Source organism: Saccharicrinis sp. GN24d3 (genome assembly GCF_052400645.1).
Taxonomy (GTDB): Bacteria; Bacteroidota; Bacteroidia; order Bacteroidales; family Marinilabiliaceae; genus Saccharicrinis.
Window position 1 is genome coordinate 204,627 of record NZ_JBQTGI010000008.1, and the last position, 57,671, is coordinate 262,297.

Consider the following 57,671-nt stretch of genomic DNA (forward strand, 5'->3'; position numbering starts at 1 on the left):
GCTTGTCACAGCCTTCGCTTAACGCAATAATTATTTTATGATTATTGCTCCGCTCAGCATTGCCAAGCAAGCTTGTCACAGCCTTCGCTTAACGCAATAATTATTTTATGATTATTGCTCCGCTCAGCATTGCCAAGCAAGCTTGTCACTGCCTTCGCTTAACGCAATAATTATTTTATGATCATTGCTCCGCTCAGCATTGCCAAGCAAGCTTGTCACTGCCTTCGCTTAACGCAATAATTATTTTATGATTATTGCTCCGCTCAGCATTGCCAAGCAAGCTTGTCACTGCCTTCGCTTAACGCAATAATTTACCGGACATGGGTGGTTTGGTAAAGGATTTATGGTTTTTGCCATGACAAAAACTAATCACAGTATAACTGAGTATATTAACGCAGATGTTAAGATTTTTGTGGGATGGAAAATACTTGTTGTTGAAAAAATCTATTTTTCTGCCTTTGGAGTGTAACAAAAATCTATAGTTACGTACAAATGAGTGTTGGGGTATTTAAAAACATCTTAAACAAAAAAAATATAGCTTCTAACAGAGGTTGTTTTTTGTATGGATGTTCTTGTAGAATCTGGCTTGTATCGTATGTAATTTATTGATTTATGAAAAAGATTTTTGTATTAGTTCTGTTAATATTATTCGCAGGGATAAGTGGCGTTAAGGCGGGTGATGAGATTACCGGCAGTTTAGCAGATCCGACCACACTTAAAAAGGATTGGGAAATAAAATCAGGAAAAACCGTAGATGCTGCGGGTGATTTGACTTCTAATAAGGAGGGAACCGTGGAAGGGAAATTAACTGTAGCCAAAGATTTTGAAGCTACAAAGTTGTTGGCAATAAAATCAGGAGCTTATGTTGAAGTGTTTGGGAGCATGATAGCGAAATATGTAAAATTAGAGGAGGGTGGAACTCTTATTGTACATGGCGATTTGGATTTGAATAACTCTGGTTTTGGGGTACATGAAATTAAAGGAACCGTGGTTGTAGCGGGCCATGTGAATATTACTGATTTTAAGATTTTAAAAGAATCCACAATGGTGGTTGGCGGGGATTTAGTAATTGAAAATAAGGGTGAAACAACTTATGAAGGTGGCGCGGAAATTTATGTGATTGGCAGCACAAGTGATGCCTCAGGTAATAATATTGATAATGACGTTCGCGGACAGGAACAACTGGAACAAATTGCAGAAGGCAATACAATTCTTAATAATATTATTGAAGATATAGGGATAGTGAAAAAAACCTATTATTCATGTGCAACGGGTAATCACTCTAACGTCTTAAATTGGCGTTCAGAAACGGATGGCTCAGGAAGTGAACCTTTAGATTTCGCAACTGACAATCAAAATTATGTGATCCAGCATGGTCATACAATCACATGCAGCGGAGCTTGGGCCCTAGGTGGGGTTAATGATATTACAGTTAAAGCAGGAGGCAAGCTTATTTTTGAAGCAGGAAGCCAGTTAACCCTTAATGGGGATTTGGTGATTGAATCAGGTGCTAAATTTATAATTGAAAATACCACAAATAAACCATCGTCTATTCTGGTAAAAGGGGATGTGCCGGGAGCCGGAGAAGCAACCGTTAAATGGAACGGCATAAGTGATTCTAAATGGTGGTATATCGGTCTTTCGGCAATGCCTTCATCCGGATTGAAACTGTGCAATGATGATGATGATGATGATGATGATGATGATGATGACTTACAGGATGGATATTTCCTTTATAATTATGTTGGGGCCAGTTTTGCAAAATTAAACGGTGCTAGCCATAATTTTACGGAGCCATTGGATGGTTATGCCTTTGGTGTCAGGAATGGTTATCCGGGCAATTTATCTTATTCGGGAACGTTAAACAATGAGGCGGAATATACAATTTCCAATTTGGACGAAGGATGGTACCTGGTGGCAAATCCTTACCCTGCATTTATTGATATTTTAAGTGCCGATAACACTTTTACAAACCTGGACCCATCTTATTATTCCACCTATATTTGGGCGGGAACGGATTATGCAACCTGTAACCTGGCAGACGGAGGTGTTTCCGGTGGAGGTTCAAGATTTATTCCTCCCGGACAATCTTTTTGGGTCAAGATCGGTGCTGGTGGCAATGGAAGCATTACCTTAAGCAAATCGGCGCTGGAGCATCAGCCTTCTGTTACGCTTAAAAGCGCTGGTTCGGTTGAAACAGATGTGATTCGACTCCGTTTGTTAAATAATAACACGGACAATGAAGCAGTTATTGCATTTAAAGCGTATGGGGCTTATGATTTTACAGTTTATGACTCCCAAAAAAGGATGGTTGGCGGTGCTGCCGGAAACCTATATACGGTTAAAGACGACAGGTATGCGGTCATTAACTCTATGCCGCTTAATTTTGATAGCGAGATTATTCCTCTTGGTTATAAGGTGGCAGAGTCAGGTATGGCCGAATTTACCATTCAGGTAGGCGATTTGGCAGGCTTTAATTCAAATGTTGATATTTATTTAGAGGACAAAGAGGAAGATATTACGATTAACTTAAGAGAGCAAGGTAGTTACATCTTTACACCAACTGTTGCCCATTCTGACGACCGTTTTGTTATTCGTACCGAGTTATCAGGTGTAACAACGGATGTAATAAAAGAAGATGCATCATCGGATATTACTGTTTTTTCTATTGCGCAAGAGCTGATCGTATTGGTAACAGAGGATTTATTAAGAGAAAACCACCGAAGCATACAGGTGTTTAATGTGTCCGGGCAGTTAGTCAATCAAGTTGAGCCAAATAAACTACGTACGACCATTGAATTGCCCGATGCAAATGGCATTTATATGGTCAGAGTAAAGAGTGGAAATAAGTTAAGTAAACATAAAGTAGGGATGTTCAAATAATGATCCTGACCAATAGCGATACATAAAACACTGAACAGGAAATTCAAAATAAAATTTGACTTGCACTAGCATGATATAATACAACACTAGTTATGTTTATGGATGGACAGTGCGTGTTGATGACTGGATAATATCAGAGGTATGAAGTCAAATACGATAAAAAATGAGCTGTTTATGTAGTAATAACATACATTCGTCAATGCGACTTTAAAATTCGAAACCTTTAAAGCTATGCTTTCGTTTAAGAGCACAATAGGAAATTAGACTTGAGTTTTATAATTAAGCATATGAAAAAAATAAATACTTTACTGTTGTTGTGCACTTTGAGCGTCAGCATATTTGCAGGATCAATAACTGTTAATGATGGAGACGATATAGTAAAGGCACCTTCTCAGGTTCAAGGGGATAACGTTACCGTTAAAAATGGAGGTAGATTAACGGTTACCGGGGATGTATACTTTCAGAAGAAACTGGTAGTTGAGGCTGGAGGAACATTAGTCATTCAAGGGAGCTTGCGGGAAATTGCATCTGGTAATGAGTCATATTTATCGGGAAATGTAATTGTTTTGGGTGATCTTACACTAGCTAATGTAGATATGTTGTCTGATGCTAATATTATAATAACAGGAGAGGTAGCAGTGTATGGGAATAAAACGGATGTGTCGGCAAATGCTGATATATATGCTATTAACGACGAAAATCCTTTGATTATAGGGGTTGATAGTAACGATCTATCATTAGATGATATTAAAACAGGGGATGATTTGATTAGTGATCTCGGTGGAGATGATTCAGGTCTTCTGTTTTTAGTAGATGATTTGATGGAGGAGATAATATCAGTAGCAAAAACTAATACCTGGAATGGTGATACTTCTGAGGCATGGACCACAGGTGCGAATTGGTCATTATCAGATGAACCCAAAGCATTCGATATTGTGGTTGTTGCTAATGCCGGGTCATCGCCGGTTATTAACGGTGGGTCAATTATGGTAGGTAATTTAACCATTAATGAAAATGCAACATTAACTATTGGAGGTGGTTGCCAGTTAACGATTAACGGTAACCTTACCATTAATGGAGATTTGGTTATTAATAATACAGCAGATAATCCCACACCAATCATTGTAAAAGGGGAAGTGCTGGGAGCCGGAGAAGCAACCGTTAAATGGAACGGCATAAGTGATTCTAAATGGTGGTATATCGGTCTTTCGGCAATGCCATCATCCGGATTGAAACTAAGTGATGATGATGGGAACGAAGTACAAAACGGATATTTCCTCTATAATTATGTTGGGGCCAGTTTTGCAAAATTAAACGGTACTACCTATAATTTTACGGAGCCATTGGATGGTTATGCCTTTGGTGTCAGGGATGGTTATCCGGGCAATTTATCTTATTCGGGAACCTTAAACAATGAGGCGGAATATACAATTTCCAATTTGGACGAAGGATGGTACCTGGTGGCAAATCCTTACCCTGCATTTATTGATATTTTAAGTATCGACCACGCCTTTACAAACCTGGACCCATCTTATTATTCCACCTATATTTGGGCGGGAACGGATTATGCAACCTGTAACCTGGCAGACGGAACTGTTTCGGGTGGAGGTTTAAGGCATATTGCTCCCGGACAATCTTTTTGGATCAAGATCGGTGCTGGTGGCAATGGAAGTATTACTTTAAAAAAATCCGCTCTCCAGCATCAGCCTTCTGTTACGCTTAAAAGTGCTGGTTCGGTTGAAACAGATGTGATTCGACTCCGTTTGTTAAATAATAACACGGACAATGAAGCAGTCATTTCATTTAAAGCGTATGGGGCTTATGATTTTACAGTTTATGACTCCCAAAAAAGGATGGTTGGCGGTTCTGCCGGAAACCTATATACGGTTAAAGACGACAGGTATGCGGTCATTAACTCTATGCCGCTTAATTTTGATAGCGAGATTATTCCTCTTGGTTACAAGGTGGCAGAGTCAGGTATGTCCGAATTTACCATTCAGGTAGGCGATTTGTCAGGCTTTAATTCAAATGTTGATATTTATTTAGAGGACCTGGACGCAGGAGTAACCATTAACTTAAGAGAGCAAGGTAGTTACACCTTTGCACCAACTGCAGCCCATTCTGACGACCGTTTTGTTATCCGTACTGAGTTATCAGGTGTGACAACAGATGTAGCGGAAAATGAACCTGAAGTTTCTAAGAGCAATGTAATAATTTATGCGGTCAACCAAAAGGCATTTGTAAAGGTAACCGAAGAGGTTTTAAGGGGTAAAGACCGGTTAATTCAGGTCTATAACCTCGCTGGTCAGTTGATGGCGCAACACGAGTTGCATTCAACCGAAACTGAATTTGATATGCCTGCCGTTCAGGGGATGTATATTATCAGGGTAAGTGTTGATAAATCCTCTTATCAGGAAAAGGTGGTGGTCTATTAACAGGAATACAATGCTATCTGCCTTATGGCAGCAGTTGATACAAACGGGGGCTTTACTGAGGTAAGGTCCTTTTTGTTTTTATCACCCGGACCCCATGCTCTGCCAAAAGATGGAAGAGTATCGGGGTTAAATTCGGTAAGTGAAATTTATAAGGCATTGTAATTTTACTATTAAAGATGCGAGTCTTAATATTTTACATGTAACATGTACAGTCATTCTTTTACCGAAAATCCTCGGAACAAACTATCGCCATTATACCAAAACAAATAAGTCCACCTAAAGGCTATAAATGCTATGTTATCCCCAGGCATAGATCGATGCTGACTCCTCGGAATTGGTTGCGGAAAGATATTTGGTATTTGTTGGCTTTTCGCTGTGAGGATTCAGGTGCCAGTCTCATTAAACCCGGATTATGCATTAGAACTTCGTCGTGAACATTGAAAGTGCAATAAAACAAGGATTTACTGAAACGAGGCATAACTTGTCCCGATTACTTTCGGGAGCACCGTTCTGGTGAGTTGAAGCAATTCATTGAAACGCCTTGCTTTGAAGCAGTTTAATTGCGTAACAGGATTTCTAATGCATATGGCGGGTTCAAATAAAGGTATGGGGATGAACCTAGCGATATGATATTGTGAAGATAGCATGCTTAATAAGAATCGAGAGGTGGTGAAGGCACCAAATGAATTGTTAGAAAGTGTAGCTTACACCAGTATAAACCCCAATCGAGTATGGTTTGTAACTACCTCCTTGTTCCGTAACGGAGTTCATGAAATACCTTATTCTGGGTTCAAAGTTAAAGTCTAAAGATTTTAATATGGGTGTTCGCAGTCCGAGACCAAAGATGGCGGTATAGTTAATCTCACTTATATGCTCCATTTCACCGATTTTGTCTTTGGAATTGTTTTCTATTTTGTACGCTCCGTTTCCTATCAAAAAGTTGGTGCTCATACCGCCCGATATTGAAATGCCAACAGACTTATTAAGTAAGTCGTATCGTAAAAGGAAAGGGATTTCTATGTAATCCAACTCCTGTTGTATTTTTATTATTTCCAGTTCGTTAGCCGTAAAGGTGGCATCGCTTCGGGTATTGAGTTGTATATTGGCGCTGGATGTGGCTACTTCCTGAATTAAATCCTGTTGGGCGGAGCTTTGAAGTTTAATATTACCCATGGAATTCTTCAAATTGGCTTCCCTGCTTCTAATCCCTGCGGCTGGGGAGGCGCTGTACAGCATTTTATCAGATCGCCCAATAAGCGGATTGCTAAATTTTTGCCCTACCTGTGCATAAAAAATACCGGTTTCTATTCCCCATCTTTTTCTGGTTTTAATGTTTAGGTTTATGCCGCCTGTATACGACATTATCCCGTCCTCGTTCGCTGCTGTTGAGTTAGCATTTCCGGATGACCCGGTTTCCCGGTATGAATAGCTTGGCGAAAATTGACCCCCTATGGCAAACTGCAAAGTTCTTTTTTTATTTTCTTCCGGGTTGTCCAATGGATTGTTAATCGCTATAAGCAGATTGTTGGCGGCTTGCGTTTCCAGATCAATAATCGTATTTTGGTTTTGGGTATTAAAAAGTTGAGTCGCATCAACAGGTAATGCGTTGGCTAATTGTATATTAGCGCCGGGTTCTATTTTAGAAATAGGCACGGCATGCGGGCTTGTTGCCATCCCATCGGTTACACCGGTAGATGAGTTAATTTGTTCATTATTTACCATCCTTTCCGAAAAGCCTGTCGAAACATTTTCGGTACCGGTTTTTCCTTCGGGGTGTACAGCTTGCTTGTTGTTTTTAAAAGCCACTATTGGTGGATTCGGAGAATAGTTTGACTCCGTATCCATGTATTTCTCCTCATGGGATTCTTCGTCGGAAGAATCCTTTAAAATCATATTGTCAGTATCTTCGTTGGCTTTTTTAGTGTCTGTTCCTTTTGCAGGAATGGCGTTATCGGTAACCATTGCTTTGTTATCGATTCGGTTATTCCAGAACAAGCCGCCTAAAAACAGTAGGCCTATGATTACGGCAGCAGCTACACTCCTCCAGAAAATGATGGCTTTTTTATTTTGTCCGACGCCTTGAGCACCTCCCTGAACAGCATTCCACACATGAGCAGGCGGAACTTCCGAGAAGTGGGCAAGTCCATCTTTGAATATATGATCGATATTTTTATTCTTATTCATCTTTTGTTTCAAGCTGTTTGCGATTTTTTATTCGTTTTTTCAGCCAGTTTTTGCTTTAGTATTTTTCTGGCCCTGGATAAATTCGACTTGGAGGTGCCCACCGATATTCCCAGTGCATCTGAAATTTCCTGGTGTGATAGTCCCTCGAGAGCGTACAGGTTAAAAACAAGTTTGTATTTAGGCGGTAAAGATTCTATTAACTCAAGCAGTTCTTTTGTCGAATGTTTTGGGATTTCAGCGGTTACTTCTTCATCTTCTATCTGGAACTCCTCTATGGAATCTACCAGATAAACGAGATTTTTCTTTCGAAACGATTCAATGATCGTGTTTACCATTATTCTCCGCATCCACCCTTCAAATGATCCCTCAAATCTGAACTTATGTATGTTATTAAATATTTTTATAAAACCTTCCTGCAAATTATCCTCTGCCTCTGTTCTGTCTTTACAATATTGTATACAGACACCAAACAGCCAAGGCGAAAAGTTCTCGTATAGATTTTTCTGCGCTTGAGCACTGTTTTTCTGGCATTGTTTTATAATTTCAATTAGGTTCTCCACGCTTGTTTAATTATCCTCATTGATACTAAGTTAAAGCTTTGCGGCATTCGCTCAAAACATATATGAAGATAAAGTTTTTAGGGAAGATGGATGAAGTATGTAAAGGTTGCGTGTGGTGTAAAAGAATTAGTGACTTTTTTTAATGCGATCCATTTCCCGCTTGGCATCTTTGGTCTTGAGTGTTTCTCTTTTGTCGTGACTTTTCTTTCCCTTGGCAAGCCCAATTTCTAATTTGGCCCATCCTTTTTCAGTAATAAACACTTGAAGTGGGATGATGGTAAGTCCGGATTCTTTTGTTTTTCTGTCCAGTTTACGGAGTTCTTTTTTGTGCAATAAAAGCTTTCTTTCGCGCAACGGCATGTGGTTGTTATAGGTGCCAAAAAAATACTCGGCAATATTAAAGCCTTTTACCCAAAGTTCGTTTTTTATAAAGTAACAGTATGCCTCAACCAGGCTGGCTTTTCCCAACCGTAAGGATTTAATTTCGGTGCCCGATAATTGAACACCGGCCACGTATTTTTCCAAAATATCGTAGTCGAAATAGGCTTTTTTGTTACGTATGTTAATTTTATTTTGTTTTGACATGATGGTTGAAATAGATATGTGGTAAAATGATGGAAATGTTACCGGATGTCCTTAATATAAAGCAACAGTTTCTATAAAAATTACCGAAATAAAGTATGGTACAAACATAAGAAGCAGGCTTACTATAACCGTAAAAACGACGCGTAAGTCATGCGATTCAAATTTACCTATGCCATGGGTGGCTATCCAAACCAAATACGCGGTATAAATTCCGATGATTTGCAAAAAGTATATCTGGGGGATTAAGGCAGTTGCTATTACAATCAGGTATAAAATAATGGAATTGTAAGCTGCAATTTTAAAGGCAAGCAGTTTCAGGTTTTTGTGATAAGTTCTTACGGTGAATTTGGGGATAATCTTAAGTACAATAAAATACGAGATGTATAGCCCAAAAAAGAAAGAGGCAAACTGCGACAATGCTCTTTTTAGGGCCGTTTCAAAAGGGTATCCTTGATGCGATCCAATGTAACTCACAAAAGTAATTAACGATAGTACAGCCATATAAGGCAATACATAATTGCTTAAAATTATATTTACGTCAGACGTCTCATTGTGGATTGCTTTCCATTCTTGCTTAGGGGAAACAATCAGATTTTTAGTCCTTACAAATAAACTTTTATATTTTTCAGTTAGGCTTTCCTGCTTTTTTGTTGCCTCCATGATTTCCCTGTTTTAAACCTAAGTGCATTAAAATAATACGCACTAAATTAATTAGCTTTGCAGGGTAAAAGTAAAAAAATCGAGTCAATTAGTTTATGATTAATTCCAATAAATATAATTTAATAGTGGTATTGGGGCCAACAGCCAGTGGAAAGACCGCTTTGGCAGTGCCGTTGGCGCATCAATTAAAGGGGGAAATTATTAGTGCCGATTCACGACAAGTTTATCGAAAAATGGATTTGGGTACGGGAAAAGATCTGGAAGATTACGTGGTAGAGGGACATCAAGTACCCTATCATTTGATAGATATTGCCGATGCCGGTCATAAGTACAATGTTTACGAGTATCAAAGAGACTTTTTTAAAGCATTTGAAGATATTCGAAATAGAGGCAGGTTTCCGATAATGTGCGGTGGAACGGGCATGTACATCGAAGCCGTATTAAGTGGTTTTAAAATGATACAAGTACCTTCAAATCCAAATTTGCGCAAGGGATTGGAAGATAAATCCTTGGCGGAACTGACCAGTATATTGTCGTCTATGAAGCGCCTGCATAACAAAACAGAAGTAGACACAAAGAAAAGAGCCGTCAGGGCCATCGAAATAGAAACCTACTATCAAAACCATCCCGAAATAGAAGTGGAGTTACCAGAACTGCGCCCATTGATAATTGGGGTTAATATTGACCGGGAATTGAGACGGGAAAAGATTACCGAACGGTTGAGGTCAAGGTTGGACGAAGGTATGGTAGATGAGGTAAAAAAACTATTGGATTCTGGTGTAAATGCCGAAGATTTATTATATTATGGCTTGGAATACAAATATTTGACGCAATATGTTATTGGTGAAATATCCTTTGAGCACATGTTTGAGCGGCTGAACATTGCCATACACCAATTTGCTAAGCGCCAAATGACATGGTTTAGGAAAATGGAACGGAGCGGATTTGAAATACATTGGGTGGATGCCAGTGAATCAATCGAAAGTAGACTTGTGAAAATTAAAGATTTATTAAACGGATGAATCTTGATGTTTTTAAAATTAACACTGCTTTAAAAAATTGAAATAGCTCGATCTTAGTTTGGTCAACAAAATTAAGGTGTTCAAATATTAAAACAGTTATTTAACACAAAAATAGTATACTGGTGTAAACTATTTTTATTCAAGTCCGTAAACTATGTTACGCTGCATATAAAAGTAGACAGAACTAAGTGTATATGGACAATATAGAGTTATACATAAGCAGGATATCTAAACTTGCCAACAGAAACAAAGAGCTTAACCGCGAAATGAACGAAATTGTTGGCAGATACAATTTTATTCAAAAACAAAACGATAAGTATCTTAGCTTACTTTCCAATTTCTCGTTTGAGGATGAAGAGAAAAAAACACCCCGTAAAAAAATACATCGCTTTAAAAGGGCCTCCTTGCTTTATGCTTCCATCGAAGGATTTGATAAGTTAAGCGGTCACCCAAATGCAGAGCATCTAATGGATAAGTTGGATGAACTTCAATTAACGATGGATACGATTGCCAAAAGATACAACATATTAAAAATAAAGACCGTTGGTGATATTTTCATCTATGGAGGGGGTATGTTGGAAGAAAACAGAACCAACCCCATAGATGTTATTCTAGCTGCGTTTGAAATGCGACAGGCTGCCGTTGAAATTAACGGTGGAGAAAATAACACGGCTTTTTGGGGGTTAAACATTGGTATACATACAGGGCCTGTTTTGGCGGAACCCACCGGACGGAAATCGACACCTTACAGATTGGCGGGCGACGCAGTTAATTTTACAAGCCGGCTGGGTAAGGCAAGCTCGCCCAACATGGTTAATATTTCCGCCATGACGTATGAATTGGTAAAGGAATTTTTCACTTGCGAATTGTCAGGCGATATGCCGGTCAAATATAAAGGACTGATGGACTTGTACCATGTTGCAGGTTTATTGCCCCAGCTGGAAGATCCGGAACACAAAGGCCGGAAAAACAATGATTTCGATGTCAAGTATTCGTTGATCCAGTTCCTGGATATCCAGGAAGAAGTGCTGGATATGATGGAGCAAAACTTGCCGGAAAAACTTTATTATCATAACATCAAACATACCATCGACGTTGTTACGGAGGTAGAACTGATTGGATGGGCCGAAGGACTTAACGAAGAAGAAATTTTAATCGTAAAGCTGGCTGCCTTGTTTCACGATTCAGGTCATGTGATCAGTTACGATGACCATGAGTTTCACAGTACGGTGATTGCCAAAAAAATGCTGAGCAAATACAACTTCCCCGACGATATGATGGATACTGTTTGCGGCTTGATAATGGCCACTAAATTTCCTCCCGAACCTCAAAATATTTTACAGAAGGTGATTTGCGATTCTGATCTGGATTATCTTGGACGAACGGACTTTATCCCGGTATCCAATATGTTGTACGAAGAGCTGAAAGTGCGCAATATGATTGGCTCTTTTAACGAGTGGAATCAAAAACAGCTCACCTTTATTCGCAAGCATCAATATTATACCGATACTGCCCAAAACCTACGCGAAGTAAATAAAAACAAGCAAATAGAACGACTGGAGCGCATGTTGTCCATAGAATCAAATGCCGGATAGGCAGCTTTTTACGAATCGTTCATGATTCTTTCAGAAACGGACGTAGCGAAATCTTGGTATTTTCTTGCAAAGACTACCTAAACACCATCTTTCATTCATTTGATAAGATGGTGTTTTGTTTTGCAGGTTTCTTTCTTTATTAAAATTATCCTTACATTTAAACTGCCTTATTCACCATATTTCGACCCGGTGAAGTCGAGGGCTGGATACTCCAATAGATTTGAACGCATGAAATTTTCGCTGCTAAAACCGTTGATTTGGGTGTTGTTGTTAATCGTGATGCCATCGCTTTTGATCACGTTTTTTCAATTGAACTCTATTAGCCAGCAAGAGGAAGCTTTTGAAGAAATCTATCAAAGACAGCTTACCTCTGTTATTTTCTCCATTAATATGTATGCCGATGATGTGGTGAATCGCTGGGTGGCAGATGTAGCCGATCAAGCTAAGGTGCCGGGACGAATTAAAGAATCGGATTTCAAGGTATTATCAAACCAACAGCAATTGATAAGGGGGCTTATCTTTCAAAAATATGACAAAGATAGTTTAAAAGGAATCCATACGGTTGTAGGAGATATCTCCGACGAGTTGACGCAAGAAGTGGTTGACTCATGTAAAAATAAGATGGGAGAAATCAAGAGGCTTTTTGTATACCTGGAGAGCAATTACCATAAAGTTTTGGTTTTTGAATCAAAGCAAAAGGTGTCAACCCATTTGATGTTGTTTGTGTTGACCAATGCGAATGGAGAAAAGCTTGTAGGCGTCATTGCGGTCGATTCCGAGCGTTTTATATTGGATGTGCTGGCTCCCAGAATTCAGTCTGTTGCACTGCAAGATGTTGCCATTGGCTTGTTGCACTCACAAACACAAAAGTTGCTATATGCCAACGAAAAAGAGGTGGATTTTAAGGAAGAAGATATAAGCCAAACTTTCTGGCAGCTGCCAAGTTATTCCTTGTATCTAAAACCATTGGGAGATTCTCCTCAGGCTATCATCGAAAAAAGAAGCAGGAACAATTTAATGATTTTGGTCATTGTGGATATCGTTTTATTGCTCGGGGGGGTATTAACTTATAGAAACGTGCAGAAACAACTTCAGTTGGCCAAAATAAAATCCGATTTTGTATCCAATGTATCCCACGAAATTCGCACACCACTTGCACTCATCAGTATGTATGCCGAGAGTTTACAGTTGAACCGTGTAAAGGGAGCGGAAAAACTTCAAAAAAGTTACCATGTTATTTTCAGAGAGGCGCAACGCCTTTCCGGAATTGTGAATAATATTCTTAACTTTTCGAAAATGGAGAGTGGCAAAAGAAAGTATGTTTTTAATTTTTTTGATTTAAACGAAAATGTAAGTGCTGTAATTGAAAGATATAAATATAGCATCCGGCAAAACAATGTGGAATTCGTATTAATTAAGGAAGGGAAGCTCAAAAATGTGTGGGGAGATAAGGAAGCCATAGACGAAGCTTTGGTGAACCTGATAGACAATGCTATAAAATATAGCATGGAGCAAAAGCGGGTAGAGATAACAACCGGAACTTCTGATGATATGGCATGGGTAGAGGTAAAGGATTCCGGAATAGGGATACCGCGAAAAGAGCAGAAGCTTATTTTTAAACAATTTTATCGGGTAACCATTGGTAATTTAGCATTCCGTGCCAAAGGATCCGGGTTGGGCCTGAATATTGTCAAACAGATTGTAGATGCGCACCATGGCAAGATAAACGTAGAAAGTGAAGTGGGAAAAGGAAGCAGCTTTAGGATTTATCTGCCAATCGCAAAGGAATAATCAATTCAACGAACGCGGACATGTCAGCCTTGTTTGCTTCTGGCTCGTCCAAGTGATTAACGGACAGTTAAATATGGAAAAAATTCTTGTAGTTGAAGACGAACCGGATATGGTTATGGGATTAAAAGACAATCTTGAGTTCGAAGGATACGAAGTTGATGTTGCCCTGGACGGTGAGGATGGGCTAAGTAAAATATTGTCCTCAAAGTATAATTTGGTATTGCTGGATGTAATGCTTCCGAAATTATCGGGCTTTGATGTATGTAAAAAGGCACGTAAAAGTAACGTGCAAACACCTATTATATTTTTATCTGCCAAAGGAGAGGAGCTGGACAAGGTAATTGGCCTAGAGTCTGGGGCGGATGATTATATCACCAAACCCTTCTCGTTGAGGGAATTGTCGGCAAGGATTAAAGCCGTCATCCGACGTTCCTCAACACCAGTGGACAAAGGTAATATCGCTCAGGTTGAAATAGGGAATTTAAAAGTAGACTTTTCCAATTACATGGCTTATGCAGGAACCGATCAGGTGAAAATGAGCATGAAAGAATATGAGGTGTTGAACCATTTGTGGCAAAATAAAAACAGAACCGTCACTCGCGATAACCTGTTGGATGCAATTTGGGGCTACGACTTTCAGCCAACAACCCGTACAATTGATAACTTTATATTAAAATTGCGGAACAAAATAGAAGATAACCCCAATCGTCCCCATATTATTCTAACAGTTCACGGAATTGGTTATAAGTTAGTAAGTAATACGAAGGGAAATTGAATATATATCTTTGTAATATATAAAAATTCAGACGATTAGCTTCTTGATGACAAATTGATGACATCTTTTTACAAAGTATGACATGGCAGTGACACAGTAGTGTTATTGCCAGCATACATTTACAGTGTAAATAATAACAGTCATTAATCATCATAAACTAATCATCATGAAAACGATTAAATTTTTAACACTGGCGGTATTGATTTTTTGCACAGGATTTGGAAATGTTCGGGCTGAAAAAGTTGATAAAGAAGGAACGATCAAAAAAATGGTTAAACATGTTCAGAAAGATATTAGTCGCTCTTTTCTGGATGAAGATATCAGTTTGTTTGTCGAAAATGGAAACAGAACCAAGGTATATGTGACGCTAAGAGTTTGTAACGATTGTTGTATTGTGGTTTTGGATGTTGAAGGAGCTACTGAAGAAATACGAAAATTGATAAAAGATACAATTAACAATAACAAGGTGAAGACAGATGAAATTTGTAAGTACCGAAGTTTCCGGGTTCCGTTAACTTTTGTGTACAGGGAATAGATAGGATGACCAAAAACAAATACCAAATATATGGAAGTAAGCAATTGATATAATTAACCTCACACACTTTTATTGGATAACCGAATGAGAATATTTTTAATCGTACTATTATTTTTGGGTTCACAGGTGAGCATATTGGCTCAGCAACTGCAGCAGATAGAATCGTTGCAGGGGTCATGGAATTTTAGTGTTGGGGATGATATGAGTTGGCGTTTGCCCTCGCACGATTTTTCAGGCTGGGACAAGATATATATCCAAAACAGTTGGGAGAGCCAGGGCTACGAAGGCTATAATGGCTATGCCTGGTATAAAAGAAAGGTGGAAATCCCCGATGTTTCCCCAAAGGACAAAATTATATTAAAATTAAATCGTATCGACGATGCCGATGAGGTTTATTTTAATGGTACACTAATCGGGAAAACCGGAAATTTTCTTCCCAATCCCGTTTCTGCCTATTCCGAAGAAAGACACTATGAAATTCCGGTAAGTTTGATAAATCAGACAGGTGCCAATTTAATTGCGGTTCGTGTCTATGATTTGTATTACGAAGGAGGTATTCTGGGAAGCGTAGGATTGTATAAGGATGCAACGGCCCGTTACTTTTTAAAAGATCTTTCGGGTAACTGGAAATTCAAAGCAGGAAATAACGATAGTTACAAGGGTTTCGCATACGACGATAGAAATTGGGAAGTCTTGAGGGTACCCGGAAAATGGGAATCTCAAGGTTATCGCTTTTTAAATGGATATGCCTGGTACCGGAAAACATTTAATTGGGATAGATCGACTTCGGGAGGTGATGTTGTGGTGGTATTAGGGCGAATAGACGACAAGGACATAAGCTATTTAAATGGCCAAAGAATTGGTTCCGTGGACGAAATGAGACGAGGCTCCTATTTTGCAGATAAGGAGGACTATCAGACCCTAAGAGCTTATCGTATTCCAAGCAGTAAACTTAACAGTGGTAAAAATGTACTGGCCATAAGAGTGTGGGACGATAGGTATGATGGGGGAATTTACGAGGGGCCGGTGGGAATAATGTCGGTTGAGGCGTTCGATAACTATTTTTCGGAGTACGAGAAGAGTAAGAATATATTTGAACATTTTTTAGATAATATTTTTGATTGATATGTTTAAAAAACAACTGGTTATATCGCTTTTGAGTCTATGTACGTTAGGTCTGTATTCACAAGGCCAGGATTACAAAACCTTAGATCATCTGTCGGGAAAGTGGAAGTTTTCTTTGGGAAACAAACCGGATTGGAAGGATAGGGCGTTTGACGATTCGGAATGGGACGACATACGTGTCCCATCGTCCTGGGAGATGCAAGGCTTTAATGGCTACGATGGTTATGCCTGGTATCGCAAGGATATTAATATTCCCGAAGAATATCGGAAAGAATCGCTGGTATTGGAGCTAGGGTATATTGATGATGTGGATGAAGTTTTTTTTAACGGACAAAGGATAGGCGGTTCAGGAAAGTTCCCACCATATTATACCACAGCATATAACGCGCATAGGTTATATGCCATACCCGAACAATTGATTTATTTTAGCGGGCATAATGTAATTGCGGTTAAAGTGTACGACGACCAGATGGAGGGCGGGATAAACAGGGGCAATGTTAGGTTGTTGGCCGAAAAAAGACCTTTAAAACCATTTTTGAACTTACAGGGAGAATGGAATTTCAGAACCGGAGATAATCTGGAGTGGCGATATGACAATGGTGATGGCAAAGAGTGGGGTAAGATCTACGTTCCGGGTACCTGGGAAAACCAAGGTTATAAACGCCTGGATGGATATGCCTGGTATCAAAAAACATTTGTTGCAAACGATAATTTCGAAAACGACAGGGTGGTATTGCTGCTGGGAAAGATTGACGATTTGGACGAAGTTTTTATCAATGGAATTAAAATAGGCCAAACCGGTTTCCTTGAACCCGGAAACAGACAGGGCGAATATACAAAAGCCTACACACAATTAAGAGGCTATTTGGTGCCTGAAGGCGTTATTGAAATGGGCAAAAAAAATTCCATTCAAGTGCGCGTATCCGACTTTTATCTGGAAGGTGGCATAACCGAGGGCCCAATAGGGTTTATTACACAAACCGATTATATCAGCTATTGGAGAAAAAAGAAGGAAAATCGATAGAATAGACAACCTGTAATGCATCGATTGCAAGGGAAATTAAACATCCAGTTTCTAATCTGTAAAACTGGATGTTTAAAACAAGGAACAATGATATGTTCTTATTCCTCAAATGACCTATAATTACTGACAAATGGTTTCGGTTTCACTTTGTTCCAATGTGTAAAACTTTGCAATTTTTCTAAGCAGACATAATCGTTAATCGTATTGAAAATAGCTTCTAAAAATAGATACTCGCTGCCATTAAGAATTTTACCGGCAAATGACATCAATTCCCTGTTATCCCAACAAACATGATCAATATTGTAAATGAACAAATACTTCATGTTTCCTAAAAAGTCATCATAATTTTCATGGTTGAACATGCTTATCAATATGGACAAGAATAAGGGGCGGGCAGTATGTCGGTTGGGAGAAGGTATGCCTATCATAAGCGATTTTGATATCAATGTTTTTGCTTGCGAAAAATGGCCTTGTATTAGCTTGAGTGAGGCATAGTTGGCCAAGTTGGCCGCGTCCAAGGGCGCCATAGATTGTGCAATCTGGTAATATTCCTCCGCTATCTGAAATTTTTTTCTCACATTTTGAAGAAAGAAGGCATAGTTCCCATAAAGAACACTATTGGTTTGATCTAATTTTAAGGCTTTCAGATATAGTTCTTCCGCTAAGTCGTCCTGCTTTTTAATACTGGTAAGTAATAGGGCATAGTTGCTTAAATATGTTGAACAGGTAGGGTACAGCTCCATTACTTTTTTATAACAGTCCTCAGAGCGCCTAAAGTCATTCAGCTTATTTTTAAATAACATGGCATAATCATTATATTTCCCTGCTTTGATATTTTTTGATTTAACCGATTCCTGTATTTCGTGGTTGAAATAATTGGATAGTTCTTTGTTCGCCCAAAGGTATCCATCGCATTTTTGTTGCGATTTAAGCAGGAAAACATAACTCAGCAGCATAATCCTGTATTTATAGTCGTACTTGGTCTTTCTATTTTGCAATAGTTTAATGTACACCTTAATAAACTTCATCTCTTTCATTCTGTTACGGGAGGTGTGATAATAGAGGATGAGTTTTTCTATGGCAGATTCGTACATATTAAAGGAGTTGCGGGGATATGCGCTCACCTTGTCCAATTCTTTCAGAACAATGTATTCCGCTTGGTCGATATTGTTTAAAGAAAGATTGCAAATCGCATTGGCTCCAACGGTTATAACATAATTTTGGTGTTCGGGAGAATATACCTTCTTAAAGCCCGCATATGTTTTGTTGAAGTAGTGAATGGCTTCGCCAGGCTTATTGGCATAATACAATAATTGTCCCATGTTATGCAAACTCTCAAGCATTAAGGTGTGGTTCTCTTTTAAGATTTGTTTTCGTATCAACAATCCCTTCTCGCAATACTCAATCGCTTTAGGAATGTCTTTGGTGTAAAAGGTGGCGAGTCCTAATATATCATAGGTATTAGCCACATAGTACTGGTTGTTATATGGTTCGAGATAGGGGAGGGTAGCTTTTGTGCATTCAATGGCTTTGGCACCCATACCCATCTGAACGTGGTAATTGGCAATATTTAAATGGGCCGCTATGGTTAAAATGTGTTCTTCTCCTAAAAGTATTTGCCGAATATATAATGCGCGCTGCAAGTAATTTTCGGCTCTGGAAAATTCATTGTTGTCATTATAAAGTAATGTTAATCCAAGTTCGGTATATAGTTGCGCAAGTTCCAGCTGGAATTGGGTAGCGTTTTTTTCCATTTCGCGGATGATAGGATCCAATAGTCTTATGGCTGCCTGGTTCTCGCCTTTTTTCCGGAGAATCTCAGCTTTGCGTGCAGTTAAGTTAGCCGTAAAAAGAAGGTTGTCGGGAATAGCTTTGGCCATTTTTTCTGCTTGCCTTACAAGCTCCATTCCTTTCGAAAAATTTCCTGAATAAATCAGATAGGTAATAACACGTTCACAAACAGTTGTAAAAGAGGTCTTGGTGGAATCAGTATAAATATAGTTCTTAATGTAAGATCTTGTTAGTCTTGTTAGTTTTTTATAATGATACCATGAGATATTGTTTTCTGGGTTTATGGGTAATACAGACTCAAGAAAACGGCCTAAAAACATGGATTTCCTGTCGTCCATTACCCAGTTGTCGTTTGCTGCTATTTTCCATGATGTTCCAACCTCAATGATCTTACCTTCCTTTTTTAAATATTCAAGAGCAGCTAAGATCTCCTTTTTTTGTATTTGGACATTAGAATCGTGTTTTTTTTCAACCAGGGCCCATTTAATGATGTTCAGCGATTTATCACTTAATACTATTTCACATGGAAGTGCAATGGTCTTTTCAAATGAGAAGAAGTGAAATACTGATGCTGCGTTTTGTTTAATTTTGGTTCCCATTTTAGTGTGTTTGAAGGTTTGTAAATCCTCTACAGCCTGGAGGTACATAATGTATTTGTCGGAGTGGGTCAATTATACCGTTTGTATAATGATAAGAACTTTATTTATTTTGAACGGGGATGGTCAAAATAAAATGCCAGATCGCAAGTGTTATCGAGACTCAAGAGAATATCGTTGCAGATATTATAGAATTAATTTATTCTATAGATTAAAGAATTTCTCGCCTTCTGTCTACCAGATCTCGTAGTTCGATCAGCATATACTTATTGGTCTTAATAGCCATTTTAAATACATACTGTTCGGTCTCGTCAAGATATCTCGATATTTTTTGTTTGGAGTGCGTATCGCGATGCAAATCAGTTAGGTTACTGATCCTGTCGGCACATTTTAGTATTAAGGCATTTTTTGAACCGTGATCTAGAACCCGCTGAAGATATTGCGGTTTCGATTCGTGCTTTAATCGCGTTACTTCAAGAATAAGTTGTGCAACTTGCTGGCTTTCTGAATCTATTTGTTGAATCTCCTCAACCTTAGTGTCCGGACGCTCTTCAAGTATATCATGTAATAGCGCCGCTTTAAGTAATACACTATCATTATAATATTTATAGTCCAATAAAATTCCCAGCGTGGCAAAGCTATGCCTGAATTGGTTTCCGCCCACCTTTCGTTCCACACCTATCAGGGTGGTAGCTTTCAGTATATAAGGTGCAAGTTCTAAATTTCTTAATGTCTCCAGATCGCTCATTTTTTTGTCTCCTCAACCTAAAATATCACCTTACCTATATCAGGTAACTTTCCGTAAATAAAAAAATAAGTCCCTATCCTGAAATAATCAATGATTATTCAGGATGATGTTCCATTCTTCAGAAAATTTGTGCGAAACCATAAAAATACAAAATTCGTGCGAGAATAACTGGATTTTTTTATTGTTTTTGAGGGCTTTTAAATTTGTCAAATGGAAAATATATAATCCACACGGGATGGGTTTAAGCCTGCTTGGCAGTCGATCTTCATGACAATATTTTTAAATTTTCAGGATTAAGAATCGGAAAATATGAAATAGATTACAGTCGTAAAGTTGGGGTTCAATTTCAGCCATATCACATTTTATATAGCCAACTTGGCCTATAAATCAGTGTGCAAGTTTAAATATTATTAACACATGATATCTTTTATGATTATCCATCTCCGAATTTATTTCAGATAGGGATCCTCCTTCCACCCCACCTGCCCTGCAACATTATGGGAGTTTGTGCTACCTAACTATTTGCTCCCTGCCAGCGGCTGGGAGGCGGATTTGTCGGTTTCGCTTTGTGACATTATTTACAGATCAAACTTATAATTGGTTTCCGTTATCGTTAAAACATACTCGGAACTACAAAATTAAATCATGGTGGATAGTTTGGTTACTAACTTTAAAAGGTGGGTAAAAATAATAAACGGGAGGGTGAATATCATTTAATAGTAGAAAATAGCCAATAAAATCGTATAATATTACATGTAAGAAAGTCCCGTATTATAATTTATTGCAACATTAATAAGTGTTGGGATACAACAAAATTCAAACCCCACCAAAAATATTCAAGTATCTGTATGAGAGTAGAATATGCGTATTGTGCAATATTCCAGATTAAGTTTATGTTAGTGAATGTCTAGTTGTGTTTTACATTCATCTTGTTATTGTTTTTTGTTCTGTTTTTCTGGTTTTACGACTAAAATTCTACCACCGACTTTATAAAAAAAATTCCCCTGTATTACACTTGTTTTAGTATACTTTTGAATTGTTAAAAAGTGTCTATGAATCAAAACGAAGTAAAATGATATTTAAGAGTGGTTAATAAAGGATTTGGTGATCAGTAAAAATTTAGAAAGCAACAAGAGAACCTTAATAGTAATTTATGTAATATGAAAAGCAATTTAAACTTAGCACAAATACTAAAGCGGATGCACATTTTGTTAATAATGTTGGCATTTGCTACGATTAGTGTTTTTGCGCAAAAAACTTCTGTGAAGGGTATGGTTGTCGATGGTGATGGACTGGGAATACCCGGAGTTAATGTATTTGTTAAGGGTACAACCATTGGTACCATTACCGATTTTGACGGAAACTACACGCTGTCTATCGATAAGACAGAGGGTACTACCTTGGTTTATAGCTTTATTGGCTATAAGACGCAGGAAATTGTTGTGGGGCAACAATTAATAATCAACGTAAAAATGGTTAGCGACACCGAAATCCTGGAGGATGTTGTGGTAGTAGGTTATGGTACCCAAAAGAAAAAGACCGTTGTAGGTTCGGTTGTACAAACAACAGGTGAGGAACTATTAAAAGTAGGTAACGTAGCCTCGGTTAGTGAAGCCTTGGCAGGTATGTTACCTGGTGTTTCTACCATGCAGGCTTCTGGTCAGCCGGGAGCAACCGAATCTACCATTCTTATTCGTGGTCAATCGTCTTGGGTAAACAATAGCCCGTTATTTATGGTGGATGGTATTGAACGTGAATTTAACGACCTCGACCCTAACGAAATCGAGTCGGTTTCGGTATTAAAAGATGCCTCAGCAACAGCTGTTTATGGGGTAAAAGGTGCCAACGGAGTAATCCTTATTACTACTAAAAGAGGACAAAAAGGTAAACCCAAAATTACCTTTACTGCCAACGAAGGTAGAAAAGTACCGGTTGTAAATACCGACTATATGGCTCCTTTTGCTGATGCACTGGAGTATTATAATATGGCGGCCATGTCGGAAGGAAGTTATAACAAGTTGCAGCCACAGAGTGACATTGATGCTTGGAGAGATCCAAACAGGGATATGGACTTTTACTCTTACACCAACTGGATTAACGAATTGATAGGAACAGGTGTTGCACGTTCTTATAACTTAAATGTATCGGGAGGTAACGATTTTGTAAAGTATTTTACCTCGTTAGGGTATAACTACGATGGTGATATGTTTGATCTTGAAGAACAACCATATATCGATCCCCGAACTTACCAAAAGAGATACAACTGGCGTAGTAACCTCGACTTTCAGTTTACTAAAACAACTAAGTTAAGTGTAAATGTATCAGGAGACTTCAAAGACTGGCACGGTAACAGGATTTCTGCAGATACGCCATTAGGATTTGACCAAAATGGTAATTGGATGTCGTCACTGTATAGCCAGGTGCAGGTAGGTACTCCCCCGGTTTTAAGTACCGGAGAACTGGGCGTTGGTAACAAAGCACAGGACTGGCGTAGCCATAACTATTTAGGTATGATGGAAAGAGAGAGTGAAAACACATTACGCTCAACCCGTTCTAACGTGGATGTTCAGTTTACGCAGGAGTTTCTTCAAAACTTTACTTTTAAAGCAAAAGTAGCTTACGATTACAGGGAATCGTATAGTGGTTCCATCACATTAGATCCTTTGTATTATAGGACAGATTACCGCTCTGGTGAAATATGGCAATTTAGTGACGATGTGGATGAAGTAGAAGGTTTACCTAATGTAAATAATGAATCACTAAGTTCTTATGGTAACTCTGTTTATTATGAGGCATCTTTAAATTATGTAAAAAATCTTGGAAGCCACGATGTAAGTGCATTGGCATTATTTAACAGGCGTAAAGCGCAAAACGGAATCAATTTCCCAAGATATGAAGAAAGCTGGGTAGGTAGATTAACCTATGGGTTTAAGGATAAATATTTATTAGAATTTAACGGAGCTTACAATGGTAGTGAGCAGTTTGATTCAGGTTACAAATTCGGTTTCTTCCCATCGCTTTCTACAGGTTGGGTAGTTTCTGAGGAAGCTTTCTTTAAAGATAATGTACCTTTTATCAATTTCTTAAAAGTAAGATATTCCTATGGTATTGTGGGTAACGATCAGTTAGGGGATGCTAACCGTTACCTTTACTTTTCGGCGTATGATTCTCACTCTGCAAATAATCCGGCTCAACACTGGAGTTATCAAGGCCACCCTGGTGGTTATGGTGGAACGGACAGTGAACAGTACCTGGGTACTTTATATTATGAAGATACTCCAGCCAACCTGGATGCTAAATGGGAAACAGCTACCAAGCAAAACCTAGGTATTGATATAACTGTATTAAATAACAAATTGAAAGCAAATCTTGATTTGTTCGATGAAAAAAGGGTTGACATTTTGATGCAACGTACATCCCTTCCAACGTGGTATGGTGGTAAAACACCATGGGCAAACATTGGAGAAACCAAAAACCACGGTTTTGATTTGGAATTAACATGGAATGACAGAATTGGAGATAACATGCGTTACCGTTTATCTGCAAACATTTCAATGAGCGAAAACCGTATAATTGAAAGAGATGATGCGGCGTTTGAACCTGAATACCAAAAGCAGGCCGGAAAACCAATTGGTTGGCAATCGGGCTTACTAACAGATGGTACGTACAATAGTTGGGATGATGTATATATTGGAGCGCCTTCTGACTACACAAGCGGCTTGCGTCCAGGGGATTTCCAGTTTGTGGACTACAATGGCGATGGAACCGTATCTAACTTAGACAGGGTTCCTATCGGAGAACCTTCGTATGCTTCCAACTCATTTGCTTTTAATGCAGGGTTTACATATAAGCAATGGAGTATATCTGCAGTGTTTAATGGTGTGTTTAGTATATCTAAAAATTTAATAGATAATTATCTGTGGGAATACGAAACATCAGGTGGTGATTTAGCTTTCAGAATACTAAACACTGAGATGTTGGATTATTGGTCTTACGATAATTTAGATGCTTCCCGTCCTGCATTACGAACTACGGACAATAATCACAATTCGCAAGCGAGCACTTATTCTCGAAGAAGTAGTGATTTTATTCGTCTTAAAAACTTAGAGTTGAAATATACTTTCAACAAGAATACCTTGGCTAATGTAGGGTTAATAAAAAGTCTGGAGATATTTGCTAATGGAAACAATTTGATTACATGGCAAAAATTACCTGATGAGTTTGATCCTGAAGCAAGAAGTTTGGCGGTATATCCTATTGCAAAACGATATAATGTTGGTTTAAGGGCGTCATTTTAATAATCAAAAAAAGAGATAAAATGAAGATAAAATATTTTAAATATTATACAATCATCTGTCTTTCAATGTTGTTTTTTGCTTCGTGTGAGGATTACCTTGAAAAAAGTCCTGATATGGGACTGACGGCAGAAGAGGTATACTCAGACTATGTTACCTTTGAAGGCACGGTAGATAGAGCTGTTGGTTTATTACATAACTATGTATACGATCCTTATGATTATGGTAGTGAGGTGGGCGTTTTTTCTGATGAGTGTCAGATAGTGAAATCAAATAGTATTGAAACAACTGTAAATGCTGGTAACTGGACTGATTTTAGTGGTTCAGGTATGAAATGGGACATGGGAATTGGTGAATATTCCAGTACATCATCTTCTGATGAGTGGGCTTATCGTTGGCATTGGCGTGAGGTTCAGGCCGAAGCGGTTGTTGGTATTAGATCGGTAAACTTAGCTCTTGAGAATATGCATTTATTGCAGAGCTTCCCCGAAGGATCGAAATACACACCCGAGGAGTTAAGAGCGCAATTAAAAGGACAATGCTTTTTATTGAGAGGGTGGTTCTATTTTATGATTATCCGCGACTATGGAGGAATGCCTGATATGAGAGCGTCATATTCAACAGATGAAGATTTTGATGTTATACGTCCAGAGTATCTAGAGTCTCACGAGTGGTTGATTCAGGATTTAGATAGTGCTATCCATTATTTACCGGAAGATTGGTTGGATTCTCCAAGTGAGGTAGGTAGAGCCACAAAAACAACAGCCCGTGCTATCAAGTCAATGGCGTTGATGTATGCTGCCAGTCCTAACTACAATATTACCAGGGCCGAAAGTTTAGGTTTCTCTGGCGATCCAATGTCAAAATACAACAGTGATATAGCTACTCAAGGTTTGGCTGCTTGTGTTGATGCTATTACAAGCGCCGAAAGTCATCCTCGTTATAGAATGTATTCACAGTCGGAATACACTTTAAATTTCCGTCAGCAAAATGCGGATGGTAAAGGTTTAAGTGATGAGGCAATATTCCAGCCCGCTATCAGACGTGTTACTGGAGGTAATATAAATGGAGCCGGAATGTACTTGCCAAGCTGGGATGCTTCGCAGGACTGGGCCAACTTTAGTGTACCTACGCAGAATGCTGTAGATTGGTACGAAACTGCTGACGGTTGGGAATTGGGTGATAACTGGCATCTGGGTTCTGGTGATGCGGAAGATAATTCTACTGTTTGGTCTAAAGATGATCCTTATGCAAATAGAGACCCAAGGTTAAAAACCTTTGTATTTACCCATGGCGACAATATGTATATTGGAGATAAGGCCATTGATAATACGGCAAACAATAATCAACGCAAAGGTTTACCTCCAGTTTGTTTGGTAGACAACCCTAATGGAGCACACTATGTTTACGAAACCCAAAAAGGTTGGAATCATACCGGATTTTACCATGCAGGAAAATACCGTCACCCAGGAGCTAACAGAGCTAATAACACAAGTGGTTATGTGCGTATATTCCCATTTATCAGGATGGCTCAGTTATATCTTGATTTCGCAGAAATGGCAAATGAGTTATATGGTCCAACAGGTGCGGTTCCAGGTATAAGTGTAGCTTCAGGTGTAACCAGTGCACAGAGTGCTATTAACTACGTACGAGCAAGAGTTGGTATGCCTTCAGTACAAGGCAAGTACTTAGCCAGTACCGAGGTTTTTAGAGAGTATATTAGAAAAGAACGCGCCAGAGAGTTATTCTACGAACAACACCGTTGGTGGGATTTAAAACGTTGGAGAACTGCTCATACTGAATTATCTAAAGGTATTTGGGTAGCAGATATTGCTGAAACAGGTGGTAGCTATTCTTATAGTAAAAAGCTATCTGGATATGAAAGAGTATTTGAAAACAGAAATTATTGGTATCCATTTCATTCTAATGACATGAACCTTTTCAAAAACTTTGAACAAAATCCGGGATGGTAATGGTTTACGGATGTAATATCATAGAAACTAAGAGAGTAAACGCAAAAATCATTATTGATGAGGGTTTATTTACAGTTTAATTAATTACCCCTGAAAATAATTAAAACATATGAAAAAGTATTTATTAATAATATCAGTTTTATTGCTCTCCAATTTGTTGGCAGATGCACAAAACGACTCCACAACGGTTAAACCTAAGGAAACGGTGCAACTGCCGTATGCCGAAATCGAAAAGGAGAGAGTAGTTGGAGCAGTTGATGTAATACAAGGCGACGATATTAGACGTTCGGGCGAGTACCGTGCGAACAATGCCTTAGCCGGACTTGCTTCGGGAATGTACGTATTAAAAGGTGCCGGGCAACCTGGTGCCAATTGGGCTACATTGAGTATCCGTGGTCGCTCCAGAGGGGGAAGAAGTGATTCCCCAATGGTTGTTGTAGATGGTATCCCTAACAGGGATTTGGATAATATTCCAATGGAATCTATAGAAACAATTCAGATTTTAAAAGACATCACAGCTAAAATGTTATATGGTAGCAATGCTGCAAATGGTGTTATTTTGGTAACCACAAAAAGAGGTTATGTATCAGAGCGTAAATTATCTTTCTCGGCAGAAGGTGGTATTAAGTCACCAACGGCTCTTCCCGAATATTTGGATGCAGCTACTTATGCCGAAGTATTTGATAATGCCTTGGTAAACGACGGCGAAACACCATTACATACACCTGACGAGTATGACAATTATAGAAGTGGTGAATATCCTAGAACTTATCCGGATATAGACCATTACGATATGTTCCTGAAAGATTTTACCGATTACCAACGTGTAAACTCTGTATTAGAAGGAGGGGATGAAAAAACCAAGTACTTCCTGAACATGGAGTATGTGAGAGAATCGGGTTTGGAAAAAGTAGGTGAAAACAATACGTATAATATTATAAACCTAATGACCAAACTAGATTATGAAGTAAACGATGTTATCAGTGTTAGTTTGGATGTGGCAAGCCGCATTGGAATTAGAAACTATGCCCGATTAGGTGCAAATGATATGTTTACAGATTTATCTTCTCAACGACCTAATGATTACCCAATGTTTGTTACTGCAGATGGTTCCGAACATCCTGATTCTTTAGGATATCACTCAAGTTATAATAACATCTATGGAGATTTAACCAGATGGGGATATAGAGACAATCGCGAATTTCAGGGTCAAACTACCTTTGGTTTACAATTTGACCTTGATAAATATGTAGACGGTCTGTCTGGAGGTGTTTCTGTTGGTTTTGATGCTTATCGTTCTATTACAAAAGGTAAAAACCTACAATATTCAAGATATAACGTGGTAGATGAAAACACGCTTGAAGAAATTGGTGATAATGTACCTAGTGGTAACGAAGGAAGATATAGTGACGACTTCAATAGAAATATTGTAGGAACAGCTTATTTAAACTTCGACAAGGTTTCAGGTAAACATGCCATTACTTCAAACCTGGTTTATTCGGTGCGCACCTTGGCACAAAAGGTAACATCTTCGTATCAGGGGGGAGTTCGTCAGGATGACAAGAATATTAACCTGGGTTTAAGAGCTAACTACGCATTTGATAATAAATATGTTGTTGAAGCTACCTCTTCGTTAATGGGCTCAGATAAGTTTGCTCCAGGAGAAAGATATGGTTTGTTTGGTAGTGCAGGGGCAGGATGGATTGTTTCAAACGAGGATTTTGCGGCTAACCTTTCTTTTATCAACTATTTAAAAGTAAAAGGTAGTTACGGTGTTATGGGCTATGACCGATATCAGTGGGACAGCGATAATAACAGCAGTAACAGTTTTGAATATTACCGATATATTGACGAGTACCAAACAGCTGGTAGTGTGAGATATGGAGAAAACTTCTCGGCATCAGCTACCAAATATGGTGTAAGGTTAACATCGGTAGGAAACCCTGATTATACCTTTGAAAAAGCCAGGGAATTAAACATTGGTGTTGAAGCTACTCTTTTTGATCATGTTTCATTGGAGTTCAATTATTTTGATGAATTCCGTTATGATATGCCAACTTACCTGAGCAGCGTGGTTCCGGGTTATTATGTAAGCATATCCCCTAAAGGTAACTATGAAGAACTGTCCAACAAAGGAGTTGACTTTCAACTTGAGTACAAAAATACCATTGGAGATTTACATTACAGCATTGGCGGTAACTTCATGTACTCAGAATCTAAATGGGAACAATTGGATGAAATTAGCCAATACGACCATTTGTTAAGTACAGGTACCGAAACAGATGCTATCTGGGGATGGGTATACGAAGGTGCTTATACGGCCGATAATCTTGTTGGCAATACCGTTACTTCAACCTATACCGGAGACCGTGGACTTATTGAAGGCGATCTTATTTATAAAGATGTCGTGGCTGATGGTTCTATCGACGGAAACGATAAAGATATTATTGGCAACAGTTTCCCTCGTATTAATTATGCACTTAACCTGGATTTAGAGTATAAAGGTTTTGAATTATATGCTTTAGGACAAGGTGTTGCAGGCTTGGATAAAATGTTAACCAATTCTTATTATATGCCTTATGGTAGCCGTAAGTATTCTGACAGGGTACTTCAAGAAGGTTATCCAACACTTACTTCAAAAAACAGTGGTCATAGTTTTATGAACTCAGCCTACTGGATGGAAGATGGTTCTTACTTTAAATTAAGAGTGTTAGAATTAAGTTATATGTTACCAGAAGGTTTGGCAAATAAAATATCAGCCGATAAGGTTCGCTTTTATGTGAAAGGAACAGACTTGTTCGCCCTTTCAAATATTGAGGATCTTGATCCTGAAGATACAAATGCCGGTGTAACCAGATACCCAATGTTTACAACATACTCATTAGGGTTAAAAGTGACATTTTAATTAAAAATTTATTCTTATGAAATATTATTCATTATTAATAATTGTAACATTGTTGCTGTCATCTTGTAGCGAAGAGTTTTTAGATCCAAAGCTTTCTACAAAAATGACCTACGAGCAGATGTTAACACAACCCGATAGGATTGAAGGACTGGTAACTTATGCATATACCAGTAGTTTTCCGCAAACACTCGATAATATGGGTGGAGGTTTTTTAGACTGTGGAACTGACAATGCCGTGATCAACCAGGAAACTTCGAGTATTTATAAAATCTCGGCAACACCTGGATATCTTACACCTAATACTACCTTTTTAGGTACCTGGAATAGTTATTTCGAAAACTTAAGGACTATTGATGAGTTCTTTGAGATTGTTACCGAAAACGATATTGTATTTAAAAAGTCGAATGAAAACGACAATACAGTATTTACCAATAACCTGTATGGTGAAGCCTATTTTGTAAAAGCATGGAATATGGCTGAATTGTTACGTAGGTTTGGTGGTGTAGATGTAAATGGCGAGTTAAAAGGAGTGCCAATTCCCGAAGGGGAAGTTAATGTTGATAATGTTGAGGAACTTCCAAGAGAGTCATACGACAAGTGTTTGGAGTATACATTAGAAGCAATAGATAATGCGCTACAATATTTACCTGAAAGGTGGATTGCAGGTGGTGAATATAAATATACCAACACTTCTGAAAATTTTGGTAGACCAACACAAGCAGCAGCTTTGGCTTTAAAATCGAGAGTGTTGTTATATGCAGCAAGTCCTGCTTTTACAGTAGGTTTGTCCGACGATGTAAAAAGACAACGCTGGTTAGATGCAGCTAAAGCTGCCAAAGATGCCATTGATTTTGTAGGCGAACTAGATGATATTTACAACAGTGACCTGGGAGAGTATTATAACAATGCGTTAAATCCTGAGTTAATTCTTACACGCATGGAGGGAACCGCAACCAATAGAACAAGGGAGCAAACCCACTTTATCCCTTCTTTGTTTGGAAATGGAAGATGCAACCCTACCCAAAATTTGGTTGATGCTTTCCCAATGAGCGATGGATATCCGGCTGGCATGTCGCCAACCTATGCATACGATGATAACTTTTCCATGTATCAAAACAGAGACCCACGTTTTTATGCTACGGTATTGTACAACGGAGCAACGGTTACTTATGGAACTTCAAAAAACAGTACTGTAGAAACTGCTGTTGGAGGGAAAGATACCCCTGATGGCCCATTAGGTCTTGTGACAAACACTACCAGAACGGGGTATTACTTACGTAAGTGGATGAGTACTCAGGTGGATTTAACAAGCGGTCAGCAAGAGAACGATTACCACTATGCTGTATATTTCCGTAAAGCTGAAATGTACCTGAACTTTGCAGAAGCCATGAACGAAGTGGTCGCTTTGGGTGGACAAACTGATGTAGAAGGTGCTACTGCTGTAAGCGAAATCGCAAAGGTAAGGGACAGAGCACTTAATTTAACTGATGATTCTTATTTAAATAGCATTGCCGGAGACCCTGCAGCTTTAAGAACGTTAATAAGAAACGAACGTAGGATTGAACTTTGTTTTGAGGGACACCGTTTTTATGATGTACGTAGATGGAAAGAAACATTGAACCCAACCATTTATAAGATAGAAATTAACGGAAGTGTTTATTCCAGAAATGCAATGTATAATTTGGCGTATGACCCAAATAAGTTCTACTTACCGATCCATCAAAATGAGATGAATAGAACAACATTGATTACTCAAAATGAAGGGTGGGAATAATCTTAAATTTTTAAAGATGAACAAAATGAAAAAATTATTTATAGCAGTAGTTGGTCTTATGTTCATGTTAACATCTTGTTACGATGATTACAAGTTTGACTATGAATATACTTCAACATATTTTTCATACCAGTATCCTTTGCGTACCCTTGTTGTTGAGGATGAAGAGGATTTAACCTTTGATATTGGCGTAGTGCTGGGTGGAAAACGGAGTAATGGTACAGAAGAAGAGGTTACTTATTCGATAGATGCTTCCCTTTTGGATGAATACCCTGATTTAAAGTTATTGCCTGCCGACCGTTATAGTATATCTGGGGTAGAAGGCAAAATTTCAATCCATTCAGGAGAGCAAGTTGGTAGAGAAACCGTGACCCTTGATAAAGAATGGTTTTTAAGCCAGGAGGATGCAGTTAACAAGGTATATGCTCTACCATTAAGGATAGTTGATCAATCTACAGATTCGGTAACTTATGACAAAGATTACTCTATTATTGTAGTGCGTTACTATAACGAGTTTCATGGTTTGTATTGGTTAAATGGTGCTGACGAAACTTACGACTTTTTAGGTGAAAATGTAGAGAGTCAGTTTGTTTATACCAATGACGATGCAGTAATCCAAGGGTATAAGCAGCTAATGCTAACTACCAATGGTGAAAATACCATTAAAGCAGAGTATACAGGTATGAACCAGATAGCTCCATATGCTATGAACTTAACCATTCGTAAGGATGATGGTTTAGTAACTATTACACCTGATGAAGAATCTCCGATTACCGAATTAATTGGTAGTGGTTACTACGATGTACTCGACAGAAAGATGTATTTAGACTATGATTATTATGATTTGGATGAAAATGATAATGTAATCAAACATAGCGTAAAAGATACATTGATATACATTGATACTCCGTTGGATCTTGAAATGTGGCAGTAATTGCATTTTACTTAAAAAATAGAAAAATGAAAAAGTTAAATTATATACTTTATATGTTCTTCGCCATGTCGCTGTTATGGGTTTCTTGCGATGACGATGATCCCGTAAAGGAAGAAGAAGAGGAAAAAGTAGTAGACTATGGTGACGTAGATGCTCTATTTGAAGCCAGGCTAATAACCGGAGAATTGATTACTGAAGTTGATATGGGTGAAACATTGAACCTGTCAGATATCAGTGCCGGTCGCCCGGATAAAAGGGTTTGGACGGTTACCAGTGCCGATGGTAGCGTAAACCTAACCATGGATGATGCCAAAGTGCAGACTTTTTATTTCCCTGTGGGAAATATGACTTATGATGTTAAGTTAGCTGTCGAAAGAACTTCCGATGGCCAAACGGATGAGTTGATTGTTGAAGATTATATCCTGGTTAACCACGTTGATGTTACGGCTGATTTTACAGCAAGTGCTGGAAATGATGATGAAGGAGCTGGCGATTTTGCGGTTGGTAGAGGAATTTCCGTAATATTCCTAAACAAATCTAAAGGAGTTGCTGATCAGTACGCCTGGGAGTTTGAAAATGGAACTCCTATAACATCTGATGAAAATCATCAAGAAGTAATGTTTAATAAAGACGGTTTGTTTGAAGTTAAACTGACTGCTACCAGATCATCAGATGGAAGTACAAGTGAGGTTATTAAGATGGTTAGGGTTATTCAGAAATACATGGAGGTTGAAGAAGCTTGGGTAGATAACAGAACCGTTACGGTTACTTACGACCAACCTGTTATGGAAGATCCTTCGGTAGCTAAAGACGATATTTCGGTTGAAATTCTTACAGCAGCTGGAACTTCTATAAATGCAGGAATTGAATCTATTGCTTCTGACGGAAATGTTTTAACAATCACTTTAGATAAGGATACCTATCATGATGATGCGGTTAGACTACATTACAATTACGAAACAGGTCATTTAGTTTCAACTGACCCCGCTTATATTGCTCGTAGTTTAAATGGTTATGGTATGCTAGTTAAAGGTAATGTATTGAATTCGGGTACATATGATTCAAGCTTCGAAACACTTACTGATTCTAATTTAAAAAATACCGGATGGGTAGCTGCTCATGGTGGTTTCAATCGTACAATTAACGATGAGGTTGCATTGGCAGGTTCTAAATCAATGTATGTTGAAATTGGTGTTAATGCAGGAAATACAGGAATGGATTTCTACCAAAACAAAGTATTCACAGGTATTGACGAAACTCAAAACTATTACTTTGGTTACTGGGCTTATGTAACTGAAATAGAAAACACAATGACTAGTACACTATGGTGGTTGAACAATAACGATTGGAGCGGCAGCAGAAAAATTGGTTCTATTACAGACGATATTGCTGTAGGAGAGTGGAGATTTATTATTGGCGATGCACCAATTTCTGCCAGACCAGCTAATGCGTCCGGAGAACAAAGGCTTCTTGTGCGTTTACAAGGACCAGGAGGAGTTTGTAAGTTTTATATGGATAATATGGTTTTATTCCCAGAATCTTCATTTAGAAAACGTCCATAATTATTATTTCAAATACTTACTGAGTAAATAAATTAGAGGGAATCTTTTTAAGATTCCCTCTTTTTTAAAAAATACAACATTTTCCCTACTCAACTCGTAAAAATACCCCCTCTTATTTATCTGCGATTTTGTGTTTCTTGCAAACATCTTAAAGATAAATCTACAAAATAATGAAAGGATTAGGAATATTAGCATGCCTGCTTTGCGGGTTTGTTTTACAGCGCGTGCATAGTCAGGTTAAAGTAGAAGTAAACCTGGATGTAAAGCACAAATTAGGTGATGTCGAGACTTTTGAACGCCGGAAGTTTGTGAACTTCCATGGTACCATAGAGCAGAACAACTGGAATACCGACAATAAGATTGATGACTTAATTGGCGATTTGCTAGGTGATAGGGATGTATATGTTGGACGAAATACCGGAACCATAAAATGGGCGCTCAATAATAATGTAACGGAAGACCCAGCACGCCCCGGTTTTGCCGATCCGGCCAGTATTGCCACCCATGGTCTTAATAACCGCAATAGTTATGCTGCCAAAACCTGGGCACATACCTACGAGTACCTGGATTATCAGATTCTCTGTAATCAGATATTTCCTTTTTATCCGGACGGCAAAACAACAAACAAAGGCTGGGCTTTTTCGCAAACAGATACAGAGGCAGAACCTTTTGGAACAGCTTCGGGAGAGTTTCTGGGCCGTTATATCCAGGAGTATTACGGTACAGGAGGAACAACAGGACAAAAAAAACCTTCTTTTGTGGAAATAACCAACGAACCACTTTGGGATTTGGTAACGGTGGCCGATGAACCCCATGACTTAACCAAAATTTTTAATTTTCACTCCACCGTAGCTAAAGAGGTACACAAATATAATCCTGATATGCAGGTAGGAGGTTATTGTGCAGCCTTCCCCGATTTTGATATGGATAATTTTCAGCGTTGGCGCGATCGTGATCAGCATTTTATAGATGTTGCCGGAGCTGATATGGATTTTTATACTATACACCTTTACGATTTTCCTTGTATTGGAGGTAAAGCCAAGTACCGAAAAGGTAGCAACATAGAAGCTACCATGGATATGATGGAGCAATATAGTTATATGGCTCTAGGGCATGTGAAACCATTGATGATATCGGAATATAATGCACAAACGCATGATTACAATAAACAAGCCTGGTCGGCATATCGCGATTGGTTAAAAATGAAATCAACCATTTCAATGATGATGCAGTTTATGGAACGCGCCAATAACATCAACTATGCCATGCCTTTCTTTATGCTAAAATCGGAGTGGCAATACAATGAGAGTGTGGGGCCAACTTCGGTGCATGGTGCACGTATGTTGCGTAGAGAAAATGAGCCAACAAGTTATACAGGCGATTTTGTGTATACCGAAGCCATTAAAATTTTCGACTTGTTGAAAGATGTAAATGGTACGCGCGTTGATTCCAAATCGAACAATATGGATGTTCTTTGCGATGCATACGTAGAAGGAAACAAGGCTTATGTTCTTGTGAATAACTTAGATTTTATAGGGCATACATTAAACTTGGAGATTAGTGGTATTGATGCCACTCCAACCAACATAGAAACAAGACATTTACATTTACAAGGTGGTGTTGGAGGTATTCCAAAACTGGATATTGAACAAGTAAATGATTTATCAAATGGTGTAACCTTAACCGCTGAAGGAACATACCTTTTTATATATACCTATGATGAGGATATTACCATTGACAAACTATCGGAAGAAAAGAAATATTACGCAGACACCTACCTCCAGGAGATTTATTCCAATAATCCTATCACCTTTAATATTAATGGGGTTGATAAAGGAACCTATGGTGAAGCCATGTTAAGGGTTGGTGTGGGTAGAGATCATGGGAAAACATTAAAACCTACCATTACTATCAATGGTAAAACAATTTCGGTACCCACCAATTTTAGAGGAGGACCGCAAACCGACAGAGATAACTTTTTTGGCGTATTGGAAATACCCGTTGCTCTTGCCGATTTAGATACCGATAATGAGGTTGTAGTTACTTTCCCCGATTATGGAGGTTATATAAGCACGGTAACTATGCAGGTGTATAATTTTAGTCACGATTTCAGACCGGAAGATGTTTCAATCGGAAAAAGAAATGAATACAAGAGCTTAAGTATTTTTCCCAACCCGGTTAAAGATGAATTTACAGTATCAGTAGAAAATAGTGCCAATAAGTACGATTTGAGGATGTATAATATGGCAGGTAATAGAGTTTTTGAATTCATAGATTTAAGGGGGGAACAGACTTTTAATGTAGGAGGACTACAAAAAGGAGTTTACATGGTAACATTAACAGGAAATGAAATAAAAAGAGTTGGAAGGTTAGTGGTCATTTAGTAATCTCAATTAAGTAATTGATTTCTTTCTATACCCAGAATCATTAACTAAAAAGGTACCTGATTTTCAGGTACCTTTTTAGTTAATGATTCGAATTAGTCCTGATAACATTTCAATTCAATTCACAAAAAGACCCATATTACAATGATTTTACCCCCTATGCATCGTTTATATACAACTTCACCGCTTCATATATCATAAATACTCCCTTATCTGATTTTTTAATTGTTTGGATATTTGTTTGTAGGTATTGAAAATAAAATCAAGCAGGTTATGAATCGATCTAAAAAATTAAAAGCTCCGCTTTTTTTGATATTGTTATTATGGATGTCAGGGACGGTATATGCGCAAACTACCCATCATGTTTATTCAACAGAAATTCCATGGTTGAATGAGGAAGTAGAAAAAGAAAATGACAAAGTGTACAGTATAAGTGAAGCAATCGACAATGCTTCGGAAGGAGATGAGATTGTTGTTCACGAAGGTATTTATCGCGAGAAAATCAGCGTAAATAAAAATAATTTGATCATCAAGAATTTTGAAGATGATTACGTGCTGGTTACGGGAACTGAAATTGTAACCGGATGGGCAGAAGCAACTGGTATGGCAAGTGGCATTATGGAAGCTGATATATCTGGCTTTGATATGGAAACGGATTACACTCAACTATTTGCCAACGGTAACTCACAAATGATGGCACGCCACCCCAACAACAGAATCGGTAAAATGATGGAGGTAATGGATGACAACGGTGGTTATGCTCCTTTAACCAATGTATATAAAAATGAAGGAGCCAATGCAAGCGGTTCTGCGACGCTGGAAGGGACGCCGTTGCCTAATGTGAGTTTAACAGGAGGTGTTTTTAGGGGAATGACCGGTAAAATGAGGAATTACGTATATGGAACAATTACAGGTTCATATGGCAACACGGTTACCTTCAATGCCATCAATAATGGAGTATGGAAAAACGAAGCTGCCATAGCAAGTACCTACCATAAATATAGTTGGGGTTATGTATTGCATAAAAATCTGATTGATACCTATGGCGAATGGTATGCCGAAGGAGATAAACTCTATTATAAGCCGTGGCCCAATGAGCCCATAGAAGATACCCGCATAGAAATCCAGGTGAGAGAAAGGGTGTTGGTGTTGAACAATACTTCAGGCGTAACCATACAAGGCATTCAGTTTATGGCCGGTAATGCGGATATGCAAAGTACAACAGGTGCTACAATGGAACGATGTAGCATGCGCTATTTATACCCATTTTGGACTCCCAAAGGGTATGGACAGGGTGATTCTGACCCCAAAGGCGTTTATCTGAATAATAGTTCCAGCAATACTTTTAGAGATATGTATGTAGGACAATCGTGGGGTAATATGTTTGCCTTAAGAGACGGACAAGACAATAGCTTTGAAAATTGCATGATCGAAGATTTCGGTTGGGTAGGTATTTTTACCTCGGGTATACACATTAACAAAAGCGATAATACCAATATTAACAACTGCACGTTTGGTGATGCCGGTAGGTTTCAGATACGTATTGATGGAGGAGATGCCAAAGTTAACATCATGGATTGCGATTTTTATGGTTCCATGAAAATGGGTGAAGATGCAGGGCCTATTGAGGCCACCAGTACAGGAAAAATTGGTGCCATTGATTTGAGAGGGAGTGTGATAGCCTACAACAAAGTACATGATGTGGTAGGTGTGCCTGTTTCCGACGGAGGTTATAGCAGGGTGAAGGCAACTGCTTTTTACATGGAAGATGTTCAGAATTATACAGCACACCATAACCTGGTTTATAACATTAAACACGATGTGTACGATGGCCCTCACGAGGTTGAGCGTGTGGGTGAGTTTCTTTATTTAGGACCGCGCTACAATGCCATGCACCTACCTGTAAATTATTATAACAATACCATTTGGAATGTAGATGAGAACATAGGAATCTGGAATATCCGTATCGATAACTGGGAGGAATTGGGAATAACGCCGCCCGATACTACCGGATTGATTGAAGATGGTCATTTTGCCAACAATATTTTTATGAATGGCCCTGGATTTGGATTGAATTATAGCAGTCAGGTGTTAACTAGCACAGGAGGAAAAGTGTCTTGGGCAGAAAGTCCGGCGGGATCTAGTATTTCCACAGATGATTTTAACGCATATGTTGCACATTGCGCCAATTGGGGATATCATTTTAACCCGGAAAACAACCAGTTCTACGATTTTGGCACAGCCAATGCAAACTTTGTAGATGCCCCTAATGGAGATTTTTCTTTAAAAGCGGGGTCCTCCGCCATTGGAGCGGGAACATCCCTTGAAGGAATAACCAGTTCCGAGACGCCCGATTGTGGAGCATTGGAAGGTAGTGACAGGGTTTTAAACGCGGGAGCCACTTTAGCCATGAGTGAGTTTAAAGAAGTAAAAGCTTTGGATACCGCAATAGGTGATAAACCAAGCTATGATAATGTATCGTTATTCCCTAATCCGGTTATGGATATCTTAACCCTAAGAACAGAGAAATTGGTTTCAGGCGATGTACAGGTTTCTGTGTACGCAATATCCGGTAAAAAGGTCATGGTAAAGAATGAATATGAAAACGGAAATGAAATAAAGTTGGATGTGAGTACATTGCCCAAAGGCATGTATTTTATATCTACGGATAAATTCTATCATAAAAGGTTGGTCTTTACTAAGCAGTAAATTAAGAATTTTAAAATATTATAGTCTAAATTTCCTAAAAGGGCTGTGCTTAATTATATCGTAAGTGCAGCCCTTTCTAATTTTTATCCAACAGTATAAACTCCATTTCATACGATTTGCGCTGCCACCCGGTAACTTTAAACAAAGCAATAAAATCTTCATCTTTTTCAATATTATGGCGTTTGTAGAAAGCTGTCACCGAATCGTTATTTGTAAAATACTGCAATGCGCTAATAGCCCCACAATCCTGATCCGATAGGAAAAAGCGCATCTCGTTGCCTGCAGGCATTCCAATTTTTGCAACTATTGTATAATCTATATTTTTACCATTCTTTCTTATCACATCCCAATATTTCACTTTCTTGTATGTTTCAGGATCTGTACGTATAATCTGTTGGCTGCCATACGAATAATTTGGAAACTTCTCCTCTAAAATGTTTTTTAAAGTTCCCATAGCTTTCGATTGACCAAAATAAACCAGGTTATCATTCTCCAATTGAGAAACGCTCCATTCAGATATCTGGACAATATCATATGGGTAATCATATTCTAACCAGAATTCTGCCATATTCCTACTGCAATGCGGTGCCATCCAATTAAAATAATGATGATGACTGGCAATCATATCCTCCTTGTGCTCGGGATTTTCTTTTAAATATTCTTCTAACTCTTTTTTCGAGTTTATTTCATAATCACGTAAAATCCCTTTCCTACCGGTTTTTATTTGGGTTTCTATGGTAAAGTAATCACCAAAAATAACCGTCGTAGGAAAATCGTTCTTCATCAATGTCTTCCAAAAATTATTTACTGGCGTTTTGTAGAAATATAAAAACATGAATACAGCAAGGATACCTATGTTTAGGGAGGAAACTATATAAACCCATCGGTGGTTTATAGCTTTTTTAGGTTCTCTTACTTTTTTATATTCTTTAAATTGAACATTATATTGTCCTTTTGCTATAGTAAATACTATTTCTTCGGCACTGGCTTTACTACTATAATATTCATTCAGTTTTTTGCGCAGATGATAGATGTAAACACGAACATTATTGTCCGATTTTACAGGGTCATAATTAGTACCAAAAAACTCCTTACCAATTGTTGCTTCTTTAACATCTTCATTTTTCAAGGTCGAATCCACCAAAAATTGCAAGAGACGACAATTGGTTTTCGAACGTGAAAATGTTTTATCCGAAAGAATGGTTTCAAGTTGAGCTAATATCTGATTATTTTCAAATTTCATTGCGCATATTATAAACACAAATATAATGAAGTAATAGAAAATTATATAATCCTCATTAAGCAATAACTTCTTGTTAGGTGTTTTTAATGTATTGTGTAATAGTGTGTAATGGGTAGTTTTTAACAGTTAAAAAACGTGAATCGTTCCATTAACATCGCTAATATTTATACCAACTTATAATTTTGATGTTATACTATTCGAATAAACCCAAAGGTTTATGGTTAGAGAAAGGTTGAAACAAAATTTTAAAAGAAATATAAATAAGATGAGAAAGCAGCTTCAAGTATTATTTGGACTAATAACAATACTGATTTTCAATGGAGGTACAATGCAACCAACCGGTAGTTTTACATTGTTTAAAAATGGGGAAGCTCCCATTATCTATGTGTCAGAAACTGAAGCTCCACAAATTATGCGTGCTGTTGGTGACCTGCAAAATGATATTGAGATGGTTACTGGTGTAAAACCAGCAGTAGTTCATACCATAGAAGATGTGGGAGATAACACTATTATTATTTGCTCTATAAATAGTCCTGAAATTCAAAAACTTTATAAATCAGGAAAGATACAGGAAGCAGATGGTCTTGATAAAATGAGAGAATCCTTCCTCTTAAAGTCTGTGGAGCAACCAATGGACAAAATAGAAAAAGCTTTGGTAGTAGCAGGTAGCGATGCCAACGGAACTGTTTATGGTATTTACGAAATATCGGAACGTATTGGTGTTTCTCCCCTATATTGGTGGTGCGATGTAGTGCCTCAAAAGAAAAGTAAAGTAGTATTAGAAGATTGCCTTGTATTGCCTAAAGAGCCATCGGTACGTTTTCGAGGAATCTTTATTAACGATGAAGAAGCTTTGATCCAATGGAGTGAAAAAACATTGCCCAATGAATATAATTCTCACATAAGTCCCGAAGCATACGAGCATATCTTTGAACTTTTACTGCGCTTAAAGGCCAACTCAATCTGGCCCGGAATGATGCAGGCCGGTAGTTATTTCTTCGAGGCAAAAGACGGAAACGGAGTGTCAATCAATCCTCGTAATGCAAAAGAATACGGCATTTATGTAGGTTCGTCGCATTGCGAAAATATGGCGCGAAACAACTATGCCGAGTGGCACGATTGGGCAGAGGCTCACAAAGACATGTACGATGCCAAAGGGGTTCCGGTTTGGGATTATACTGTAAACCCAAAAACTATTGAAGCCTATTGGCAAGAGCGTTTAGATGAATCGAAAGGTTATAATATGATTTACACACTGGGGATTCGCGGGGTACACGATTCGCCGTTTGAATATGCAAATCTCGAAAACCCAACGTTGGAAAACAAAGTAAAGCTTCTGCAAAAGGTGATAGACCGTCAGCGCGAAATGATTAAAGAAACTTTTGGTTCGGAGGATGCAGTTACACAAATATTTGTTCCGTACGAAGAAACCGGTGAATTGTATAACGGCGAAAGTAAAGATGGCAAAGAACATTGTGAAGGTTTAAAATTACCCGAAGATGTTATCATGGTTTGGACAGAGGATAACTTTGGATATGCCCGTCAGTTGCCAAGACCTCACGAAAAAAAACGTGCAGGCGGTAATGGACTATATTACCATTTAGCATACCAGGGCGGTGCCACATACGACTGGTTGTACACTACACCGTTACCTTTAATTCAAGAAGAATTACATAAGGCCTATGATGAAAGTGTACGCGACTTGTGGATTGTAAATGTGGGCGATATAAAACCAGCTGAAATGGGGCTTCAGTTTTATATGTCGTTGGCATACGATATAGATTCGTACCCTAAAAATACCACAAAAGACTTTATGCAAAAAAGCGCCAAGCAACAATTTGGGGTTGAAGAAGGCAAAGCGTCAGAAATTGCAAACCTACTTACCGACTTTCATAACCTTTGCCGCCCTAAAAAGCCGGAACATTTATTTCCATTCTGGGATTGGAAATACGAAAACAATGGTAGGTACAGATTTTACAGTCTTTTCGATTTTGGAGACGAAATACAGGGAAGAATACAAATTGCTAATGAATTGGAGCAAAAAGCAAAAGCCATTTACGATAACCTCGAAGAATCTGCCAAATTACCTTTCTGGCACCTGGCCTATTATCCAATTCGCTCAACAAGGTTAATGCTTGAAAAAACACAGTATTACAGAAAAAACGTTGCTTATGCCAAGCAAGGCCGTTTTGCCAGTGTAAATGCATATAAAGCTTTGTCGGAACAAGCGGAAGCTACTATTCAGGCTGACTTGGAGACCTACAGAAAGATAAAAGATGGTAAGTGGAATGGCATCATGGACCCTTATGCGCTATACAATTTCAAGGAACGTATTTTTGATGTGGCCAATATTCCTAACAACTTGGTTTATGATGAAGTGTATAACGAAGAAGCGATAAAAGGAATAGGTTCTGTTTGCGAAGGTCAGGCCATTGGTAACGAAAAGGTGGAATTGCGTTTTTCTTCTTTCGAAGATAATACAAGGTTTATTGATGTGTTTAACAAAGAAATGGGAGCCAATGATTGGACGATTGAGAGTGATGCCGATTGGGTAAAATTCTCTAAAACATCAGGAAATGTAAAAATAGAAGAGCGGTTGTGCGTAAACATTGATTGGAACAAGGCCAAAGTTGGTGATAACAAAGCAACTATAACTATTAAGGACACGCATGGTTTTTCGAAATCATATCCTGTAAAAGCAACCAAATTTGATATAGAACTAAAAGAGAAATCGTACATTGAAGGAAATGGTTTTGTAGCCATTGAAGCAGAGAACTATACTTCAAAACAAAACGGTAAAGAAGCCAAATGGGAAAAGTACGATAATTTTGGATACTACGGTTCTTCAATGTTCATTAAAGGTGGTTCAAAAATAGAGAATGATATAAAAACCAATGCAGCGAGGTTAGAGTATTCGGTATACTTTGACAGCACAGGTACTTTTTACGGACAGCTATACCGCATCCCAACCCTCAACGAAGGAAAAGGCAAAACTTGCGAAATAGCTGTTGGATTAAACAATGATGAGCCTCAAGTTTTATCTGGAATTAGGCATAAAGGACAAAGGATATCGGCTACTTTACCAAGTGGAGCTATAGAAAGATGGAGCTGGGAAAACAATATCCTAACAGCGATGGAGAAATTACCTTTTGAAATCACAATTGACAAACAAGGGTATCATACCATAAAAGTGTATCAAGTGAATACTGGAATAGGAATTGACCGCCTGGTATTATGTGTCGATGAGCAAGCTAAATCAACTCAAAAGCGTTCGTTGTTGGGAGCACCTGAAAGCTATAATAATATTGCTGAGTACACTCCAAGTAAAAAAGCAGCAGTTCCTGTAATTACGCAGGATATTTCAAAGGTCAATAGCTTGCCAAAGCCAGAGCCTTTAACAGAAATAAAACTAAACTTCGCCTTGTACTCAATGATTGATGCTTGTGGTTTTACACCTGTAAATCAACGTCATGTTTATGATGAAAATAAAAACCAATTTGGCTGGCGGGCATCTGATGTTAACAATATATGGTTCCATCACAACGAAGCTTCGGAGCGTGTTATCTTTTGGCAACGCGACGGACTTACCGGTAAAAAAGAAGCTAAATTTTATGTAAGACTTAAAAAGGGTAACTACAACATAAAATACTATATGGGCGATGCTCGCATCAAGGCAGAGATGATTTACTTTAAAGGAGCAACCTTTGATATGTCGTTTGCCATGAACGGGAAAACCTATATGAAAAACGAAAAAGTATATTCTGGAAAGCAAAAAATAGAAACTGTAGAAGTTGAAATTGGCGATGATGAGTTGTTAGAGTTAACGCTTGATGGTAAGTGGATTATAAATGCGTTGGAGATTGAGAAAAAGTAAAGAGGGTGTCCAAAAATGATATTTCTAAAAATTGAAACTTACAATTTATAAGTAAACTTCTCATTTTACCCCTACAACCTCCTCTAAAGTGGTAGGATTAAAGTCCCCTTCAGGAGATTTAGGGGTACAAAAGAGGAACAAACTTTCAAATTGTAAGATTTCTATAACTCCTTTTTTGTTTTTGGACACCCTCTCAATTTACCCCCTGTAGTATTTGTAATCTACCACTTCTGAATTCAAGAAAGCTCCCTTATGAAATTTGTGTTTTATTCCAATATTTGACCTGTTGAAAGATTTATAACAGGTGAGAATATGAATACTATTACGAGAGGCTTTATTAAATATATAACAGGTGTTGTGTTAATGTTGACAGTTGGTGTTAACCTAACTGCTCAGGAATTAACCTTGACTAAAGTAAATGAAGTTGAAAACCCACAGCATGGCGATAATGTGGGTAGCATTGCCAGAACGGATACTGTTTTTATTGAGGGAAGTTATACGGGCACTGATATTCAATCTATTAGTGTTAAGTTATTGACTTATCAAAAAAATCCATATACCAAACTGGTATCCTATGAGTATACTATAAGCGAAGAGCTAAATGGTACATTGGATACCTGCCTGATAGTTCCCGAAGATTATCTGCTGGGCGATAATCCCGACAATTCTCAGTTTGTTCAGATAAGAGCAGCTTATACCGAAAATGCTGTTTTTGCCAATCTTTTTTTAACGGTAACAGACGTGCCTCCTCCACATAAAACACGCATCGATTTTGACGAAGATTATGGTGTTGCCACAGGTTCCACTTTGGTAAGTAATATCAATACCGCCATGTCATCCATGGAAGCAGGGGATACCATTCTGTTTAAAAGTGCCGAATATGATTTTGAGGGTAGTTCATTAACGGTTTCTAAGCCCATTAAGATTATGGGTAAGATGCCAACAGAAGAAACGTCGGACGTGAAAGGGGCTTATGATGTGAAAACAGTATTTAAAAATTTGAAAGGATATAAATTAACGTCAAATGATATCTACACGGAAAATTTAGAATTGATTGCTGATGCATCTACAGCTTATGTGTTTACGAATGTTGCTCACGATACAGATGGAACGCAGTATTATACCGGGCTTGTATTTAAAAATGTGATTTTTAGAGATGGAAAAGTACAGTGTTTTGGGAGAAATGGAGCTGGTATTGAATTTACCCATGTATCCTTTATTAATTTCTCTAGCGGGGGATATTACTTAAACAGAAGCGAAAGTGTTGATTCTGCACCTCAATTCAATATGTCAAAGTGCTTCTTTCAACCAAATTTTGATGCGGATGGTATATTTAATGTTCGGGGTATATCTTTGGACGCAGGCAATACGGAATATCCTGTGGTGTGGAATCAAAACAACTCAAGCATAGATAATTGTTTGTTAGACGGGACTGGACTGGGTATTTCTTCTAAAACTTCACATGTAAAAGTTACCAACTGTCATTTTAAAGGATATAGCATTTACGTGGATATGATCCATATAGAAGAGTTTGGGCATCACTTTTTGATAGATGGGAATACCTTTGAGCATATTAAACCGGCGAGGGGAATTAATATTGACAGGGAAATTCAGCAATGCCATGATATTACCATCACTAATAATAAATGGATAGGTGAATATGGATGGATCATCTCGGCACATTCGCCTTATAATCTAACAATGGAAAACAATGATTTTACCGAGGCGTGGGCAAAAAGCACCAGTGATAAAACCATTGATTTAACCTACGACCATGGTGAGGAAATACAATTTACAGAATATGATTTGCCGGCTACTAATATTATATTTAAAAACAATACGGGATTAAATAATGGGAAACATGGCTTTTTCGCCTATAAAGCGATGGCCAATGATGAAACAATTGATATTGATTATTCTGCTGATAAAATTCAGGTAACAACGATAAATGAAGCACCCAAATCTATTTTAAATCTTTCTACTTATTATAGAATAAAAAATAAACTGACAGGACAATACTTGCATACTGTTGAAGGGGAAAGCAAATTAGAATTTTCTGCCGAAGAAAAAACAGACAGCTCTGATGTGTGGGAGTTCACCTTTGGTTATCCCTATTTCTACCATATAAAAAACAGGGGAACCAAAAATTACATGAATGTGTATAGAGGTTATACCATGGGCGATTATAATAATAGTACCCAGGAACAAATATTTGTAGAACAAAGTGGATTTTTCAACCAGAAAGAAGAGAAACCTCGTTGGTATTTAAGAAAACATGAAGAGAATAGTTCTGTATTTTATGAAATCTTGCCGGGAGGAAACGAACGGAAATCACGCAATGTTCAAGTAGGTAAATATATGGAGTTGGAATATGCAAAGGTGGAGAATGCGGACCAACTTCCACCAGAAGACGATAGCTCCTGGGAATTGATACCATTAAAGGCTGATGTTTCGGTTAAAGATAATTACCTGAATGAAAAAGTTAAGGTTTATCCTAATCCAGCCACTACGCAGTTAAATATTGTATTTAGTAAGATAATTAACGATGAGCAACTGATATCTATAATAAATTCGACAGGATCAGTAGTTTTGAGTAAAGAAATTGAACAAGGTACACAATCATTTACTATAGATGTAAATTCTTTTGTACGGGGAATGTATATGCTTAGGATTAATTCTGGAGAATCACAATACAGTTCTAAAGTAATTGTCAAATAGAAAAGTTACTTTATTAATTCTCAGGATGGATAATTTAATCAATCATGATATTTAAATCTAAATCAAAGTTTGGGAGCTGTAATTCATGGCGTCTGTCGAGGAGTAGAAAGCCTTTTAGGGTGTGAATTCCCAATTGTTATAAAATCCACAGAAGGGGCTTGTCTTTGTAAAATACTTACTTCTGTAGAAATATAAACAATTGGGAAAAGAGCGTAGGCATTTTCCTGGACTAGAGTTTTTTGCTCCCGTTTTTGGGCAATGCCAGTTATGGCGGTAAGTGAGATCAGAATCAAGCTTGCTTGAGTGATGCTGAATGAAGCAATAAACACAAAGAAAAAATGAAGCTGGGTTTGGGACTACGTCCCAATATCAAAAAATCCACAAAGTGAATTTCAAAAGTTAAGGACATTACCGTTGACAGAAATGTAACTTAGGCAATTAAGAGCTGTAATTTAAAACTATATAGGGGATGAGCTATCGTTTTTTCAGTAATTAATGGGTATTAATTAAACTTAAAAAAATGTACTTTAAAATTAATCTGTTCGTTACAACAGTAGCTTTGAGCATTCTGTGGTCATGTGCTGGTACACAGCAAAAAAGTATTGAAGATTACAAAGAACTTATCGATTTTAACCAGCTTAGCAAAGATGCTTTTAAAAGCAATAATGCTATTGTAGATATTATAAATAAAGAAGGAAGTAGCCAAATAAGTGTAAAAAGCGATAAGCAATATCAAGCAGGAGTTACTGTTTATTCAACTCCCGATAATCCATGGGATTTAAAAACGGCACACCAAATTAAATCTGAAGTTACGAATAAGGGAGAATATCAAACGCAAGTGAGCATTTATGTTGGGCTCGACCCGGACCCTTTAATGCGTTGGTATAGCTCTAATTTTGTGGATTTACGGCCTGGTGAAACGAAAACTATTACGGTGGACTTAACCTGGTTAAAGTGGGTGCATTCGCCTCAGCTTGATTTAATTAATATGCGAGGTGTTCCCGGGCGGGAAAAAACTGCCCGTGATGCAATTAAGCAGGTAAAGTTCAGTATTCGTTATCCTACCCAAAAGAACCATTACACCATAAATAGTTTATATGCTACTGGCACTACTGAGGTTAGAGATACAACAGGTTTTTTCCCTTTTGTTGATCAATACGGGCAGTATAAACATGATGATTGGAAAGACAAGGTGCACAGCGAGAATGAGTTAATGCAAATTGCAGAACGCGAGATTATAGATTTGAAAAGTCATCCGGGAAATCCGGAAACCAATAAATACGGTGGCTGGGAAAAAGGTGAAAAACATGAAGTTACCGGGTATTTTTACCCTAAAAAGATTGGTGGCAAATGGTGGTTGATCGATCCTGACGGAAACCTGTTTTGGTCGGCAGGTGTTAACTGCGTTCAATATTCCAGTGTTTATACCCCAATAAGTAAGCGCGAACATTATTTTGAAGGTATTCCTGAATTCAACGTAGAATTATTTCATCAGGGTAAAAACAGGGAAACCAATGAGCCATCGCTGGCATTTAATCATTATGCCTACAATTTACAGCGGATTTATGGCGATAATTACCTTGATAAATATCGTGAACTCACGCATAAAAGGTTTAAAAGTTGGGGGCTGAATACCATCGGTTTTATGTCGGACCATGGATTGGCCGAGCAGCAAAAAACGCCTTATGTGGGTTCTATATGGATTAGAGGTAATCGTAAAATTGAAGGCTCTCATGGTTATGCGGGCAAGTTTCATGATGTTTTTGATAAAGATTTTCCTGCCATAGTGCGAGCGTCGATAGACAGGCAAAAGTTTGGAGCAGACGACCCCTGGTGTATTGGTTACTTTGTTGATAACGAAATGTCATGGGGTGCTGCAGGTTCTTTGTCAGTAGCAACGTTAGTTAGTCCTGCCGACCAGCCGGCAAAACAAGAGTTTGTTAAGGATCTGAAAGCCAAATACAATATGATTGAAAAATTAAATAAGGTTTGGGGAACTAGCCATCAATCGTGGGATGCATTGGTGCATAGTGCGGAAGCGCCTGATGAAGAATTGGCCAAGGAAGATCTCGATCAGTTTTATGATAAGATTTCCCGTAAATATTTTAAAACCGTTCACGACGAACTGGAAAGAGTAGCACCTCACCAAAACTACTTTGGATGTAGGTTGGCATGGGCGCAAAATGATATTACGCTGCGTGCAGCAGCTGACTATTGCGACATCATTAGTTTTAATAAGTATGAGTATTCTGTTGAGAATGTAGGTTTACCGGACGGAGTTGATAAACCTATTATTATTGGAGAATTTCATTTTGGTTCTCTGGATAGGGGTATGTTTCATATTGGTGTAAAAGGGGCCACTAATCAGGAAGACAGAGGGCAAAAGTACCAGGAATACATACAGAGTGCTTTACGGAATAAATACATAATTGGAGCACATTGGTTTCAATATATCGATGAGCCAATTACAGGCCGTTTTGATGGAGAAAACTATAATGTCGGGTTGGTGAATGTGTGTAATGTGGCATATCCTGAACTAACCGGAAAGATTAGAGAAACATGTTATCCTATGTACACCTATCGAAATGACAATTAGAAGGTAGTTCTTGCATGTTTTAAATTGTTTCCATTTCATCGGGATATTTGTTTTTTATGCGTTTAGATACATGGTTAAAATGCAATGAGCTATTAAATCCGCATTCATTTGAATATCAAGGATGTTTTGTTAGTACTGGATAATAATTTGCAAGCTAGTCCAGTTCGCATTAAATTGATGTAATCAATCCGGGTCATACCTGTAGCATGTTAAGCAAAAACGGTTATCACTACCATAGTGCATACAAGTTATACTGGATAAATACCTGTTGTAATTCTCTGAGAGCTATTGGCGCTAAAATTATTCACATTTACCGAAATTCGTTTCCAATCCTGATATTGTCAGTTAATTCGCTTTTCAGGAAAGCTATTCTGAAGCATTAAAATTACTTTTATGAATATGGTTTCGGTTGGCGAGATTGGATATATACCAAATGTCCCATAGGGTTGAATTTGCGATATGAAAAAGGGAGCCAAACATTACTCATTCGCTTTGGCAGTTGGAGGCGGGCATGCCTGTCCATATGAGATCGGGGGATTGCCGGCCTGGTGATTATGAAATCGGCTTTAAGGGGGTGCGAAATGAATCAAATGGATTAATACGATTCAGATTATTAGGAGTATAGAGGTTTTAATTGTATTTATTTTCGCATGATATGTAGAAAAATAAGAAGATCATCATCGTTGTAAACGATCGCGCAAGTGCATCCGAAACTTTCGATATTGATATCTGTATTAGTCTGGATAGTTTAACCCGGATTATGTATTGGATGTTCGTCATGAGCATTGCAAGTACAATAAAACAAGGCATTACTGAAACGAGGCATAACATCGTTCTGGTGAGTTGAAGGGATGCAACAAAGTGTCTTGTTTTAAAGTAATTTCAATGTGTAATAGAATTTCTAATGCATATTGCGGGTTAAATTGTATAAGTTTTTAATATCACCGGTGATAATTAAAAATTTAGAGCTAATTGTTGATTAAACTTGTTCAGGCATAACTTCAAATTGTTTTTTAAAACAATTCTTAAAATAAACTACATCTTTAAAGCCTACGGTTTCAGCAATATTTACTATGTCATCGTTACCATGTTGCATTAAACGTAAGGCTTCTTTAAGCCGTATTGTTCTGATGTGTTCGATCGGTGTTTGACCAATAAGCCCTTTGGTTTTTCGGTACAGCGTTGTTCTGCTCATACCTATCTGTCGGCCTAGTTCTTCTACAGAAAAATTTTCAGAGGTTAGGTTATCGAGTACAATTTTTTCTATATCTGCCAAGAATTTACGGTCTAACCGGGTAATCTTTTTTTGCGATAATTTCGCAACCGGGTCTTTTTGCAATTGCTGTCTAACCCTGTTTCTGTTGTCTAATAAGGTCTGTATACGAGCCAGAAAAATATCTGTGTCAAAAGGTTTTTCAATATAATCATCAGCCCCGCTTCCCAATCCCGACAAGGTGTTCTGTTTTCCGGATTTGGCAGTTAATAACAATACTGGTACATGACATACGGTAAGGTTATTTTTTATCTGATTACAGAATGTTATCCCATCCATTTTGGGCATCATAACATCGGAGATGATTAGGTCAGGAATAGTTTGTAAACCCACTTTTAATCCTTCTTGTCCGTTGTTTGTCACGGTCACCCGGTATCGGTCAGACAGGATCATTTTAAGATAGGAGCACATATCATTGTTGTCCTCAACAACCAAAACAGACGGTTTGGATTCTTCGTTCTGAATTTCTTTTATAATTGCGCGATTGCTGTCGTTAATCAATAATTTTTTCTCCCCCAGCGCATGTCGTTTTTCGCAAGTTATTTCATCGGAATACACATCTTCGGAAAGAGGAATCTGAATACTAAACCGGCTACCTATTCCAACTTCGCTTTTAACACTGATGGCACCATGATGTAAGAGCACAAATTCTTTCACTAAAGACAGGCCAATTCCGGTTCCGGTTTCAGTGTCTGATTTATCCGCTTGATAAAAGCGCTCAAATAAACGTGCATGGTGCGATCGGTCAATTCCTTTCCCCGTATCTTCTACGTCCAGGTATAGCAGTTCATCTCCATTACGACCGTTCCTCACCCTGATGGTAATTGCACCACCTGATGGAGTATATTTAAAAGCGTTTGACAAGAGGTTAAAGACTACCTTTTCAATTTTTTCTTCGTCTATCCAGGCCATTAGGTGCTCGTTGTCGGCATCCATTGAAAAATGAATGTGCATTTGACTGGCCAGCTCCTGAAAAGAATACATCACATCGTTCAAAAAAGCGATAATGTCAATTCTACGAACCTGAAGTTTTAATACACCACGCTCTTGTTTACTGTAATCCATCAATTGAGTAATTAATCGGGACAGTTGCAATGCATTTCGTTTCATTAAGCTAAAAGCCGGTTTCAGTTCATCCGCTAATTCCTTATTTTGTAAAATACGTTCCAGGGGACCTAATATCAGTGTTAAAGGAGTTTTAAGGTCATGAGAAATATTCATAAAGAACTGCTGCTTTAATTTGATTAGTTCTTGTTCTTTCTCTCGCTGGATATTGGCCATTTTTAAATCGTCCCTATATTTAGCCTTGTTACGGAAGTAGTGGCGTACAATTAAAATAATACCAACTAAAAGAATGGTATAAATAATAAAACTCCACCATCGAAACCAAATTGGATAATCGATTGTCAGGTTTATCTGGCACTCGTTAACAGAATCACCTGGAACTCCGGTGAAGGCTTTCACTTTAAAGGTGTAATTTCCTCCACCCAGATTGGTGTAGGTCGCAAAACGGTGCATAGCATCTGTCTCCTGCCAATTCTTGTTAAAGCCTTCAAGTTTATATTGATACTTTATTTTTTCTGCATTTGAATAATCAAGAGCAGAAAACTCAAATGAAAAACTATTTTCATTATGCTTTAATCGAATTGATTTCTGGACTGAAATATCTTTGTTTAAAAAAACCCTTCCGTTAATGGACTGGCCTACATTTACTGGCTGGTTAAAAATCTTAAAATTGGTAAGGTGCAGGTCATTCACCTGGTTTTGCTTTAAAACACCTTTAGGGGTAAAATAATTTAACCCTTTGGTTCCGCCTAAAATAATATGACCATCGCGATCGGTATAAACAGCTCCAGTGTTAAACTCATTACTCAATAAGCCATCCGGTTCATAAAAGTTATAAAAAGATTTAGCCTCCAGGTTAAACATTGATAGTCCATTTACGGTAGTTATCCACAGATTACCTTGCTGATCCCCTGTAATGGCTTTAATTACATTGTTTGCCAATCCGTCTTTCTCGGTATAAACTGTTATCTTATTGCTTTGTGTATCCAAACTGTTTAATCCGGCATCTGTGCCTATCCATAACAGTCCGTTGATATCGACATATAACGAATTTATCCAGTTTCCCGACAAGGTGCCCGGACTGTCCAGGTTGGAATAAAATGTTTTAAACCGGACTTTATTATTTTGGATCATCATCTTGTTCAGACCAAATGAGGTTCCTATCCATATATTTCCATCTTTATCATCGGTAATCGCCCGTATATCATTATTACTTAGTGATGATATGTTTTCCGGATTATGTTTGTAATGTTCAAAATAATATTCCCCCCGTTTGGCTATTACCAATTTATCAAGTCCACCTCCTGCGGTTCCAATCCATACATTTCCGAATTTATCGTTGTGCAAGGTTCGTATGTCGTTATAACTGACCGAATGCTGAGAGTCGGATTCGGTATTGAAATTTGTGATCCGAGGTTTTCCCTCTTCTCCTGGGGTAAACTCAATCAGTTTCAGCCCTCCTCCAAGAGTGCCGGCCCAAAGCCTTCCCCAATTGTCGTAACACAGTGCATGTACTATATTGTTGTTTAAAGCAATTTTTTCAAACTTGAGATCCTCAAACCCCAATGCACTGTCTCTTTTATTCTTCTTCAAACTTGTATGATAAAGTCCCGCACCATTTGTGCCAACAGCAAAGTTTTCACCATCGCCCGCAATCGCATAAATATCCTGATTATTGATATCTTTCGTATTTTCATCCCGAACCCGGAACCCTGAAAAATCAGCTTTGACCGAATGAAAAGAAAAAATACCTTCACCGGAAGACCCTAACCAAATTCGGTGCATTCGGTCTTCGTAAATAGCTTTTATGTTGTTGCTTTTTAGTCCTTGCGGGGAGATGCGATCCATTTTTATATGTTGGAAGTTTTGACTTTTGAAATTAAAGCCGTTGAGTCCTCCATCTTCGGTTCCTAACCATATTTGGGAGTTGCTGGCAGCAAGAATGCTGATTACACGGTTGTCACTTATTCCATCTTTGCTTGCTTCATCATGCCTGAAATATTTAAACCGACCGTTTTTTTTATCCATATAGGCAGCTCCTCCTCCCCAGGTTCCCACCCATATGTTTCCCAAATTGTCTTCCTGGATAGATCGCACACAGCTTAATGCCTGATAGTTTCCATCTCTGGGTTCAAACTGGAAATAGTCAAACGTTGATGTTTCCCGATTTAAACGGTTCAGACCCCCGCCTTCGGTTCCTACCCAAAGAATCCCTTCGTGGTCTTCAAAAATCCAATGTACATTGTCGTTACTCAGGCTGCCCTTAACATTTATATCAGCATTGAAACAAGTGAAATGCCTTGTTTCCTTGTCCAGTTTATTTAATCCTCCTCCCATGGTGGCAACCCATACAGTTCCACGGCTGTCGCAAAACACCATTTCAATATTATTATAGCTGAGACCCGAAGCATCATGAGCATAGAAGTTGGTAAACGTATTGGAGGTTATATCCAGATGGGAGAGTCCTCTGGCTGTTCCAATCCACATTCCTCCTTCCTGATCAATACATATTGATTTAACCAGATTATGGCATAAGCTATTAGTATCGTTGGGTAACGACTTGAAAACTTTGAAATTGTACCCGTCAAACCGGTTCAGGCCATCCATGGTTCCAAACCACATATAATAAAGCGAATCTTGTACAATACTGTTAACCGTATTGTGAGAAAGCCCTTCTCGTATGGTATAATGGTTAAAAACGGGCTGAATAGATTTTGGGTAGATGTTCAAAGAAATGCACATCAATACAATCGTGATGGCTATTAATCGATTCTTGATCGATGTAATATATAATGCTTGCCCCAAAAATCCAATTTCTACGTTACGCTTTTTCTGAAAATAGGCCTTTGCAAAAGTAAACGCCTTCATTTTCAAAAAGGGCAAGCCTTGAACTTGAACATTTCCTTTCAAGCAAATGAAAAAAGAAATAATTTTCTTGCAAAGACTATATAGGATGGAAATAATAGAGTTTAACATGTCCCAATCATTTTTATCCTGCCGACTAATTTGAACTGGTCATTTTTTTTGTTTTGCCATGTTTGAGTCAGGTTGAAAAGGTGGATATCTGCACACAAGGAATTGTTATTGTCTTAATGATCTGTTTTGCACCAAGAGGTAATAGCTCCCTTTCTTTGGCAAACTTATAAAAATAAGTTAAGTTCATGTTAATAACACGGTATAAAAATATATTTAGTGGTATGCTTTTTAAAAGCTTGCAACATTTATCTTCAGTTCTGCAACATTTGTCGGACTTGGCATATGATTGAAACATGCTTCACCAAATTTGAATCATTTATCTTTTGTTTTGGCAATGAATCATTCGTACTTTGTTACAATTAAACAATAATATATAAGGATAAAGCAGATGACAGGATTTGTTAAATGTTGTAGGTTATTCTCGATTGTACTATTACTTTGGTTAATAGCATGTTCTCCAAATAAAAGGAAAGGTGAACCATTGCAACCATGGAGTGAGCGATTAATTGAACTAAGAAATTTGAATCAATCAAAGATAAAAGAAATTGATCTGGGTAAGATAAGGCAAGAGATACGCAATGATTATCCATGGCACGAGCACGCCATCATAGATAGAATAAACAAAAAAGCTTTAAATGAATGGTTCGCGGGCAAAGGAGATAGTTTGATGTTAGACCATGTATTGCAATCGATGCTAAATAAAAAGGAAGCCTGGGCCAGTTTTTTTGAGGATGAGTTTTTAGGTATAGAACAAAAAGATGAAAGATCTAAACTTGTCCTAATAGAGAAGATCGCCCGTTTTCAGGAAGCTTTAAAAACATTTAATGCTATTTGTTTCGAGGGACTGGAAAAGGCTATTTTGGATATTGAATCTAGATTTCCGAACAAGTATGATGGCAAAAAATATAAGACCAGAATAGAAGGTTTAAAGGATGAGCAAAAACAAATAATAGAAAAGTTTCCTTCTTCGGGCTACAAGGTTATAGACACAATTATAGGCTTTAATAACAAATTTGTGACCTTACAAAAAGAAGCATTGCTTTCTAATCCTCTGATAAATGAAGCTTCTTTGGTTTTTGTGACACGTGAGCAATATGCAGCCGATCATCATAATTCCGCAACCCTGTTTCATACCGATGAGATAAACACAGAGAAATATGCTCCGGGAGGATCAATGAAGGTGATTGACCTTAAAAGGGGAGGAAAGATAACGACACTTATAAAAAGTACAGAAGGGGTAGTACGAGATCCGGAGATAAGTTATGATGGGAAAAAGATAATATTCGCTATGCGAAATAGCATTGACGAAGATTATCATATTTATGAAATGGATATTGACGGGAATAATATGAAACAACTTACGGCTGCCAAGGGTGTAGCTGATATCGATCCGCAATATCTTCCCAATGGGGATATCGTTTTCACTTCCACCCGTGAACCCAAATATTGCATGTGCAATGTTCATATTATGGGCAACATTTTTAAAATGGAGGCCGACGGAGCAAATATAACTCAGCTTGGAAAAAGCACGCTGTTTGAAGGGCATAGCACAGTCATGCCTGACGGGCGCATCTTATACGATCGCTGGGAGTATGTTGATCGTAACTTCGGCGATGCTCAGGGATTATGGACGATGAATCCGGATGGGACTAACCAGGCCATCTATTTCGGTAACAATACCAATTCACCGGGAGGATTTATCGATGCGCGCCCAATTCCGGGAACGGATAAAGTGATTTCGGTGATGGGGTCTTGTCACGATCGGCCTTGGGGCGCATTGGGCATAATTAACAGAAAGAGAGGGGTTGACGGTCAGTCAGCGGTCGAAAAAACGTGGCCTGCTGCGGCAATTGACCTTGTGGGTAAAGGGGGATGGGACACTTTTAAACAAGTACGTCCTTATTATGAAGACCCCTTCCCATTGAATGATACCTATTTTCTGTGTTCGCGTTCTTTGGATGCTTCGCTACAAATGGGGATCTTCCTAATCGATACTTTTGGGAACGAGGTTTTGATACACACAGAAAAGCCGGGTTGCTACGATCCGATTATAATAGGTCCGCATAAAAAGGAACGTGAAGTTAAAGAAAAGCGCAACTATAAATCACAATCAGGGAGATTTTATGTGCAGGATGTTTATCAGGGCACGCATATGAAAGGTGTCAAGCGCGGAACAGTTAAATATTTGAGGGTTGTTGAATCCGTTGAAAAACGAAGCTGGACGGTACCTGCATGGAATGGTCAAGGGGTACATCGTCCGGCCATGAACTGGCATAGTTTCGAATGTAAAAAAATATTGGGAACTGTTCCTGTACACGAAGATGGATCCGCTTATGTTGAAGTGCCATCCGATAAATATGTGTTTTTTCAATTACTCGATGAAAATAAAATGATGGTTCAATCCATGAGAAGTGGAACTATGGTGCATTCTGGCGAAGTAGCGGGCTGTATCGGTTGCCATGATGACAGACGTATGGCACCGCCTTCTTCTTTTGCTCAAGTGCCGGAAGCGTTAACATTGCCTCCTGCAAAGTTGGATGGGTGGTTAGGAGATCCACGTAATTTTGGTTTTATGAAAGAGGTACAACCAGTATTTGATAGGCACTGTGTAAAATGTCATGATTTTGGAAAAAAAGCAGGTAAGAAATTGTTGTTGAGCGCTGATCGAAATCCATATTTTAATGCGGCATATATTGACATGCATATGAAAAAAGTGATTGCTCCTGTCGGCGCTGGTCCGTCAGAAATACAACAAGCGTATTCATGGGGCTCTCATCCAAGTAAGATGATAAAAATGATTAAAAATGGACATGCGGGCGTGAAATTATCGCGTGAGGAGATGGAGCGTCTTACTACCTGGATTGATCTTAATGCAGTGTACTACCCTGATTTTATTTCGGCTTATCCAGATAATCCAGTGGGGAGATCGCCAATTTCACAAAATGATTTGAATCGTCTGGGGCAACTTACCCAAGTTGATTTTAATACTCTTCGGGGACATCGGCGGGGGTTGGGACCTCAAATAAGTTTTGAACGACCTGAGAAGAGCCCTTGTTTAGCGAATATAAAAAATAAGAATTC

29 protein-coding genes (1 of these 29 only partly in view) are annotated in these 57,671 nt (G+C 38.3%); 21 read left to right on the forward strand and 8 right to left on the reverse strand.

All coding sequences use genetic code 11. The features are described from left to right. Nucleotides 1–612: 612 nt before the first annotated feature. Together ACT29I_RS11600 and ACT29I_RS11605 are read left to right on the forward strand one after the other, a co-directional pair. Nucleotides 613–2,883: a T9SS type A sorting domain-containing protein gene (locus tag ACT29I_RS11600; protein ID WP_444793522.1), complete on the forward strand. Its 2,271-nt coding sequence runs from the start codon at nt 613–615 to the stop codon at nt 2,881–2,883. A 287-nt stretch (nt 2,884–3,170) separates the two neighbouring features. Continuing rightward, nucleotides 3,171–5,318, forward strand: coding sequence for a T9SS type A sorting domain-containing protein (locus ACT29I_RS11605; RefSeq protein ID WP_430934318.1), 2,148 nt, complete (start codon nt 3,171–3,173; stop codon nt 5,316–5,318). A 690-nt stretch (nt 5,319–6,008) separates the two neighbouring features. Here ACT29I_RS11605 and ACT29I_RS11610 read toward each other — a convergent pair. The 4 genes from ACT29I_RS11610 to ACT29I_RS11625 all read right to left on the reverse strand — a co-directional run bounded on the left by ACT29I_RS11610 (nt 6,009) and on the right by ACT29I_RS11625 (nt 9,307). Continuing rightward, nucleotides 6,009–7,502 carry an outer membrane beta-barrel protein gene (locus tag ACT29I_RS11610; protein WP_430937154.1) on the reverse strand — a complete coding sequence of 498 codons (1,494 nt, stop codon included), beginning with the start codon at nt 7,500–7,502 and terminating at the stop codon, nt 6,009–6,011. Nucleotides 7,503–7,510: 8 nt separating this feature from the next. Next, nucleotides 7,511–8,062 (reverse strand): RNA polymerase sigma factor, encoded by a 552-nt coding sequence (locus tag ACT29I_RS11615; RefSeq protein ID WP_430937156.1) that lies wholly within the window; start codon nt 8,060–8,062, stop codon nt 7,511–7,513. 126 nt (nt 8,063–8,188) lie between these two features. Next, on the reverse strand, nt 8,189–8,647 hold the full coding sequence (gene smpB / locus ACT29I_RS11620; RefSeq protein ID WP_430937158.1) for an SsrA-binding protein SmpB: 459 nt from the start codon (nt 8,645–8,647) through the stop codon (nt 8,189–8,191). Between the two features lie 51 nt (nt 8,648–8,698). Further along, nucleotides 8,699–9,307: a Yip1 family protein gene (locus ACT29I_RS11625; protein ID WP_444793523.1), complete on the reverse strand. Its 609-nt coding sequence runs from the start codon at nt 9,305–9,307 to the stop codon at nt 8,699–8,701. A gap of 95 nt (nt 9,308–9,402) precedes the next feature. Between ACT29I_RS11625 and miaA the strand changes: the two genes are divergently transcribed. The 7 genes from miaA (at nt 9,403) to ACT29I_RS11660 (ending at nt 17,174) form a co-directional block, all read left to right on the forward strand. After that, nucleotides 9,403–10,329, forward strand: a complete 927-nt coding sequence (gene miaA, locus ACT29I_RS11630) for a tRNA (adenosine(37)-N6)-dimethylallyltransferase MiaA (RefSeq protein ID WP_444793524.1) — start codon at nt 9,403–9,405, stop codon at nt 10,327–10,329. 194 nt (nt 10,330–10,523) lie between these two features. Continuing rightward, nucleotides 10,524–11,924, forward strand: coding sequence for an adenylate/guanylate cyclase domain-containing protein (locus ACT29I_RS11635; protein WP_444793525.1), 1,401 nt, complete (start codon nt 10,524–10,526; stop codon nt 11,922–11,924). Nucleotides 11,925–12,152: 228 nt separating this feature from the next. Continuing rightward, nucleotides 12,153–13,715: a sensor histidine kinase gene (locus ACT29I_RS11640; protein WP_444793526.1), complete on the forward strand. Its 1,563-nt coding sequence runs from the start codon at nt 12,153–12,155 to the stop codon at nt 13,713–13,715. 73 nt (nt 13,716–13,788) lie between these two features. Continuing rightward, the gene (locus ACT29I_RS11645; protein ID WP_430937168.1) at nt 13,789–14,490 is read left to right on the forward strand and encodes a response regulator transcription factor; all 702 of its coding nucleotides are present in this window, start codon (nt 13,789–13,791) and stop codon (nt 14,488–14,490) included. Nucleotides 14,491–14,656: 166 nt separating this feature from the next. Further along, nucleotides 14,657–15,025 (forward strand): hypothetical protein, encoded by a 369-nt coding sequence (locus ACT29I_RS11650; RefSeq protein WP_430937170.1) that lies wholly within the window; start codon nt 14,657–14,659, stop codon nt 15,023–15,025. Nucleotides 15,026–15,109: 84 nt separating this feature from the next. Then, the gene (locus ACT29I_RS11655) at nt 15,110–16,150 is read left to right on the forward strand and encodes a beta galactosidase jelly roll domain-containing protein (RefSeq protein ID WP_444793527.1); all 1,041 of its coding nucleotides are present in this window, start codon (nt 15,110–15,112) and stop codon (nt 16,148–16,150) included. A 1-nt stretch (nt 16,151) separates the two neighbouring features. Then, nucleotides 16,152–17,174 (forward strand): sugar-binding domain-containing protein, encoded by a 1,023-nt coding sequence (locus tag ACT29I_RS11660; RefSeq protein WP_444793528.1) that lies wholly within the window; start codon nt 16,152–16,154, stop codon nt 17,172–17,174. Between the two features lie 98 nt (nt 17,175–17,272). On the opposite strand, the gene ACT29I_RS11665 is transcribed toward ACT29I_RS11660, so the two are convergent. Together ACT29I_RS11665 and ACT29I_RS11670 are read right to left on the reverse strand one after the other, a co-directional pair. After that, complete coding sequence (locus tag ACT29I_RS11665; protein ID WP_444793529.1) at nt 17,273–19,564, reverse strand: tetratricopeptide repeat protein; 2,292 nt, start codon at nt 19,562–19,564, stop codon at nt 17,273–17,275. A 208-nt stretch (nt 19,565–19,772) separates the two neighbouring features. Next, nucleotides 19,773–20,309: an HD domain-containing protein gene (locus ACT29I_RS11670; RefSeq protein WP_430931252.1), complete on the reverse strand. Its 537-nt coding sequence runs from the start codon at nt 20,307–20,309 to the stop codon at nt 19,773–19,775. A gap of 1,160 nt (nt 20,310–21,469) precedes the next feature. Between ACT29I_RS11670 and ACT29I_RS11675 the strand changes: the two genes are divergently transcribed. From ACT29I_RS11675 to ACT29I_RS11710, 8 genes are all read left to right on the forward strand, one after another. After that, a complete protein-coding gene (locus tag ACT29I_RS11675; RefSeq protein ID WP_444793530.1) occupies nt 21,470–24,607 on the forward strand; it encodes a SusC/RagA family TonB-linked outer membrane protein in 3,138 nt (1,045 codons plus the stop codon). Between the two features lie 20 nt (nt 24,608–24,627). Next, entirely contained in the window at nt 24,628–26,577 is a 1,950-nt protein-coding gene (locus tag ACT29I_RS11680; RefSeq protein ID WP_430931250.1) for a RagB/SusD family nutrient uptake outer membrane protein, read from the forward strand. 109 nt (nt 26,578–26,686) lie between these two features. Further along, on the forward strand, nt 26,687–29,482 hold the full coding sequence (locus tag ACT29I_RS11685) for a SusC/RagA family TonB-linked outer membrane protein (RefSeq protein WP_444793531.1): 2,796 nt from the start codon (nt 26,687–26,689) through the stop codon (nt 29,480–29,482). A 16-nt stretch (nt 29,483–29,498) separates the two neighbouring features. Beyond that, nucleotides 29,499–31,256, forward strand: a complete 1,758-nt coding sequence (locus ACT29I_RS11690; protein WP_430931248.1) for a RagB/SusD family nutrient uptake outer membrane protein — start codon at nt 29,499–29,501, stop codon at nt 31,254–31,256. Nucleotides 31,257–31,281: 25 nt separating this feature from the next. After that, nucleotides 31,282–32,190: a DUF1735 domain-containing protein gene (locus ACT29I_RS11695; protein WP_444793532.1), complete on the forward strand. Its 909-nt coding sequence runs from the start codon at nt 31,282–31,284 to the stop codon at nt 32,188–32,190. 26 nt (nt 32,191–32,216) lie between these two features. Continuing rightward, complete coding sequence (locus tag ACT29I_RS11700) at nt 32,217–33,752, forward strand: PKD domain-containing protein (RefSeq protein ID WP_430931246.1); 1,536 nt, start codon at nt 32,217–32,219, stop codon at nt 33,750–33,752. Nucleotides 33,753–33,922: 170 nt separating this feature from the next. Beyond that, entirely contained in the window at nt 33,923–36,136 is a 2,214-nt protein-coding gene (locus ACT29I_RS11705; RefSeq protein ID WP_444793533.1) for a T9SS type A sorting domain-containing protein, read from the forward strand. Nucleotides 36,137–36,409: 273 nt separating this feature from the next. Beyond that, on the forward strand, nt 36,410–38,845 hold the full coding sequence (locus ACT29I_RS11710; RefSeq protein ID WP_444793534.1) for a T9SS type A sorting domain-containing protein: 2,436 nt from the start codon (nt 36,410–36,412) through the stop codon (nt 38,843–38,845). A 76-nt stretch (nt 38,846–38,921) separates the two neighbouring features. Here the strand turns inward: ACT29I_RS11710 and ACT29I_RS11715 are convergent, their stop codons facing one another. Next, a complete protein-coding gene (locus ACT29I_RS11715) occupies nt 38,922–40,088 on the reverse strand; it encodes a helix-turn-helix domain-containing protein (RefSeq protein ID WP_430931243.1) in 1,167 nt (388 codons plus the stop codon). A 265-nt stretch (nt 40,089–40,353) separates the two neighbouring features. Between ACT29I_RS11715 and ACT29I_RS11720 the strand changes: the two genes are divergently transcribed. From ACT29I_RS11720 to ACT29I_RS11730, 3 genes are all read left to right on the forward strand, one after another. Further along, nucleotides 40,354–43,962, forward strand: coding sequence for a glycosyl hydrolase 115 family protein (locus tag ACT29I_RS11720; protein WP_444793535.1), 3,609 nt, complete (start codon nt 40,354–40,356; stop codon nt 43,960–43,962). Between the two features lie 312 nt (nt 43,963–44,274). Further along, a complete protein-coding gene (locus tag ACT29I_RS11725) occupies nt 44,275–46,680 on the forward strand; it encodes a T9SS type A sorting domain-containing protein (RefSeq protein ID WP_444793536.1) in 2,406 nt (801 codons plus the stop codon). Between the two features lie 520 nt (nt 46,681–47,200). Further along, nucleotides 47,201–49,276, forward strand: coding sequence for a beta-galactosidase (locus ACT29I_RS11730; RefSeq protein ID WP_444793537.1), 2,076 nt, complete (start codon nt 47,201–47,203; stop codon nt 49,274–49,276). Nucleotides 49,277–50,255: 979 nt separating this feature from the next. Here the strand turns inward: ACT29I_RS11730 and ACT29I_RS11735 are convergent. Then, complete coding sequence (locus ACT29I_RS11735; protein ID WP_430931239.1) at nt 50,256–54,482, reverse strand: hybrid sensor histidine kinase/response regulator transcription factor; 4,227 nt, start codon at nt 54,480–54,482, stop codon at nt 50,256–50,258. Nucleotides 54,483–54,978: 496 nt separating this feature from the next. Here ACT29I_RS11735 and ACT29I_RS11740 point away from each other — a divergent pair, with 496 nt between their 5' ends. Next, a protein-coding gene (locus tag ACT29I_RS11740; protein WP_444793538.1) for an HzsA-related protein crosses the window boundary here: on the forward strand, nt 54,979–57,671 show its 5' portion. Its footprint extends 217 nt past the window's final position; only the first 2,693 of its 2,910 coding nucleotides appear in the window; its start codon is at nt 54,979–54,981; its stop codon lies beyond the right edge, outside the window.

Bases quoted from the DNA above. Each gene is read 5' to 3' on its own strand.
- ACT29I_RS11600 (WP_444793522.1), top strand. From the start codon at position 613: ATGAAAAAGATTTTTGTATTAGTTCTGTTAATATTATTCGCAGGGATA.
- ACT29I_RS11605 (WP_430934318.1), top strand. From the start codon at position 3,171: ATGAAAAAAATAAATACTTTACTGTTGTTGTGCACTTTGAGCGTCAGC.
- ACT29I_RS11610 (WP_430937154.1), bottom strand. From the start codon at position 7,502: ATGAATAAGAATAAAAATATCGATCATATATTCAAAGATGGACTTGCC.
- smpB (WP_430937158.1), bottom strand. From the start codon at position 8,647: ATGTCAAAACAAAATAAAATTAACATACGTAACAAAAAAGCCTATTTC.
- ACT29I_RS11625 (WP_444793523.1), bottom strand. From the start codon at position 9,307: ATGGAGGCAACAAAAAAGCAGGAAAGCCTAACTGAAAAATATAAAAGT.
- miaA (WP_444793524.1), top strand. From the start codon at position 9,403: ATGATTAATTCCAATAAATATAATTTAATAGTGGTATTGGGGCCAACA.
- ACT29I_RS11635 (WP_444793525.1), top strand. From the start codon at position 10,524: ATGGACAATATAGAGTTATACATAAGCAGGATATCTAAACTTGCCAAC.
- ACT29I_RS11640 (WP_444793526.1), top strand. From the start codon at position 12,153: ATGAAATTTTCGCTGCTAAAACCGTTGATTTGGGTGTTGTTGTTAATC.
- ACT29I_RS11645 (WP_430937168.1), top strand. From the start codon at position 13,789: ATGGAAAAAATTCTTGTAGTTGAAGACGAACCGGATATGGTTATGGGA.
- ACT29I_RS11650 (WP_430937170.1), top strand. From the start codon at position 14,657: ATGAAAACGATTAAATTTTTAACACTGGCGGTATTGATTTTTTGCACA.
- ACT29I_RS11655 (WP_444793527.1), top strand. From the start codon at position 15,110: ATGAGAATATTTTTAATCGTACTATTATTTTTGGGTTCACAGGTGAGC.
- ACT29I_RS11660 (WP_444793528.1), top strand. From the start codon at position 16,152: ATGTTTAAAAAACAACTGGTTATATCGCTTTTGAGTCTATGTACGTTA.
- ACT29I_RS11665 (WP_444793529.1), bottom strand. From the start codon at position 19,564: ATGGGAACCAAAATTAAACAAAACGCAGCATCAGTATTTCACTTCTTC.
- ACT29I_RS11670 (WP_430931252.1), bottom strand. From the start codon at position 20,309: ATGAGCGATCTGGAGACATTAAGAAATTTAGAACTTGCACCTTATATA.
- ACT29I_RS11675 (WP_444793530.1), top strand. From the start codon at position 21,470: ATGAAAAGCAATTTAAACTTAGCACAAATACTAAAGCGGATGCACATT.
- ACT29I_RS11680 (WP_430931250.1), top strand. From the start codon at position 24,628: ATGAAGATAAAATATTTTAAATATTATACAATCATCTGTCTTTCAATG.
- ACT29I_RS11685 (WP_444793531.1), top strand. From the start codon at position 26,687: ATGAAAAAGTATTTATTAATAATATCAGTTTTATTGCTCTCCAATTTG.
- ACT29I_RS11690 (WP_430931248.1), top strand. From the start codon at position 29,499: ATGAAATATTATTCATTATTAATAATTGTAACATTGTTGCTGTCATCT.
- ACT29I_RS11695 (WP_444793532.1), top strand. From the start codon at position 31,282: ATGAAAAAATTATTTATAGCAGTAGTTGGTCTTATGTTCATGTTAACA.
- ACT29I_RS11700 (WP_430931246.1), top strand. From the start codon at position 32,217: ATGAAAAAGTTAAATTATATACTTTATATGTTCTTCGCCATGTCGCTG.
- ACT29I_RS11705 (WP_444793533.1), top strand. From the start codon at position 33,923: ATGAAAGGATTAGGAATATTAGCATGCCTGCTTTGCGGGTTTGTTTTA.
- ACT29I_RS11710 (WP_444793534.1), top strand. From the start codon at position 36,410: ATGAATCGATCTAAAAAATTAAAAGCTCCGCTTTTTTTGATATTGTTA.
- ACT29I_RS11715 (WP_430931243.1), bottom strand. From the start codon at position 40,088: ATGAAATTTGAAAATAATCAGATATTAGCTCAACTTGAAACCATTCTT.
- ACT29I_RS11720 (WP_444793535.1), top strand. From the start codon at position 40,354: ATGAGAAAGCAGCTTCAAGTATTATTTGGACTAATAACAATACTGATT.
- ACT29I_RS11725 (WP_444793536.1), top strand. From the start codon at position 44,275: ATGAATACTATTACGAGAGGCTTTATTAAATATATAACAGGTGTTGTG.
- ACT29I_RS11730 (WP_444793537.1), top strand. From the start codon at position 47,201: ATGTACTTTAAAATTAATCTGTTCGTTACAACAGTAGCTTTGAGCATT.
- ACT29I_RS11735 (WP_430931239.1), bottom strand. From the start codon at position 54,482: ATGAAGGCGTTTACTTTTGCAAAGGCCTATTTTCAGAAAAAGCGTAAC.